Origin of the sequence: Pseudomonas lactucae (assembly GCF_036688725.1) — a bacterium.
In the GTDB taxonomy this organism is placed as follows: domain Bacteria; phylum Pseudomonadota; class Gammaproteobacteria; order Pseudomonadales; family Pseudomonadaceae; genus Aquipseudomonas; species Aquipseudomonas lactucae.
Map to the genome: position 1 here is coordinate 1 of NZ_JAQQPT010000004.1, position 55,910 is coordinate 55,910.

At 61.0% G+C, this 55,910-nt stretch carries 56 protein-coding genes and 2 pseudogenes (1 of these 58 running past the window's edge); 25 read left to right on the forward strand and 33 right to left on the reverse strand.

Annotation, left to right across the window (positions count from 1 at the left end; all coding sequences use genetic code 11):
* Window positions 1–785, reverse strand: a 785-nt coding sequence (locus tag V6M90_RS05070; RefSeq protein WP_332846173.1) for an AlgP family protein, incomplete at its 3' end; no start/stop codon positions are given.
* A gap of 192 nt (window positions 786–977) precedes the next feature.
* On the opposite strand from V6M90_RS05070, the gene V6M90_RS05075 reads away from it, so the two are divergent.
* A complete protein-coding gene (locus V6M90_RS05075; protein WP_003176854.1) occupies window positions 978–1,655 on the forward strand; it encodes an FKBP-type peptidyl-prolyl cis-trans isomerase in 678 nt (225 codons plus the stop codon).
* 53 nt (window positions 1,656–1,708) lie between these two features.
* Here V6M90_RS05075 and V6M90_RS05080 read toward each other — a convergent pair whose 3' ends face one another.
* From V6M90_RS05080 to V6M90_RS30095, 8 genes and pseudogenes are all read right to left on the reverse strand, one after another.
* Window positions 1,709–2,167, reverse strand: a complete 459-nt coding sequence (locus V6M90_RS05080; protein ID WP_003176855.1) for an Rsd/AlgQ family anti-sigma factor — start codon at window positions 2,165–2,167, stop codon at window positions 1,709–1,711.
* Window positions 2,168–2,376: 209 nt separating this feature from the next.
* Window positions 2,377–2,898, reverse strand: coding sequence for a disulfide bond formation protein B (locus V6M90_RS05085; RefSeq protein WP_003176856.1), 522 nt, complete (start codon window positions 2,896–2,898; stop codon window positions 2,377–2,379).
* Window positions 2,899–3,133: 235 nt separating this feature from the next.
* Window positions 3,134–4,375 (reverse strand): heme biosynthesis protein HemY, encoded by a 1,242-nt coding sequence (locus V6M90_RS05090; protein ID WP_003176857.1) that lies wholly within the window; start codon window positions 4,373–4,375, stop codon window positions 3,134–3,136.
* A 5-nt stretch (window positions 4,376–4,380) separates the two neighbouring features.
* The gene (locus V6M90_RS05095) at window positions 4,381–5,496 is read right to left on the reverse strand and encodes a uroporphyrinogen-III C-methyltransferase (protein WP_003176858.1); all 1,116 of its coding nucleotides are present in this window, start codon (window positions 5,494–5,496) and stop codon (window positions 4,381–4,383) included.
* Between the two features lie 18 nt (window positions 5,497–5,514).
* Complete coding sequence (locus tag V6M90_RS05100) at window positions 5,515–6,273, reverse strand: uroporphyrinogen-III synthase (protein ID WP_141062871.1); 759 nt, start codon at window positions 6,271–6,273, stop codon at window positions 5,515–5,517.
* Window positions 6,270–7,211 (reverse strand): hydroxymethylbilane synthase, encoded by a 942-nt coding sequence (gene hemC / locus V6M90_RS05105; protein WP_332846174.1) that lies wholly within the window; start codon window positions 7,209–7,211, stop codon window positions 6,270–6,272. Before hemC ends, V6M90_RS05100 begins: the two co-directional genes overlap by 4 nt.
* 138 nt (window positions 7,212–7,349) lie before the next feature.
* Window positions 7,350–8,096 carry a LytR/AlgR family response regulator transcription factor gene (locus V6M90_RS05110; RefSeq protein WP_003176861.1) on the reverse strand — a complete coding sequence of 249 codons (747 nt, stop codon included), beginning with the start codon at window positions 8,094–8,096 and terminating at the stop codon, window positions 7,350–7,352.
* Window positions 8,093–8,209: pseudogene (locus tag V6M90_RS30095) on the reverse strand (sensor histidine kinase); the annotation flags it as partial. The gene V6M90_RS05110 and the pseudogene V6M90_RS30095, both read right to left, overlap by 4 nt.
* A 390-nt stretch (window positions 8,210–8,599) precedes the next feature.
* On the opposite strand from V6M90_RS30095, the gene argH reads away from it, so the two are divergent.
* Window positions 8,600–9,994: an argininosuccinate lyase gene (argH, locus tag V6M90_RS05115; protein ID WP_003176862.1), complete on the forward strand. Its 1,395-nt coding sequence runs from the start codon at window positions 8,600–8,602 to the stop codon at window positions 9,992–9,994.
* Window positions 9,995–10,046: 52 nt separating this feature from the next.
* Here argH and V6M90_RS05120 read toward each other — a convergent pair whose 3' ends face one another.
* Window positions 10,047–10,706, reverse strand: coding sequence for a glutathione S-transferase family protein (locus V6M90_RS05120; protein WP_003176863.1), 660 nt, complete (start codon window positions 10,704–10,706; stop codon window positions 10,047–10,049).
* A 125-nt stretch (window positions 10,707–10,831) separates the two neighbouring features.
* Here V6M90_RS05120 and V6M90_RS05125 point away from each other — a divergent pair, with 125 nt between their 5' ends.
* From V6M90_RS05125 to V6M90_RS05135, 3 genes are all read left to right on the forward strand, one after another.
* A complete protein-coding gene (locus tag V6M90_RS05125; RefSeq protein ID WP_003176864.1) occupies window positions 10,832–11,116 on the forward strand; it encodes a hypothetical protein in 285 nt (94 codons plus the stop codon).
* Between the two features lie 95 nt (window positions 11,117–11,211).
* Window positions 11,212–11,463, forward strand: coding sequence for a TIGR02647 family protein (locus V6M90_RS05130; protein WP_003176865.1), 252 nt, complete (start codon window positions 11,212–11,214; stop codon window positions 11,461–11,463).
* A gap of 168 nt (window positions 11,464–11,631) precedes the next feature.
* Window positions 11,632–14,472, forward strand: a complete 2,841-nt coding sequence (locus V6M90_RS05135) for a class I adenylate cyclase (RefSeq protein ID WP_141062869.1) — start codon at window positions 11,632–11,634, stop codon at window positions 14,470–14,472.
* Here V6M90_RS05135 and rnk read toward each other — a convergent pair.
* The 3 genes from rnk to cyaY form a co-directional block, all read right to left on the reverse strand.
* Window positions 14,469–14,879 (reverse strand): nucleoside diphosphate kinase regulator, encoded by a 411-nt coding sequence (gene rnk, locus V6M90_RS05140; protein WP_003176867.1) that lies wholly within the window; start codon window positions 14,877–14,879, stop codon window positions 14,469–14,471. The two genes, V6M90_RS05135 and rnk, sit on opposite strands and share 4 nt — an antisense overlap.
* A 131-nt stretch (window positions 14,880–15,010) precedes the next feature.
* Complete coding sequence (locus V6M90_RS05145) at window positions 15,011–15,229, reverse strand: DUF1289 domain-containing protein (protein WP_003176868.1); 219 nt, start codon at window positions 15,227–15,229, stop codon at window positions 15,011–15,013.
* A 2-nt stretch (window positions 15,230–15,231) separates the two neighbouring features.
* A complete protein-coding gene (gene cyaY / locus V6M90_RS05150; protein ID WP_141062868.1) occupies window positions 15,232–15,564 on the reverse strand; it encodes an iron donor protein CyaY in 333 nt (110 codons plus the stop codon).
* 238 nt (window positions 15,565–15,802) lie between these two features.
* Between cyaY and lptM the strand changes: the two genes are divergently transcribed.
* From lptM to V6M90_RS05180, 6 genes are read left to right on the forward strand one after another with little or no spacing between them, the layout of a single operon-like run.
* Complete coding sequence (gene lptM, locus V6M90_RS05155; protein ID WP_003176870.1) at window positions 15,803–15,973, forward strand: LPS translocon maturation chaperone LptM; 171 nt, start codon at window positions 15,803–15,805, stop codon at window positions 15,971–15,973.
* Between the two features lie 9 nt (window positions 15,974–15,982).
* On the forward strand, window positions 15,983–17,230 hold the full coding sequence (lysA, locus tag V6M90_RS05160) for a diaminopimelate decarboxylase (protein ID WP_003176871.1): 1,248 nt from the start codon (window positions 15,983–15,985) through the stop codon (window positions 17,228–17,230).
* Window positions 17,231–17,233: 3 nt separating this feature from the next.
* Entirely contained in the window at window positions 17,234–18,064 is an 831-nt protein-coding gene (gene dapF, locus V6M90_RS05165; protein ID WP_003176872.1) for a diaminopimelate epimerase, read from the forward strand.
* Window positions 18,065–18,077: 13 nt separating this feature from the next.
* Entirely contained in the window at window positions 18,078–18,794 is a 717-nt protein-coding gene (locus V6M90_RS05170; RefSeq protein WP_003176874.1) for a DUF484 family protein, read from the forward strand.
* Between the two features lie 2 nt (window positions 18,795–18,796).
* The gene (gene xerC, locus V6M90_RS05175) at window positions 18,797–19,696 is read left to right on the forward strand and encodes a tyrosine recombinase XerC (protein ID WP_003176875.1); all 900 of its coding nucleotides are present in this window, start codon (window positions 18,797–18,799) and stop codon (window positions 19,694–19,696) included.
* Complete coding sequence (locus V6M90_RS05180; RefSeq protein WP_332846175.1) at window positions 19,693–20,388, forward strand: HAD family hydrolase; 696 nt, start codon at window positions 19,693–19,695, stop codon at window positions 20,386–20,388. The genes xerC and V6M90_RS05180 overlap by 4 nt, the downstream gene beginning before the upstream one ends.
* 90 nt (window positions 20,389–20,478) lie before the next feature.
* Here the strand turns inward: V6M90_RS05180 and sutA are convergent, their stop codons facing one another.
* The 4 genes from sutA to glnK form a co-directional block, all read right to left on the reverse strand.
* Window positions 20,479–20,811, reverse strand: a complete 333-nt coding sequence (sutA, locus tag V6M90_RS05185) for a transcriptional regulator SutA (protein ID WP_003176877.1) — start codon at window positions 20,809–20,811, stop codon at window positions 20,479–20,481.
* A 102-nt stretch (window positions 20,812–20,913) separates the two neighbouring features.
* Window positions 20,914–21,339, reverse strand: coding sequence for a secondary thiamine-phosphate synthase enzyme YjbQ (locus V6M90_RS05190; protein WP_003176879.1), 426 nt, complete (start codon window positions 21,337–21,339; stop codon window positions 20,914–20,916).
* Window positions 21,340–21,550: 211 nt separating this feature from the next.
* Window positions 21,551–22,888, reverse strand: coding sequence for an ammonium transporter (locus V6M90_RS05195; protein ID WP_003176880.1), 1,338 nt, complete (start codon window positions 22,886–22,888; stop codon window positions 21,551–21,553).
* Between the two features lie 34 nt (window positions 22,889–22,922).
* Complete coding sequence (glnK, locus tag V6M90_RS05200; protein ID WP_002555808.1) at window positions 22,923–23,261, reverse strand: P-II family nitrogen regulator; 339 nt, start codon at window positions 23,259–23,261, stop codon at window positions 22,923–22,925.
* Between the two features lie 421 nt (window positions 23,262–23,682).
* Here glnK and V6M90_RS05205 point away from each other — a divergent pair, with 421 nt between their 5' ends.
* Entirely contained in the window at window positions 23,683–23,943 is a 261-nt protein-coding gene (locus V6M90_RS05205) for an accessory factor UbiK family protein (RefSeq protein ID WP_141062866.1), read from the forward strand.
* A gap of 121 nt (window positions 23,944–24,064) precedes the next feature.
* On the forward strand, window positions 24,065–25,561 hold the full coding sequence (locus V6M90_RS05210) for a YifB family Mg chelatase-like AAA ATPase (RefSeq protein ID WP_003176884.1): 1,497 nt from the start codon (window positions 24,065–24,067) through the stop codon (window positions 25,559–25,561).
* 73 nt (window positions 25,562–25,634) lie between these two features.
* On the opposite strand, the gene V6M90_RS05215 is transcribed toward V6M90_RS05210, so the two are convergent.
* Window positions 25,635–27,611 (reverse strand): methyl-accepting chemotaxis protein, encoded by a 1,977-nt coding sequence (locus tag V6M90_RS05215; RefSeq protein WP_003176885.1) that lies wholly within the window; start codon window positions 27,609–27,611, stop codon window positions 25,635–25,637.
* 179 nt (window positions 27,612–27,790) lie between these two features.
* Window positions 27,791–28,711: a LysR substrate-binding domain-containing protein gene (locus V6M90_RS05220; RefSeq protein ID WP_003176886.1), complete on the reverse strand. Its 921-nt coding sequence runs from the start codon at window positions 28,709–28,711 to the stop codon at window positions 27,791–27,793.
* Window positions 28,712–28,863: 152 nt separating this feature from the next.
* Here V6M90_RS05220 and V6M90_RS05225 point away from each other — a divergent pair, with 152 nt between their 5' ends.
* The gene (locus tag V6M90_RS05225) at window positions 28,864–30,267 is read left to right on the forward strand and encodes a NorM family multidrug efflux MATE transporter (RefSeq protein ID WP_003176887.1); all 1,404 of its coding nucleotides are present in this window, start codon (window positions 28,864–28,866) and stop codon (window positions 30,265–30,267) included.
* Window positions 30,268–30,335: 68 nt separating this feature from the next.
* On the opposite strand, the gene V6M90_RS05230 is transcribed toward V6M90_RS05225, so the two are convergent.
* The gene (locus V6M90_RS05230) at window positions 30,336–32,000 is read right to left on the reverse strand and encodes a putative bifunctional diguanylate cyclase/phosphodiesterase (RefSeq protein WP_078826564.1); all 1,665 of its coding nucleotides are present in this window, start codon (window positions 31,998–32,000) and stop codon (window positions 30,336–30,338) included.
* Window positions 32,001–32,255: 255 nt separating this feature from the next.
* Here V6M90_RS05230 and rep point away from each other — a divergent pair, with 255 nt between their 5' ends.
* Window positions 32,256–34,265, forward strand: a complete 2,010-nt coding sequence (rep, locus tag V6M90_RS05235) for a DNA helicase Rep (protein ID WP_003176889.1) — start codon at window positions 32,256–32,258, stop codon at window positions 34,263–34,265.
* A gap of 58 nt (window positions 34,266–34,323) precedes the next feature.
* Window positions 34,324–34,893 (forward strand): xanthine phosphoribosyltransferase, encoded by a 570-nt coding sequence (locus V6M90_RS05240; RefSeq protein WP_003176890.1) that lies wholly within the window; start codon window positions 34,324–34,326, stop codon window positions 34,891–34,893.
* A 79-nt stretch (window positions 34,894–34,972) separates the two neighbouring features.
* Here the strand turns inward: V6M90_RS05240 and V6M90_RS05245 are convergent, their stop codons facing one another.
* The 6 genes from V6M90_RS05245 to dadA form a co-directional block, all read right to left on the reverse strand.
* Window positions 34,973–36,895 (reverse strand): acetyl-CoA hydrolase/transferase C-terminal domain-containing protein, encoded by a 1,923-nt coding sequence (locus V6M90_RS05245; RefSeq protein WP_305428093.1) that lies wholly within the window; start codon window positions 36,893–36,895, stop codon window positions 34,973–34,975.
* Between the two features lie 137 nt (window positions 36,896–37,032).
* Window positions 37,033–37,443 carry a c-type cytochrome gene (locus V6M90_RS05250; protein ID WP_042945469.1) on the reverse strand — a complete coding sequence of 137 codons (411 nt, stop codon included), beginning with the start codon at window positions 37,441–37,443 and terminating at the stop codon, window positions 37,033–37,035.
* Window positions 37,444–37,625: 182 nt separating this feature from the next.
* Window positions 37,626–38,174 (reverse strand): cupin domain-containing protein, encoded by a 549-nt coding sequence (locus tag V6M90_RS05255; RefSeq protein ID WP_003176893.1) that lies wholly within the window; start codon window positions 38,172–38,174, stop codon window positions 37,626–37,628.
* Window positions 38,175–38,290: 116 nt separating this feature from the next.
* Window positions 38,291–39,364, reverse strand: coding sequence for an alanine racemase (alr, locus tag V6M90_RS05260; protein ID WP_003176894.1), 1,074 nt, complete (start codon window positions 39,362–39,364; stop codon window positions 38,291–38,293).
* A gap of 75 nt (window positions 39,365–39,439) precedes the next feature.
* On the reverse strand, window positions 39,440–39,793 hold the full coding sequence (locus V6M90_RS05265; protein WP_042945471.1) for a RidA family protein: 354 nt from the start codon (window positions 39,791–39,793) through the stop codon (window positions 39,440–39,442).
* Window positions 39,765–41,066, reverse strand: coding sequence for a D-amino acid dehydrogenase (dadA, locus tag V6M90_RS05270; protein ID WP_141062864.1), 1,302 nt, complete (start codon window positions 41,064–41,066; stop codon window positions 39,765–39,767). Before dadA ends, V6M90_RS05265 begins: the two co-directional genes overlap by 29 nt.
* Before the next feature lie 155 nt (window positions 41,067–41,221).
* On the opposite strand from dadA, the gene V6M90_RS05275 reads away from it, so the two are divergent.
* Window positions 41,222–41,710 (forward strand): Lrp/AsnC ligand binding domain-containing protein, encoded by a 489-nt coding sequence (locus V6M90_RS05275; protein WP_003176896.1) that lies wholly within the window; start codon window positions 41,222–41,224, stop codon window positions 41,708–41,710.
* Window positions 41,711–41,751: 41 nt separating this feature from the next.
* Here the strand turns inward: V6M90_RS05275 and V6M90_RS05280 are convergent, their stop codons facing one another.
* Window positions 41,752–42,105 carry a YkgJ family cysteine cluster protein gene (locus V6M90_RS05280; RefSeq protein WP_003176897.1) on the reverse strand — a complete coding sequence of 118 codons (354 nt, stop codon included), beginning with the start codon at window positions 42,103–42,105 and terminating at the stop codon, window positions 41,752–41,754.
* A gap of 115 nt (window positions 42,106–42,220) precedes the next feature.
* Between V6M90_RS05280 and V6M90_RS05285 the strand changes: the two genes are divergently transcribed.
* Window positions 42,221–43,513: an NAD(P)/FAD-dependent oxidoreductase gene (locus V6M90_RS05285; RefSeq protein WP_141062863.1), complete on the forward strand. Its 1,293-nt coding sequence runs from the start codon at window positions 42,221–42,223 to the stop codon at window positions 43,511–43,513.
* Here the strand turns inward: V6M90_RS05285 and V6M90_RS05290 are convergent, their stop codons facing one another.
* The gene (locus V6M90_RS05290; protein WP_003176899.1) at window positions 43,514–43,738 is read right to left on the reverse strand and encodes a DUF1127 domain-containing protein; all 225 of its coding nucleotides are present in this window, start codon (window positions 43,736–43,738) and stop codon (window positions 43,514–43,516) included. It lies immediately after the preceding gene.
* Between the two features lie 167 nt (window positions 43,739–43,905).
* Between V6M90_RS05290 and V6M90_RS05295 the strand changes: the two genes are divergently transcribed.
* Window positions 43,906–45,330 carry an aminotransferase-like domain-containing protein gene (locus V6M90_RS05295; RefSeq protein ID WP_332846176.1) on the forward strand — a complete coding sequence of 475 codons (1,425 nt, stop codon included), beginning with the start codon at window positions 43,906–43,908 and terminating at the stop codon, window positions 45,328–45,330.
* 62 nt (window positions 45,331–45,392) lie between these two features.
* On the forward strand, window positions 45,393–46,961 hold the full coding sequence (locus V6M90_RS05300; protein WP_141062862.1) for a phospholipase D family protein: 1,569 nt from the start codon (window positions 45,393–45,395) through the stop codon (window positions 46,959–46,961).
* Here the strand turns inward: V6M90_RS05300 and V6M90_RS05305 are convergent.
* Together V6M90_RS05305 and V6M90_RS05310 are read right to left on the reverse strand one after the other, a co-directional pair.
* A complete protein-coding gene (locus V6M90_RS05305) occupies window positions 46,958–48,100 on the reverse strand; it encodes an MFS transporter (protein ID WP_141062861.1) in 1,143 nt (380 codons plus the stop codon). The two genes, V6M90_RS05300 and V6M90_RS05305, sit on opposite strands and share 4 nt — an antisense overlap.
* A gap of 85 nt (window positions 48,101–48,185) precedes the next feature.
* Window positions 48,186–49,679 carry an aldehyde dehydrogenase gene (locus tag V6M90_RS05310; RefSeq protein WP_003176903.1) on the reverse strand — a complete coding sequence of 498 codons (1,494 nt, stop codon included), beginning with the start codon at window positions 49,677–49,679 and terminating at the stop codon, window positions 48,186–48,188.
* A 229-nt stretch (window positions 49,680–49,908) separates the two neighbouring features.
* Here V6M90_RS05310 and V6M90_RS05315 point away from each other — a divergent pair, with 229 nt between their 5' ends.
* Window positions 49,909–50,271 carry a cupin domain-containing protein gene (locus V6M90_RS05315; protein WP_141062859.1) on the forward strand — a complete coding sequence of 121 codons (363 nt, stop codon included), beginning with the start codon at window positions 49,909–49,911 and terminating at the stop codon, window positions 50,269–50,271.
* Between the two features lie 69 nt (window positions 50,272–50,340).
* Here V6M90_RS05315 and rpmG read toward each other — a convergent pair whose 3' ends face one another.
* Window positions 50,341–50,496 carry a 50S ribosomal protein L33 gene (rpmG, locus tag V6M90_RS05320; RefSeq protein ID WP_003176906.1) on the reverse strand — a complete coding sequence of 52 codons (156 nt, stop codon included), beginning with the start codon at window positions 50,494–50,496 and terminating at the stop codon, window positions 50,341–50,343.
* Window positions 50,497–50,507: 11 nt separating this feature from the next.
* The gene (gene rpmB / locus V6M90_RS05325; protein ID WP_003176907.1) at window positions 50,508–50,741 is read right to left on the reverse strand and encodes a 50S ribosomal protein L28; all 234 of its coding nucleotides are present in this window, start codon (window positions 50,739–50,741) and stop codon (window positions 50,508–50,510) included.
* Window positions 50,742–51,199: 458 nt separating this feature from the next.
* On the opposite strand from rpmB, the gene V6M90_RS05330 reads away from it, so the two are divergent.
* Entirely contained in the window at window positions 51,200–52,792 is a 1,593-nt protein-coding gene (locus tag V6M90_RS05330) for an ABC transporter substrate-binding protein (protein WP_003176908.1), read from the forward strand.
* Between the two features lie 28 nt (window positions 52,793–52,820).
* Here V6M90_RS05330 and radC read toward each other — a convergent pair whose 3' ends face one another.
* Window positions 52,821–53,495 carry a RadC family protein gene (gene radC / locus V6M90_RS05335; protein WP_078826577.1) on the reverse strand — a complete coding sequence of 225 codons (675 nt, stop codon included), beginning with the start codon at window positions 53,493–53,495 and terminating at the stop codon, window positions 52,821–52,823.
* A 143-nt stretch (window positions 53,496–53,638) separates the two neighbouring features.
* Here radC and coaBC point away from each other — a divergent pair, with 143 nt between their 5' ends.
* From coaBC to V6M90_RS05350, 3 genes and pseudogenes are all read left to right on the forward strand, one after another.
* On the forward strand, window positions 53,639–54,847 hold the full coding sequence (coaBC, locus tag V6M90_RS05340; RefSeq protein WP_332846177.1) for a bifunctional phosphopantothenoylcysteine decarboxylase/phosphopantothenate--cysteine ligase CoaBC: 1,209 nt from the start codon (window positions 53,639–53,641) through the stop codon (window positions 54,845–54,847).
* Between the two features lie 5 nt (window positions 54,848–54,852).
* On the forward strand, window positions 54,853–55,308 hold the full coding sequence (gene dut, locus V6M90_RS05345; protein ID WP_003176911.1) for a dUTP diphosphatase: 456 nt from the start codon (window positions 54,853–54,855) through the stop codon (window positions 55,306–55,308).
* 257 nt (window positions 55,309–55,565) lie between these two features.
* Window positions 55,566–55,910 (forward strand): annotated as a pseudogene (locus V6M90_RS05350) (phosphomannomutase/phosphoglucomutase) (its annotated part continues 1,059 nt past the right edge of the window); the annotation flags it as partial.

Below are 55,910 nucleotides of genomic sequence, written 5' to 3' on the forward strand. Positions count from 1 at the left end.
GCAGCAGCGGTTTTAGCAGCTGGCTTGACGGCTGGTTTCGCAGCGGCGGTTTTGGCCGCTGGCTTGGCGGCTGGTTTGGCAACAGCGGTTTTGGCCGCTGGCTTGGCGGCTGGTTTCGCAGCAGCGGTTTTAGCAGCTGGCTTGACGGCTGGTTTCGCAGCGGCGGTTTTGGCCGCTGGCTTGGCGGCTGGTTTCGCAGCAGCGGTTTTGGCCGCTGGCTTGACGGCTGGTTTCGCAGCGGCGGTTTTGGCCGCTGGCTTGGCGGCTGGTTTCGCAGCAGCGGCTTTGACAGCTGGTTTGGCGGCAGCAGTTTTAGCAACTGGCTTCGCGGCCGGTTTGGCAGCTGGCTTTTTCGCAGCGCTCGCCGCAACAGCTTTTGCAGGCGTACGCGCGCCCAGCACTTTCGCTACAGCTTCTTTTACACGGCCAACGCCCTGGGCCAGTTTCAGGCTTTCCTGAGCATCTTTTTTGAGTTGGGAAATGTAGGCGCGAGTTTCAGCTTGGCGATCCTTGAGGGCGTCGAGCAAGTCCTCAAGTTCTTTGACAGCGTCTTTGGCTTTGGCTTGTGCCTTGGCCTTGCCGGCAGTGGCGGCGTCTTGCAGTTTAATGCGGGATTTGTGCAGCTTTTCTTGCGCTTTACCGCGCTGTTTTTCCAGCTTGGCGAGCAGTTTTTCTGCATCGGCCAACGCTTGGGAACAGGCGCTTTCCAGATGTTCGAGCAGGCTGCCCGACAGTTGTTGGAGTAAGTGCAACGGGGTATTAACAGGCTTCTGTTTGGCCGACATGGTTTACCTCCTGGCTGACGTGGGTGCGGCTCATACTAGCCCTCTGCTCTTACCGCCGCTAGGCCATGTTGACAGTATCGTTTGCGTTGCGTTGCACCCTGTGAAAATTCTTATTCATATAACAAAAATACGCGGCACTTTTTACCGCTTCACACTGGCATAATCCGTCGCACTTTCGGCGGGAGAATGCCCATGTTGCGTTACCTTTTTCTTGTGCTTGGCTTGGCGATATCAGTGGCCAATGCGAGCGAACAATCGCCGCCAAAAACCACCGCCCAAGACCAGCACGACCTCGCCTACAGCCTCGGCGCCAGCCTCGGTGAACGGCTGCGCCAGGAAGTCCCCGACCTGCAGATCCAGGCCCTGATCGACGGACTCAAGCAAGCCTATCAAGGCAAGCCACTGGCGCTGGACAACGCACGTATCGAGCAGATTCTTGCCGAGCACGAAGCGCAAAATGAAGCCGATGCGAAGGTGGCGCAAAGCGAAAAAGCACTGGCGGCTGAACAGCAATTTTTAACCCAGGAAAAATCGTCAAAGGGTGTGCGCGAATTGGCGGACGGCATCCTGCTCACCGAACTCACCCCAGGCACCGGTAACAAGCCGACAGCCAGCGATCAGGTCCAGGTGAAATACGTAGGTCGATTGCCCGATGGCACGGTGTTCGATCAAAGCACGCAGCCCCAGTGGTTTCGCCTGGACAGCGTGATCAGCGGCTGGAGCAGCGCGTTGCAGCAGATGCCGGTGGGAGCGAAATGGCGCCTGGTCATTCCATCGGCCCAGGCCTATGGCGCCGAGGGTGCGGGTGAGCTGATTCCGCCTTATACGCCATTGGTATTCGAGATCGAATTGCTCGGTACTCGCCCCTGACCCAATAAAAAAACGGTGCGACATGCGCACCGTTTTTTCCTCGCCACCAGGGTTCAAGCCTGAGCGGCAGACTCTTCCTTGTGAGCGTTGTGCAGCACTTCGATCAGGCAATCTTCCAGTTCGAAACGCTCGTGAAGCAGTGCGCCCAACTCTTTGAATTTTTCGGCAACACACTTGCCGGCATCACACAGATCGGTGAACGCCAGCAGTTTCTCGGTGATGGCATCGATGCGCGGGTAAAGGGTCTCGGCCAAGTCCAGACCACGTTGATCATCGAAAGCTTCCGCCTCCTTGGTCAGTTGTTCGTAGACGCCAAAATGGCCAGCCGACACGTAGTCCACCAAGACAGCGCAAAAATCCTGCAGCGTTTCGCGATCTTCAGCCAATGTCTCGGGCTTGGCGCCAAGCGCATCAAAGGCCCGAACCAGTTCATGACGTGCCTTCAACCAGCTGTCGATCAGCTTGTGCACCCCACCCCAACGTTCCTGAGCATTCTGACAACTTTCCAGCATGATGATCTCTCTTCCCTATTGGGGCGCTGCCGCCTGATGCCCGCGCAACACTTCAAGGATAAAGCAGCAGCGGGACAAGGCCGCATCTGACAACCGGTTCAAATAACGCATGCGGGCCAGATTATGCCCGCGTGACTATGGCTTCAAGGTACGCAGGAGAGAAAGTTCATACAAGTGTTTAATCCCGTCCTACAAACCACAAGCCGGTTTCACTGCCTTGCCGGGCGCAAATGCCGGCTAATCAACAGCCGTGAGAACTGCATAATCCCCAGGATCAACATCCCCACGAAAAACAGCAGGCTCCACTCGGGAAGGCTGAGGTCAAACAGCGTCCAGTTGATTTCCACACAGTCAACAGTGCCCTTGACCGTTGCCTGCAATGCCTGCCACAGCGACAGGCTTTCAATCATATAGTGCACGCTGGGCCAACAATCGGCAGGTTGATCGAGTGCGGCATTTTGCAGCAGCACTTGGCGTACGGCGGTAATCGCGCCGAGCAACGCGCAAGCCATGCTCGCCCCACCGTAAAGGTAGATGCCGAAACGCCTGGGGTTATGAATGGCCGCGACCAGATTGATCAGGGTAAAGACCGCCAGGAACACACGTTGCATTTGGCACAGGAAACAGGGACGCAGCAGCGCGCCGTATTCAAGATAAAAAGACGCGCCCAATGTCAGCGCACCAGCCAGGAACGCCAGGAGAAACAAGGAGCGTAAAGGGGCCAAAGACATTGTTTATCCGTACCGCAAAAGATAGGTCGTTACGGTAGAGGAAAGGCCTGACTGCTTTCAATACGCGCCAGAGCAGACAATTCCGCGAGAGCCTAGGGATATGCCGTCAGAACCTGGATGATTTTGTGCATTTAGTGGTAGGACTTTGCCTGCTGGAGGCTTGCCCGCCTTAAATGGGGCATCAAAGGGATGGCTCTGCGACACGCCCGAGCCATCCCACCACCTCTTTCCTACATCAGACTCGCGCGGGGACCGGCAATGGCGACGCCAGCAAGCGGTTGTCCAGCAGCCCCAGACCCTCCTGGAACAGCTGGTTGCTGCGCTCGGTATCACCCAACTGTGCCAACAGGCGTGCCAGCTCGGCACAGGCTTCTGGATTGCGCTGAACCTGCAGGCTGCTTTCCAGATAATCCCGCGCCTTCCCCCACAGACTGTTTTGCAGGCACAGGCGGCCCAATGTCAGCAACAGGCTCGCATCGCCCGGATGGTCCTTGAGCCAGCCTTCGGCAAACTTCAACTGGCGCGTCGGATCACTGCCTCGCAGCAAGCCGTAAAGGCGAATCAGGTGGCTGTCATAGCTGCGCTTGAGCGCACCGCGCAACGCCTCCTCGGCCTTGGCGTCTGCGCCCAACTGGCGCAGTTGTTCGGCATAGGCCAGAACCAATTGCGGTTCCTGGCGCTGAGCGGAGGTGAGTTGCTGCCAGGCCCGCTCAAGGGATTGCAAACCGGCTTCGCCCTGCTCTTCGCGCTGGGCCGCCAGGCTCAGGTTTTCACCCCAGGCGCGACGCTCCAGCTCCGCCAGCTCACCGGCAGGCAGCACCTTGTCCTTGCGCAGTTCCGGCAGCAGGCGGATCACCGATGACCAGTCGCCTCGCTGCTGATGCAGGCGCTGCAATTGGCGCAATACCTGGGCGTTGTGGGGATGGCGCTCGTGCATGGCCTGCAGGGTGACCAGCGCACCGTCAGTGTCGCCACGGTCCAACTGCAATTGCGCATGGCTCAGGGCAACCGCAAGCTCGGCCTGTGGCTGACGTTCCAGGGCACGTTCCAGCAAACCGTCCGACTCTTCGTAACGCCCCTGCTCATTCGCCGCCCGCGCGGCGCCGAGGTAGTACAACAACGGCTGGCGCTCGGCTTCGGCGGCGCGGTGCAGGTGGCGCTCGGCACTGGCCCAGCGGCCTTCGGCGAGGTCCATCTGGCCCTGCTCGATGGCGATCTGCACACGACGACTGCGGTTACGTCGCGACCAGGGGTTGACCACACCGCCCGAGGTAGTGACCAGGCTCAGCAGCAGGCGTATCACGTAGATCGCGAGGCCGATGGCAAACACCGCCACCAGGGTGGCCCACAGGCTCGACTCATAGTGCAGCACATGCGGGTAGGTAATCAGCACATAGCCGGTGTGTTTCGAAATGCCCACAGCAAGTGCCAGAGCGATTGCGATCACCAGCACCAGGATCATATAGAAACGCTTCATCGGCTCTACTCCTGGGTCGCCGGCTTGCCAGCCGAAGCCTTGGCTTCGACGGCAGACAGATGACGACGTTCAAGGTACGCCTGTACCGCGGCCAGGCTGGCGGCCAGGTCTGGCGTGACCACCGAGACGGCTTTGGGCTCAAGCTCGGCGATACGCGCCAGCATCGCCTTGCTCTGTGGGTTGTCCTGGTTGAAATTGTCCTGCAACACGCTGCGCGCCTCGCCCAACGAGCGGCTATACACCGCCGACTCGCCATTGAGCGCCGCCCATTGCGCTTGTTCCAGGGCCAGGCTGAGGGCCAGGCGTACTTGGTTCAGGCCTTGCCCGGCCAGCAACGGACGGATGTTATCGTCGGGGTTGAAGTCGATGCGGAAGTAACGCGAGATCTGTTCCCACCACTCACGCCAGCGGCTATCGGTATCGGTGGTCGGGCGTCCCTCGGACACAGGCTCGGTCAGTTGATATTCAGGCGCAATGGCCGCCAGTTGCACCACCTGATCGCGCAGGGCGGCCAATTGCAGATACAGCCCGGTGCGATCCGGCTGTTCGGTGCTGCGCAGTGAAGCCAGGCTCTTGGCCAACTGTTCACGGGCGGCATAGGAACCCGGATCGCTCTGCTCGCGAAGAATCTCATCGGCGCCTTGCACCAGCGCCTGTGCACTGTTGATATCCTGCAAGGCAGACAGGCGCAAGCTCGCCAGGCGAATCAAGTGCTCGGCTTCAGCCAGGCGCCAGTCCTGGCGGCTGGCCCCCAGCACGGTTTCCAGGCGCTGGCTCAACCGCTGCTGATCGCCCTGCAACTGGGCCACCAAGCGTCGGCGTTCTTCCAACTCGTCTGCGCCAGGCAACTGCGCCAGGCGCGCGGCGAGCTGTTGCTGGCTCTGCTTGAGGGTTTGGGACTGGTCATCCAGGGTCTGCACCTGGCCCAGCTGTTGCTGGCTGCTGGCTTGCAGGGCACGGACCTGCCAGATCCCCCAACCGCCGGCGGCGACACCGGCAGCCCCTAACAGCAGGGCGACAACTGCCAGGCCATTGCCACGGCGCGGCGCGGTGACCGGTGACTCAACCGGCGCATCAAGTGCGGGTTGGGTTTCATCTTTGGGCAAGGCTGTTTCGCTCACGTATCCGTCCTTTGCGTATCAGAGAGTGGGAACGGGATAGCTCCCTATCGCCACTAACAAAGCCGCGGCACTCGCGCCGCGACAATCCACAACTTTTTCTGCACCGGCAGCCCGCGCCATCTCGGCGACACGCGGGCTGGGCACGAATAACGGCAGCTTCGCCACCTGTGGCCAATCAACTCCGGCCAGGGCCTGCAGGTGCACAAAACCCTGCCCACTGCTGACCACCACGCCGTTCAAGCGTTCCAACTGGATGCGCCGGATCAGTACCCCAGCGTCGTAGGCCGGAAGAAAACGGCGGTACAACTCCAGGTAGTCGACACTAGCACCTCTCTCGCGCAAACGCTCAGCCAGCAGCTCGCGCCCGCCCTCGCCCCGCAGGATCAACACCCGGGCATCGTGACGGGCAACAGCCTCGCGCAACGCAGGTAATTGAAGCAACGCCTCGCTGTCATCGCCGGTTTCGGGGAAGTGAACGTTCAGGCCATGATCGACCAGCACCTGCGCCGTCGCCGCGCCCACGCTGAACCAGGGCAGTCGTGGCCAGTGCCGATCCAACTGCTGCAAGGCAAGGCGCGCAGCAGGTTTGCTGACCACGATGACCGCGCAATAACGCCCCAGATCATGAAACACCGCTTGTTGCTCGGGCGTTACCGGCAAGGGCTCAATGTCCAGCAAGGGCAAGCTGCTACTGAAAATTCCGGCTTCGGACAACGACGCCGCCAGGGCCCTGGACTCCTGCGCCGGCCGGGTCAGCAGCACTCGCCAGTCGGTCACTGCGGACCTGCCTCGCCGTAGACTTTTTGCAAAATGGCGCCCGCTCCTTTCTCCAGTAGCTCCTCCGCCACCTGGATGCCCAAGGCCGTCGCGTCAGCCTGCGGGCCGCGCGCTTGGGCGGTCAACAGGGTGCCACCGTCGGGGTCGCCCACCAAGCCACGCAACCAGATGTTGTCGCCTTCGAGCACGGCGTAACAGGCGATCGGCACTTGGCAGCCGCCATTGAGGTGTTTGTTCAACGCGCGCTCGGCGGTGACGCGCACCTCGGTATCGTGATGATCAAGCGGCTTGAGCAACGCGTGGATTTCACTGTCGGCGGTGCGGCATTCGATACCTACCGCGCCTTGGCCGCCAGCGGGCAAACTGTCTTCGACGCTGATGGCCGAGGTGATGCGGTCTTCGAACCCCAGTCGGATCAAACCGGCGGCAGCGAGAATGATCGCGTCATATTCGCCGGCATCCAGCTTGGCCAGGCGGGTGTTGACGTTACCGCGCAAAAAGCGGATCTGCAGGTCCGGGCGACGCGCCAACAACTGGGCCTGGCGACGCAGGCTCGACGTGCCGACGATGCTGCCCGGCGGCAATTCATCCAGAGACGTGTAGGTGTTGGAAACAAAGGCGTCGCGTGGGTCTTCGCGCTCGCAGATACAAAACAGCCCCAGACCCTGCGGGAAGTCCATGGGCACGTCTTTCATCGAATGCACGGCGATGTCGGCTTCGTTTTCCAGCAGTGCGGTTTCCAGTTCCTTGACGAAAAGGCCCTTGCCGCCGATCTTCGACAGCGGCGAATCAAGCAGCTTGTCGCCGCGACTGACCATGGGCACCAGGGACACCTTGAGGCCCGGATGGGCGAGTTCAAGGCGCGCTTTGACATATTCGGCCTGCCACAAGGCAAGTGCGCTTTTACGGGTGGCGATGCGGATTTCGCGAGAGGACATGGATCAATCCGTACTGAATAGATACGGCAGATAATAACAGCTCAGGCAAATACGCCTTGATTTGAATCAGCAAGTGCGGGGCCTCCCTGGCCACCTTGCACCGGGAAAAGGGCTGCAGGCTGTGTCACAGGCCTGAGGTTAAAGCTGCTGCATCATCTTGCGCACGCCGGCAACGTGTCGTCGACTCACAATCAGCGCATCGCCGTTAAGCCCTTTGAGAAACAGTTGAAAGTGCCCCAGAGGCGTACGCTGCAGACGCTCGATGCGCTCGCGGGCCACCAGGGCATTGCGGTGAATACGCACGAAGCGGTCGCCAAACTCATCCTCAAGGGCCTTGAGCGGCTCATCAAGCAGTACTTCACCGGCCTCGTGGCGCAAGGTCACGTATTTGTGATCCGCGATAAAGTAGACCACCTGGTTCAGCGGAATCAGCTCAATGCCTTTGCGGGTACGTGCGCTGATATGGCTACGTGGCCCGTTCCCGCTTTGGGCGGCCGGCTGGGTCAAGGCGGCAAGCTGGGCGCGGTTGGGGCGCTCGGCTTTTTTAAAGGCCTTGAGCAAGGCGTCGGCAGTCACCGGCTTGACCACAAAACTGACGCCGCTGGCTTCAAGCGTTTGCGCGTCGAATTCGTCCTCGGCGGCGCACAACACCACTGCGGGTGGCGATTCGCGCTCACTCAAGCGGGCGGCAACCTGCAGCCCATCGAAGCCCGGCATGCGGATATCGAGCAGCACCACATCCGGCTTAAGGCTGTCGATCAGCGTCAATGCCTCCTCGCCGTTGGTAGCGCTCGGTTCAAGGACTGTATAACCCTCGAGTTCACTGACCAAACGGCTCAGTCGCTCGCGGGCTTGGGGTTCGTCATCAACGATCAGGACATTCATATTGCGCTGGATTCCTGCGTGAGTCTCGCACAAGGATAGCGTAGACAGGTGCGGTGACTTGCGTCACAGCGATCCACGCTAAGACTAGCGCGAGCGGCAAAAAGTGCCCTGACAGCGGCACCCAAATTTACCCGGACCTGTTCACTAGCGCCCAAGACCTGCTGCCGTCGGGCATCGTCGTAAGGTTTGCTGATGCACAATCCGAATACCCCCCTTATCAATGGATAGTCAGGTTCTGACCGCACGACCTGACTTTGGTGCATTCACACACTATCAGTCCAACTGTAGACGCTCACTGCGACGATATTGCTCAATCGTCAAATATCGTTTCAATTAGTCCCTGCCTCCAGTCTCGTCCCGGACGCGTTCGACGGCAAGGCACTTAGCCATCCTTTGCACAAATAAAAATGCCGCCAACCCGCAGCACCGCGTCCACGGGCAACCCTGTTATTATCGCCGACACACTTCCATGCCTCTTTATTAAGCAGACCACGAGCGAACCCATGAGCACCGACAAGACCAACCAGTCCTGGGGCGGCCGCTTCAGTGAACCCGTCGACGCCTTCGTCGCCCGCTTCACCGCCTCCGTCACCTTCGACCAGCGCCTGTACCGCCATGACATCATGGGCTCTATCGCCCACGCCACGATGCTGGCCAAAGTCGGCGTGCTGACCGATGCCGAGCGCGACGCCATCATCGACGGCCTGACCACCATCCGCGGTGAGATCGAAGCCGGTACGTTCGACTGGCGCGTCGACCTGGAAGACGTGCACATGAATATCGAGGCCCGCCTCACCGACCGCATCGGTGTGACCGGCAAGAAGCTGCACACCGGTCGCAGTCGTAACGATCAGGTGGCCACCGATATCCGCCTGTGGCTGCGCGATGAAATCGACCTGATCCTGGCCGAAATCACCCGCCTGCAGCAAGGCCTGCTGGAGCAGGCCGAGCGTGAAGCAGACACCATCATGCCCGGCTTCACGCACCTGCAGACCGCACAACCTGTGACGTTCGGCCACCACCTGCTGGCCTGGTTCGAAATGCTCAGCCGCGATTACGAGCGCCTGGTGGACTGCCGCAAGCGCGCCAACCGCATGCCCCTGGGCAGCGCTGCACTGGCCGGCACGACCTACCCGATCGATCGTGAGTACACCGCACAACTGCTGGGTTTCGATGCCGTCGGTGGCAACTCCCTGGATGGCGTGTCGGACCGTGACTTCGCCATCGAATTCTGCGCCGCCGCCAGCATCGCGATGATGCACCTGTCGCGCTTCTCCGAAGAGCTGGTGTTGTGGACCAGCGCGCAATTCCAGTTCATCGACCTGCCGGACCGCTTCTGCACCGGCAGCTCGATCATGCCGCAAAAGAAAAACCCCGACGTGCCGGAACTGGTACGTGGCAAGAGCGGCCGTGTCTTCGGCGCACTGATGGGCCTGCTGACCCTGATGAAAGGCCAGCCTCTGGCCTACAACAAGGACAACCAGGAAGACAAGGAACCGCTGTTCGACGCCGCCGATACCCTGCGCGACTCGCTGCGTGCCTTTGCCGACATGATCCCGGCGATCAAGCCCAAGCACGCCATCATGCGTGAAGCGGCGTTGCGCGGTTTCTCCACGGCGACTGACCTGGCGGACTACCTGGTGCGTCGTGGCCTACCGTTCCGTGACTGCCACGAAATCGTCGGCCATGCCGTGAAATACGGCGTGGATACCGGCAAGGACCTGGCGGAAATGAGCCTGGAAGAGCTGCGCCAGTTCAGCGACCAGATCGAGCAGGATGTGTTTGCCGTGCTGACCCTGGAAGGCTCCGTGAATGCCCGTAACCATGTGGGCGGCACGGCACCGGGCCAGGTGAAGGCCGCGGTCGTGCGCGGCCAGGCGCTGCTCGCCAGCCGCTGAAAAATGTGGGAGGGCGGTGCGACGATTCGACTTGCCCCCCTCCCACACTTGATTACTTTTTGGCCGCAACCATCGCCATGAACCCCGGCATCGCCGCCTGCCTGTCGGCCTCCACCTTCTGAGCGTTGGGCATTTCATTCAGGCGTCCAAGCAACGCCTTCGCCTTCGGCAACTCAGCCAACAGGTCCAGCCCGAACAGCTTCTCGCCCACACCGCAGGCCAGGTTCAAGCTGTACATGAAATACAGATCCGCAATCGTAAAGCTATCGCCCGCCACAAACGGTGCGAACTTGCCGTGCCGACCTAACGCACCAACACCCAGCAGCAATTCCGTCCGGGATTTTTCCTTGATCGCCTCCGGCACCTGCATGCCAAAAAATGCCTCGCCGAAACACGCACGGGCGGGCAACTCGATGTACAGCTCGATTTCCCTGCACAGCGCCAGCACCTGGGCGCGCTGGAACGGGTCGGCCGGCAGCAGCGCAGGCCCTTGCTGGGTCTGCTCGATGTATTCGAGGATCACGCTGGTTTCGTTGATAAACCCCTGCTTCACGCCCAGCACCGGCACCTTGCCGCGCGGGCTTACTGCCAGGGCTTCAGGGGTTTGTCCGGCAAAAAAAGGCACTTCTTCGAACGGCAGTCCTTTCTCCAGCAGCGCCAGTTTCACCATGTTGTAGTAGTTACTGACTGAAAATCCGTAAAGCTTGAGCATCGCAAAGCCTCCAGGCCGTGTGCGGGGTTGGCTGCAAGCGTTATAGACCCCCGGGACCGCCCTTGCCAGCAGCATCACCTGGCTGAATGGCGGTAGACTGGTTCCCTTTCCTTAAGGAGCCTGCCATGAGCGAGCCGACCGATATCGATAACGACGAAGAAGAATTCACCGAAACCACGCTGATCGAAGCGATCGAAAACCAGATTGAAAGCGACAACCCGCCCGCCGCCAAGGCCACGTTCAACAAACTGACCCTGGTGGGCTACGAGCGTGAAGATATCTTGCAACTGATGGCCCATGTGCTCGCGGTAGAGATCGATGCGCTGCTGGAAGAGGACCGCGCCTTCAATACCGAATGGTATGAAACAGCACTGCGTGCCCTGCCGGAGTTGCCGCCCGAAAAGCAATAAATCCAACACGCTGCAACACACTGGACAGTTCGGCAAAGTGCGTTCACCTTATGGCCTGCTAGCCTCTAATAAATTTTAGAAAGTCTGGAGTCCTTATGTCGTATACCCCTGAGTTGGTTGCCGAACTGGAAATCCTCGCACTCTTCAATCTGGACAGCTCCCAGGAAGGTCTGAAAGTCCACCAGACCGCCGCTGCCACTGCCATCGCCGCTGCCAAGCGTCTTTTTGACAAAGAACTGATTACCCAACCCGATGGTGGATACCTGACCAGTCTTGGTCGGGATGCAGCTCAACACACCCAAAGCCTGCTGACGATTCTGAACACAACGAAAAAAGAAGCCGCCTGATACCGAATACCGCCCATGGAGTCCGCCCGGTGCGGATTCCGAGGGCGTTGCTGTGTTCGTGAGAAAATTCTGACGTCAAACGCTGTTTCTCTCTAAAACTCCTACGCCACTGACTGTAAACTCCTACACGGCCGCCCACGTCGGGCCCTGCGAGCCGCCGAGTTCGACATGACCCGCACCCATGAAATCCGCCCCGACCTGGACGAAGGCATCGACCGCAAGGTGCTGGCCCAATTGCGTGCGCGTTTCATGGCCCTCAATGAAGGCCGCATGGCGAGGGCCATCGAGGGGCTGACGCCGCGTCAACAAAGTGTGCTGACGCTGCTGCCGCTGTTCTTCCACGTCAATCACCCGCTGTTGCCGGGTTATGTGTCAGGCAGCACGCCGGCCGGCCTGTCCAACTTCGAACCCGACACCCAGGCCCTCACCGAAGCCCAGCGCCTGACCCGTTCGTTCTCTTACAAGCCGCGCCCGAGCAACCAGCCCAGGCCGATCCATGGCCTGTTCCTGATGGGCAGCCTCGGTACGCTGGCCCAGGCCGACCAGAGCGATATGGACGTGTGGGTGTGTCACGCTCCCGACCTGGGCGAAAACGAACTGGCGGAACTGCGCAAAAAATGCCAATTGCTCGAAGCCTGGGCCCTGAGCATGGGCGCCGAGGCACACTTCTTTCTGATCGAGCCGACGCGCTTTGTACTGGGCGAGCGCGACACCCAACTGAGCTCCGACGACTGCGGCACCACCCAGCATTACCTGTTGCTGGATGAGTTCTACCGCACCGCCATCTGGCTGGCCGGACGCACGCCGATCTGGTGGTTGGTGCCCGTGTACGAAGAACGCCGGTACGCCGAATTCATCCATACGCTGCTTTCCAAGCGGTTTATCCGCGCCGATGAAACCCTCGATCTCGGCCACTTGGCGCATATCCCGGCAGGCGAATTCATTGGCGCCGGGCTGTGGCAATTGTTCAAGGGCATCGAATCGCCCTACAAGTCGGTGCTCAAACTGCTGTTGACCGAGGTCTACGCCAGCGAACACCCGAACGTGCACTGCCTGAGTCTGCGCTTCAAACGGGCGGTGTTCGCCAACCAGATGGACCTGGATGAGCTGGACCCGTACATCGTGGTGTACCGCCGCATCGAGGAATACCTCAAGGCGCGCAACGAGCCGGAACGCCTGGAACTGGTGCGCAGGGCGCTGTACCTGAAGGTCAACCGCAAACTCAGCGCCGGCCAGCGCACCAGCAGCTGGCAGCGTTTGCTATTGGAACGACTGGCCCAGGAATGGGGCTGGGACCCGCGTCAACTGGCCCTGCTGGACAGCCGCAGTCAATGGAAAGTGCGCCAGGTCGCCTCCGAACGCCGCGCCCTGGTCACCGAGCTGAACTACAGCTATCGCTTCCTGACCCAGTTCGCCCGCGCCGAACAGAGTGTGAGCCTGATCAACAAGCGCGACCTCAACGTACTGGGCCGACGCCTGTACGCAGCATTTGAACGCAAGGCCGGCAAAGTCGAGTTCCTCAACCCGGGCATCGCTCCGGACCTGGCCGAAGACACCCTGACCCTGGTGCAGTCGCCCAACCGCAAGGAGCCCGGCCAGCACCACTGGGGCCTGTACAACGGCAACCTCACCGCCTTGGAGTGGGAGCACTTCGCGCCGATCAAGCGCAGCCGCGACCTGCTGGAAATGCTGACCTGGTGCCATCGCAACGGCGTGATCGACAGCAGCACACGCCTGGCGCTGCATCCCGGCACCAGCGACATGACCGAATTCGAGCTGTTTAACCTGCTGGGAAGCCTGCAACAGACCATCGCCCTGCCCCTGGCCAGCGTCGATGAAGTCAGCCTGCTGCGCTCGGCGGTGCCCGAGGAAGTGCTGTTGCTGATCAACGTCGGCGTCGACCCGCTCAAGCACCACCGTGACCTGAACATCCTGATGACCACCGAGCGCACCGACTCCCTGAGTTACGCCGGCGTGCGCGAAAACCTGGTACTGACCCTGGACCAGGTCACACTCAATAGCTGGAACGAAGTGATGGTCAGCCGTTACGACGGCCCGCACGCCTTGCTCGACTGCCTGCGCGATTACCTCAATCAATTGCCGCCTGACCACCTGCCGCGGTTGCGGGTGCGCTGCTTCTGTCACAACCGTGCGCAGTTTATTGCCCAACGCGTGGAAGAAATCTTCGACACCGCGCAGCACCTGCTGCTGGGTCAGTCCAACCACCGCTATCTGCTGCAAGTGCAGCAGCATTATCACGTGATGGAATTGATACCGGGCCAGGCCACCCATGTGTCACTGGCGACCCAGGACGCATTGATCGCCTACCTCAGCGAAGAGTTGGCCAGCTACAGCCCGCTGCACTTGGACACCATGGCCCTGGAAGACCACGACCTGGCACTGTTGCTGCCCATGGGCATGCCTGATTGTGTGCAGGTGTTCTACCGGGTCAACGAAGGTTTCGCCGAGCTGTATGTGCTCGATGAGTTCAACGCGCTCTGGCAGCAGCGCCTGCCGTTTCATGATGAGCAGAGCCTGTTGGCGCCGTTGCAGCGCTTCCTGCAATCGATCATTTATCGCCGTGACGCACTGTCGCCGCTGGACCCGCAAGAGCCCCTGGGTGCGGTACAGATCCAGTATTACCAACTGTTGCCGTCCGGCAGCAATCGCGCACGCAGCATCGAAACTCGACCGGCACCGCAAAATCCCACGAACAGACCGTTTTACGACGTGCAGGCGATTATCAGCAAGGCGGCGCCCGGCCAGGTGGGCATTACGCTGTACTGCAATCAACGGGAATTTTCCGAACTGGAATTTGGCGACCAGCTCTTTGCCGTGGTCGCCCGGGAGATCATCGGGCAGCGCCGGGAAACCGAGCGCTACCGCGGCTACATCACCGACCTCGACCTGTCGGGCCTGCTCGGTGATGTGCAAAGCCCAAGCAATCTGTACCTGCGTTACAAGGCCGAACTGGAGCTGTCGCTCAATGAGGCGTTGAGCCAGATTTAGAGCACGAAGGCGCCGCCGTCTTTAGGCTGGCCTTCAACGCTGAGCAGCTCAAGCTTGAGGGTCTTGCCACCGGGTGCCGGCCAGTCGATGTGCTGGCCCACTTGCAGGCCGAGCAACGCGCTGCCCACTGGCGCCAGGATCGAGATCTTGCCTTCGTCGGCGTTGGCGTCTTTCGGGTAGACCAGGGTGAGGTGGTAATCCTTGCCACTGCCTTGCTCACGGCAATGCACACTGGAATTCATGGTCACGACCGTTGCAGGCACTTCATCGTGGCCAACCACGGCTTCTGCGCGATCGAGTTCAGCTTGCAGCGCAGTAACGCCCGGCTGCGTCTCGCCCATACGGTCGATCAGTTGCTCAAGACGCTGCACATCAAGACGGGTGAGGATGATGGAAGGTGCGGTCATGATTCAGGCAGACTCCTTTTTTCTGCACAAAAAAGCAAAACCCCGCCAGGAAAAGGCGGGGTTCTCACGGGCCTCGATGAGTTGAGGCGTACCCGGACACTACCACAGCGTCACAAATAAACAAGACGGCCTCAGGCGTGTGCCCTGCGCTGCTCGGCCTGGGCGCAGATCACTCGGCGCCGGGCATCGTCGGCGGAGCGCCATTCACGGATGTCTTCGACATGCCGGAAGCAGCCGAGGCAGACTTTTTGCTCATCCAGCCGACACAAACTGATACAAGGTGACGGCACCGCCGGGCTGACGTTGCTGAACAGCGGCTTGGGCGGGCGTACGGGTGCAGGCTGGGTCACGTTCAGATCTCGTCGAAGTCCAGCTCAACGCCGGCTTGTTGCAGGACCAGGCGTGTGAGCATCTCACCCAACAGCTCTTCGCTTTTATCGCACTGCCATTTACCGCTTTCTTCGTCGTAGTCGAAGTGAATACCGCCGGAACGCGCTGCCAGCCACAGCTGACGCAGTGGTTCCTGACGACTGAAGATCAGTTGGGTACCATTTTCGAACTTGACGGTCAGCACACCGGCGGAGCTTTCCAGATCGATATCCAAGTCGCTCTCGTCGAAAATATCTTCCAGCGACTGCTGTGTCGCATCCACCAGGTCGTGAAAACGCGCTTCGGTCAAACTCATTGTGGCAACCTCAAAAGTGTCTGGTTTTGCTCAAGCGCCGCACGATACGGGCGAGACTCGCCGATTGCAAAGGATACCGATTCCATCGCGATTGGCGGTACGAAATACCCCCAACCACCGTAGTCCGATTCCCGACCATCTCGGCAAACCCCCGCCGGACGGGTATTTCAGCGCATAGGCAAGCTGGCGGGTGGTCGGTATACTCGGGCGCAATTAATGCATATTCAAGGATTTCGCCATGAAGCGCCTGATCTCTTCCCTTGCTGCGCTCGTCGCGGTCGCTTGCCTCGTTAGTGCCTGTGGTCAAAAAGGTCCGCTGTATCTACCCGACGACAGCAAAGACCCGAATGACCAGGCGCAATCGTCGCAAAAGCCAACCAAAGCGCATAAGCACGACACCTTCGAATAAGGGAACTCCATGGACGCTTTTAACTACCGGGACGGCGAGCTGTTCGCGGAAGGCGTGGCGCTGTCCGCGATTGCCCAGCGCTTTGGCACCCCGACCTACGTGTACTCCCGTGCGCACATCGAAGCGCAGTATCGCTCGTTCACCGACGCGCTGAATGGCATACCGCACCTGGTGTGCTACGCGGTCAAGGCCAACTCCAACCTGGGCGTCCTCAATGTCCTGGCGCGCCTCGGCGCCGGTTTCGACATCGTGTCCCGTGGCGAGCTGGAACGTGTGCTGGCCGCCGGCGGCCAGGCTGACAAGATCGTATTCTCCGGCGTCGGCAAGACCCGCGACGACATGCGTCGCGCCCTCGAAGTCGGCGTGCACTGCTTCAACATCGAGTCCACCGACGAACTGGAACGGCTGCAAGTGGTGGCCGCCGAGATGGGCGTTCGCGCGCCGATCTCCCTGCGCGTCAACCCGGACGTCGATGCGGGCACCCACCCGTACATTTCCACCGGTCTCAAAGAGAACAAGTTCGGCATCGCCATTGCCGACGCCGAGGACGTGTACATCCGCGCCGCGCAGCTGCCAAACCTGGAAGTCCTGGGTGTCGACTGCCATATCGGCTCGCAACTGACCACCCTGCCGCCCTTCATTGATGCTCTCGACCGCCTGCTGGCGTTGACCGACCGCCTCGGCGACTGTGGCATTTACCTGCAACACATCGACCTCGGTGGTGGCGTGGGCGTGCAGTATCGCGACGAAGAACCGCCGCTGATTGCCGACTATATCCAGGCCGTGCGCGAGCGCATCGAAGGCCGTGACCTGACGCTAATGTTCGAGCCGGGCCGCTATATCGTCGCCAACGCCGGTGTGCTGCTGACTCAGGTCGAGTACCTCAAGCACACCGAGTACAAGGATTTCGCCATCGTCGACGCGGCGATGAACGACCTGATCCGCCCGGCGCTGTACCAGGCCTGGATGAATGTCACCGCCGTGACGCCTCGCGCAAGCGTTGCCCGCGCCTACGACATCGTCGGCCCGATCTGCGAAACCGGCGACTTCCTGGCCAAGGACCGTCAGTTGGCCCTGGAAGAAGGCGACCTGCTGGCCGTGCATTCGGCCGGCGCCTACGGGTTTGTCATGAGCTCCAACTACAACACCCGCGGACGTGCCGCCGAGGTGCTGGTGGACGGTGATCAAGCATTTGAAGTGCGTCGCCGCGAGACGGTAGCCGAGTTGTATGCTGGCGAAAGCCTGCTGCCGGAGTAAGCCATGCTGCTGCGTTTTACCAAGATGCACGGGCTGGGCAATGATTTCATGGTTCTCGACCTGGTCAGCCAGCACGCGCACATCACGCCCAAACACGCCAAACAGTGGGGCGACCGCCACACTGGCGTTGGTTTTGACCAATTGCTGCTGGTCGAAGCGCCGACCAACCCGGAGGTGGATTTCCGTTACCGGATCTTCAACTCCGACGGTTCCGAAGTGGAGCAGTGCGGCAACGGTGCGCGCTGCTTTGCGCGCTTTGTGCTGGACAAGCGCCTGACCGCCAAGCGGCAGATTCGCGTCGAAACCAAGAGCGGCGTGATCGAACTGGACATCCGCAACGACGGCCAGATCAGCGTCAACATGGGCGCGCCGCGCCTGGTGCCGGCGGATATTCCGTTCCAGGCCAGCGAACAGGCCGCCAGTTACGCGCTGGACGTGGAAGGTCAGTCGGTCGACATCGCCGCCGTGTCCATGGGCAACCCCCACGCGGTACTGCGGGTCAACGACATCAACAACGCGCCCGTGCATGAATTGGGGCCGAAGATAGAACACCACCCGCGCTTTCCGGCGCGGGTCAATGTGGGTTTCATGCAGGTAATCGACCGTTCCCGCGCGCAATTGCGTGTATGGGAACGCGGCGCCGGCGAAACCCAGGCCTGCGGCACCGGTGCTTGCGCCGCTGCCGTGGCCGCGATCAGCCAGGGGTGGATGGATTCGCCACTGCTGATCGACCTGCCCGGCGGACGGTTGTCCATCGAATGGGCAGGCCCTGGCCACCCGGTGCTGATGACCGGGCCGGCCTCGCGTGTATACGAAGGACAGGTCCGTCTATGAGTGAGCCAAGCCAATGACCGATAAGCCTCAAGTACCCGCCCAAGCATCCCCAAGTGAAAGTCTGGAGGCCGCTGCAGTCGCGGCGTACCTTGAGGCCAATCCGGACTTCTTTGTGGAGCACGAAGAACTGCTGCCGGCGCTGCGTATCCCCCATCAGCGCGGCGACACCGTGTCGCTGGTGGAGCGGCAGATGAAGATCCTGCGCGAGCGCAATATTGAAATGCGCCACAAGCTCTCGCACCTGATGGACGTTGCCCGTGACAACGACCGTCTGTTTGAAAAAACCCGTCGCCTGATTCTGACCCTGATGGACGCCACCAGCCTGGAAGAAACGGTCATCGCCGTGGAAGACAGTCTGCGCCAGGACTTCCAGGTGCCGTTTGTCAGCCTGATCCTGTTCAGCGACAACCCGATGCCGGTGGGTCGCTGGGTCAGCGGCGGCGACGCGCAGACCGCCATTGGCGGCCTGTTGTCCGAGGGCAAGACCATCAGCGGCACCTTGCGTGAGCATGAACTGGACTTCCTGTTTGGCGCCGAACAGCGCAAACAGATCGGCTCCACCGCCGTGGTCGCTCTCAGCCATCAGGGCCTGCACGGCGTACTGGCCATTGCCAGCCGTGACCCGCAACACTACAAGAGCTCGGTGGGCACCCTGTTCCTGACCTATATCGCCGAAGTGCTGGGCCGCGTGTTGCCGCGCTTCACCACCGCCCTACGCGCGGTGCGCTAGCCATGGAACGGCAACTGGACGCTTACTGCGCTCACCTGCGCAACGAGCGCCAGGTGTCGCCCCATACGCTGGAGGCTTACCGGCGGGACTTGAACAAAGTGCTGGCCTATTGCGAAAAACAGCAGGTCAGCAGCTGGAAATCCCTGGATATCCAGGCCCTGCGCAGCCTGATCGCACGCCTGCACCAGCAGGGTCAATCCTCGCGCAGCCTGTCGCGGCTGCTGTCGGCGGTGCGCGGGCTCTATCACTATCTCAATCGCGAAGGTCTGTGCGACCACGACCCGGCCAATGGCCTGTCGCCGCCCAAGGGCGAGCGACGCCTGCCCAAGACCCTGGACACCGACCGCGCCCTGCAATTGCTCGATGGCGCAGTGGAAGACGACTTCCTCGCCCATCGCGACCAGGCGATCCTGGAACTGTTCTATTCCTCGGGTCTGCGCCTGTCGGAACTGACCGGCCTGAACCTGGATCAACTGGACCTGGCGGACGGCCTGGTGCAAGTGCTCGGCAAAGGCAGCAAGACCCGCGTGCTGCCCGTCGGCAGAAAGGCCCGCGAAGCACTGCAATTATGGTTGCCGCTGCGCGCACTGGCCAACCCGCAGGACGATGCGGTATTTATCAGCCAGCAAGGCCGGCGCCTGGGACCTCGGGCGATTCAGGTACGGGTCAAGGCCGCCGGCGAGCGCGAACTGGGGCAGAACCTGCACCCGCATATGCTGCGCCACTCCTTCGCCAGCCATCTGCTGGAATCCTCCCAGGACCTGCGCGCCGTGCAGGAGCTGCTCGGCCACTCCGATATCAAGACCACGCAGATCTACACCCATCTGGACTTCCAACACCTGGCAACGGTTTACGACAGTGCCCATCCACGGGCCAAACGCATCAAGGACAGCGACTCATGAGTATCAAGCTGATCACCTTCGACCTGGACGACACACTCTGGGACAACGTGCCGGTCATCATCAGCGCTGAAGCGTCGATGCGCGAATGGCTGGCGACCCATGCCGCCAAAGTGGGCGACTTGCCCCTGGAGCATTTCGCCAGCCTGCGCCAGCAGGTGTTGCAACGTCACCCCGAGCTGAAACACCGCATCAGCCTGCTGCGTCACCGAGTACTGATACACGCCTTTGAAGAGGCGGGTTATCCGCAGCGTGAAGCCACCGAGATGGCGGATGTGTGTTTTGAGGCGTTCATTCATGCACGTCACCAGCTCCCCGTATTCCCCGAAGCCGAGCCGATGTTGCGAGCGCTGCGCCAGCACTTCCTGCTGGGGGTGATCACCAACGGCAATGCGGACGTGCAGCGTGTCGGCCTGGCGGACTACTTTCACTTTGCCTTGCGTGCAGAAGACATCGGCATCGCCAAGCCGGATGCACGCTTGTTTCAAGAAGCGTTGCAGCGGGGTGGCGTGGACGCAAGCGCTGCGGTGCACGTGGGCGACCACCCTGGGGATGACATTGCCGGCGCACAGCAGGCCGGGCTTCGCGCGGTGTGGTTCAACCCGACCGGTAAGGCCTGGGATGCGGATAAGCGCCCGGATGCGCAGATTCGTAGCCTGACGGAGTTACCCCCGTTACTTCGTGGTTGGAACTGACATGGCAATCTCGCGGCGAAAATAGCTTATTGCGCCCATGAAAAAGCCCGCAGCGACGGCGGGCTTTTTCTTATAAGCAGGTGACTGACCTCAGATAGGTCGGCTACCGTATTTGTTATCCGGTTTCTTGGGCGGGTCCGCCACCACATTGGGCTCGACCTCGACCACTTTGCCGCCTTTGGCAAGAAACTCTTCCATCGCGCGGGCAAGGGCATCGCGCTCTTTGTTCTTGGCTTCAACGCTCGGCAATTCGTCTACCGAAACAGCGGCCTTGGCCTTGCCTTTGGCCTTGGGCGCGGCGTCATCGCCGACACTCTCATCAACGTCTTCCGCAACGTCTTCCGCCGCCACTTCAAGACCTTCTTCGGTGTCGTCGTCGTCACCTACTTCGAGGTCGTCGTTTTCCAGATCATCGTCGCTCATGTTCTACCTCATGACTTGCGAAAAGCAGATTAGTTATAGCCCAGCTTTATCCTCTGTCGAGTTCGCCGGAAAAAAATCAATGTCCACCGGATATCCAGCGGCCTATGCCTCATCACCGTGCAAGGTGGCGAGGACTTTACGCGCACCGCCATGATCACGGTGTTCGCCCAGATAAACACCTTGCCAGGTCCCCATCGCCAAGCGGCCGGCCTGCACCGGCAAACTCAGCTGGCACCCCAGGAGACTGGCCTTGAAATGCGCCGGCAGATCATCCGGACCTTCGTCGTTGTGTTCGAACCCTGCCCGGCCTTGCGGCACCAGCGAGTTGAAAAACCGCTCGAAGTCACGGCGAACCGCCGGGTCGGCATTCTCGTTGACGCTCAACGAGGCCGAAGTGTGCTGCAACCACAGGTGCAACAGGCCCACACGACACGCCTTCAATTCAGGCAAGCCGGCAAGTAACTCATCGGTTACCAGGTGAAAGCCCCGAGGCTTGGCCCGCAGGGTGATCAGGGTCTGTTGCCACATACAGTTCTCCGCCCATCGGCGCGCATTCTAGCGCGCTCTGGGAAAAAACAAAGTGTCGAATACGCCTACATGCCTGTAAGACATTCGCACGCTTGAAAGTGCCGCGTGCGCCTCATCACAAACTTTGCGCAAAAACCGACACAGCTTGTTATGACTGACAAACGCCAGGCAAAAAAATGCCCGGCAAGCCGGGCATCTTTTTTGCGCTTATTTACAAGTTGTAGCCACGCTCGTTGTGTTGTGCCAGGTCGAGGCCGACCGCCTCTTCCTCTTCGGTGACACGCAGGCCCATGACCGCGTCCAGCACCTTGAGGATGATGAAGGTCACGATCGCCGTGTAGATCACAGTGAAGCCGACGCCTTTGCACTGGATCCAGACTTGAGCTGCCACGTCCGTCACGGTGCCGAAGCCACCCAGGGCCGGAGCCGCGAACACGCCGGTGAGGATGGCGCCCAGGATACCGCCGATACCGTGAACACCGAAGGCGTCCAAGGAATCGTCATAGCCCAGTTTGCGTTTGAGGGTCGTTGCGCAGAAGAAGCACACCACACCCGCCGCCAGGCCAATGATCAGCGCGCCCATCGGGCCCACAGTACCGGCTGCCGGCGTAATCGCCACAAGGCCCGCCACTACACCCGAGGCGATGCCCAGTGCGCTTGGCTTACCGTGGGTGACCCACTCGGCGAACATCCAACCCAGCGCAGCGGCTGCGGTGGCGATCTGGGTTACCAGCATCGCCATACCGGCCGTACCGTTGGCCGCAGCAGCGGAACCGGCGTTGAAGCCGAACCAGCCGACCCACAGCATCGCCGCGCCTACCAGGGTGTAACCCAGGTTGTGAGGCGCCATGGGTGTGGTCGGAAAGCCTTTACGCTTGCCGAGCACCAGGCATGCCACCAGGCCAGCCACACCGGCGTTGATGTGCACGACGGTGCCGCCAGCGAAGTCCAACACGCCCCAGTCACCCAGCAACGAACCCGGACCGCCCCAGACCATGTGGGCAATCGGTGCGTAGACCAGGGTGAACCAGACCCCCATGAAGATCAGCATTGCAGAGAACTTCATGCGTTCGGCGAAGGCACCGACGATCAGCGCCGGGGTAATGATCGCAAACGTCATCTGAAAGGTGACGAAGACCGCCTCGGGGAACAGCGCCGCAGGGCCAGTGATACTGGCCGGGGTCACGCCCGACAGGAACAATTTGGACAGGCCGCCCACGAACGAGTTGAAGTTGACGACGCCTGCTTCCATCCCGGTGGTGTCGAACGCCATGCTGTAGCCGTAGACGAACCACAGGATGGTGATCAACCCGGTGATGGCGAAGCATTGCATCATCACCGAAAGAATGTTTTTGGAACGCACCATGCCGCCGTAGAACAGCGCCAGGCCGGGAATGGTCATGAACAGCACCAGCGCAGTGGACGTGAGCATCCACGCAGTGTCGCCAGAGTTGAGGACTGGAGCAGCCACTTCGTCTGCCGCCATGGCCAGGCTTGGCATTACGATGGACAACAGGGCTCCGAGCCCTGCGAATTTACGCAGAGTCATATTGTTTTCTCCTGGGGCGTTGGGGTTTGGCGGCTTAGATTGCGTCGGTATCGGTTTCGCCGGTACGGATGCGAATCGCCTGTTCCAGATTGACCACGAAGATCTTGCCGTCACCGATCTTGCCGGTGTTGGCGGCCTTGGTTATCGCCTCGATAACCCGGTCAAGATCCTTGTCGTCAATCGCGACATCAATCTTCACCTTCGGCAGGAAATCGACGACGTATTCCGCGCCGCGATACAGCTCGGTGTGACCCTTCTGCCGACCGAAGCCCTTGACCTCAGTAACGGTAATGCCCTGCACGCCGATCTCGGACAACGACTCGCGTACATCGTCCAACTTGAACGGCTTGATGATGGCAGTGACTAGCTTCATGAAAACTCTCTCCCGAATTGGTGGACTTGCCCCAGGAAAACAAACCCGTCTCAAGTCTAAGCGCAGTGCCTGGCTTTGTAACGCATCGTCGCAAGAGCAATCGCCGTTGCGACGCCAGCGAACCACTGGTGACGAAACCTGTACCCCTGATCCGTCGGCGCACTGCATTCGTCACAGCGACTGCATCAGTGCATGGGTCATGATCGTCTAAGCAGAAACCTTGCCAGCTCCGTAAAACTCACTGAAATCAGTCCATTGCCTGCTTAACCCCACCTGCGGGGCTGTTTGGCGGCTGCAATGCGCACGAAAACAGTGCGCCAGCGCCCGGCCTTATGCGCGAAAAGCGTGCGTCGCAGGCCGTAAAAAGACTATAGACGCTGCGTGATACACTGCCGACCAACAGTTTTCCGGAATATTTCCCATGCTCGCGCCCAAAGACCTCCTCGACGCCCTGAGCGGCCACGCCTCTCGCCTGTTCAGTGGCGACACCTCGCTGCCCCGCAACGAAATCGAAAGCCAATTCAAGGCATTGCTGCAAAGTGGTTTCAGCAAGCTCGACCTGGTTAGCCGGGAAGAATTCGACAGCCAGATGGTGGTGCTGGCCCGCACCCGTGCGCGGCTGGAGAGCCTGGAAGCGAAAGTCGCGGAGTTGGAAGCGCGGTTGACGCCACCCGCTGAATAAACGCAATCAGTGTGGGAGGGGCGGTGGATACGTTCTGTAAAACCTCTTCGCCTCGCTCTCCCCCACCTCGTCTACCCTTGAAAAACCCGCAGGAAGCGGCCGCCCATTTCAAGGAACGAGCATGTCCCTCGCCATTGTTCACAGCCGCGCCCAGGTCGGCGTCGAAGCCCCCGCCGTCACCGTTGAAGTACACATGGCCAATGGGTTGCCGTCCCTGACATTGGTGGGCCTGCCCGAAACCGCCGTCAAGGAGAGCAAAGACCGCGTGCGCAGCGCCATCCTCAACTCCGCGCTGCAATATCCCGCGCGCCGCATCACCCTCAACCTCGCGCCCGCCGACCTGCCCAAGGACGGTGGGCGTTTTGATTTGGCGATAGCCCTGGGGATCCTGGCGGCCAGTGTGCAGGTCCCGGCGTTGATGCTCGACGAGGTGGAATGCCTAGGGGAATTGGCGTTGTCCGGTGAGGTACGCGCGGTGAAAGGCGTGTTGCCGGCCGCGTTGGCGGCGCGCAAGGCCGGACGCACCGTGATAGTGCCACGGGCAAATGCCGAGGAGGCCTGCCTGGCTTGCGGATTGAAGGTCATTGCAGTGGATCACCTGTTGCAGGTGGTGGCGCACCTGAATGGGCACGTGCCGATAGAGCCCTACAAATCCGATGGCTTGCTGTATCTGAACAAGCCCTACCCGGACCTGAGCGAAGTGCAGGGCCAGCTCGCCGCCAAGCGTGCATTGCTGATCGCAGCGGCGGGTGCGCACAACCTGCTGTTCAGCGGGCCGCCGGGTACCGGCAAGACCTTGCTCGCCAGCCGCCTGCCGGGTTTGCTACCGCCGCTGAGCGAACAGGAGGCCCTGGAGGTGGCGGCGATCCAGTCTGTGGTCAGCCTGGCGCCACTTTGCCATTGGCCGCACCGGCCGTTTCGTCAACCCCACCATTCAGCATCAGGCCCCGCATTGGTGGGCGGCGGCTCGAAACCGCAGCCAGGGGAAATTACCCTGGCTCACCACGGGGTGTTGTTCCTGGATGAGCTACCGGAGTTCGATCGCAAAGTGCTGGAGGTATTGCGCGAGCCATTGGAGTCAGGACACATCGTGATTTCCCGTGCTAGGGACCGAGTGAGTTTCCCGGCGCGTTTCCAACTGGTGGCAGCCATGAATCCCTGCCCTTGCGGTTATATGGGCGAGCCCAGTGGGCGCTGTCGCTGCACGCCGGAGCAGATCCAGCGGTATCGGAACAAGCTCTCCGGGCCGTTGCTGGACCGGATCGACCTGCACCTCACCGTTGCGCGAGAAACGACCGCGCTGAACCCAACCCAGAAAACCGGTGACACAACGGCAACGGCCTCCGCCCAGGTGGCCAGGGCTCGCGACCGCCAGCAACAGCGCCAGGGCTGCGCCAATGCGTTCCTTGATCTGCCGGGGCTGCGTGAGCACTGCCAACTGCTGAAAGTCGACGAAGGCTGGCTGGAGAGCGCCTGCGAGCGACTGACGTTGTCACTGCGCGCGGCGCACCGATTGCTGAAGGTGGCACGCACCCTGGCAGATCTGGATCAGGCGGACGCGATCACCCGTGACCACTTGAAAGAGGCCCTGCAATATCGGCCAGCCGCAGTCACTTGAGTCTGACGCAGATCCAGATGCGGAAGGGGCGGTGCGACGATTCAATTTGCTCCCGATAGCCTTGCACCTGAACTCAGCGGAACCGATCTACTTCATGGCGCAAGCCCGACGCCAGCGTCTCCAGCTCCTTGGCGGTAATCGCCAAATTCGACACCACTTCACGCTGCTCGCTGTTGGCCAGCGCGATGCTCTGCAAGTTGCTGCTGAGCAAGGTCGCGGTGCTGCTCTGCTCCTGCGTCGCCGTGGTAATCGCCGCGAACTGCTGACCGGCCGAGCGGCTTTGCTCGTCGATGCGGGCCAGGGCCGAGGCCACGTCGGCATTGCGCGACAGGCCTTCCTGCATCAGCGCGTTGCCGTGCTCCATGGTGCTGATGGCGTTACCGGTTTCCTTCTGGATGCTCTGGATCATGCCGGAGATTTCATCAGTGGCTTCGCGGGTACGCGATGCCAGGTTACGCACTTCGTCGGCCACCACGGCAAACCCACGGCCCTGCTCACCGGCGCGGGCGGCTTCGATGGCGGCGTTGAGCGCCAGCAGGTTGGTTTGTTCGGCAATGGAGGTGATCACCCCGACGATACCGCCGATTTCCTGGGAGCGTTGACCCAAGGTGTTGATCACGGTGGCGGTACTGTTCAGGGCGGTGGCGATGTGTTCCAGGGACGACGACGCCTCTTGCATCGAGTTGCGCCCGATTCGGGTTTGTTGAGCGTTTTCCTGGGCCAGGCGCTCGGTGGCGCCCATGTTGTCGGCAATATTCAGCGAAGTGGCGCTGAACTCTTCCACTGCGCCAGCCATGCTGGTGATCTCGCCGGACTGCTGCTCCATGCCTTCATAGGCCCCACCGGACAAACCTGACAAAGCCTGGGCACGACTATTGACCTCTTCAGCAGCCTTGCGAATATGCGACACCATGGTCGACAGCGCCTCACCCATCTGGTTGAAGCTGCGCGCCAGCTGGCCAATTTCGTCATGGCTGGACACATTGAGACGTGCGCTCAGGTCGCCAGCGCCCAAGGCTTCAGCCTGGCGTACCAGGTCACTCAGCGGCTGCAACTTGCTGCGCAGCAGCCAGACCGTAGCGCCTACCGCCAGCAGCATCGCCAGCACGCTGCCGATCACCAGGCGAATGCCGACCGCCCAGGTAACCGCGCGGATTTCGGCTTTCGGCATGCTCGCAACCACGGCCCAGGGGCCACCGTCGAAGGGTACCGAAACGCTGTAGAAGTCTTCGTTCCTGTCGCTCCAGAAGCGGCCTTTACCTGGGGTCTTGGCCAGGTCCAGCATCACCGGCACCGCCTGATCCAGTGCCTGCACACCCGCCGGTGGCACCAGCCAGCGCTTTTGCTCGTCGAGCAGCGCCAGGGAACCGGTCTGGCCGATGCGGAAGCGCTTGAGGTTTTCGAACTGAGCGGCCTGGGCATCGGTGTAGTCAAAACCGATAAACAGCACGGCAATCACTTTACCGCCGGCATCGCGAACGGGGCTGTATTGGGTCATATACGAGCGGTCGAACAACACCGCGCGTCCGATATACGCCTGGCCGCCGAGCACACGCTGGTAAGCCGGCCCCTGGCGGTCCAGCACGGTGCCGATGGCGCGGCTACCGTCCTGCTTGGTCAGGGACGTGCTCACACGGATAAAGTCATCGCCGCTGCGCACAAAGACCGTCGCCACGCCGCCCGACATCTGCTTGAACTCGTCGACCTCCGTGAAGTTGTTGTTGAGCACTTCGCTACCCAACAACAGGCTCGGGGTCTGAACACCCGCCACCGTGATCGACTTATCGGTCTGCACGCTCAACCCGGCGCTGAAACGCTTTTCAAACAGCCCCGTCAGGCGTTGGGTGCTCTCGCGCAACGTGCTATGAAAGGTGTTGAGCTGATCGGCGAGCAGGCGTGCCTCGCTGGCCAGATGTTCCTCACGGGTATCGAGGTTGGCGGCGTCGAGGGAACGCAGGGCGAAAACCGTACTGCCGCCAATGGCGACAGCCAGAATCACGGCTAATGCGAGACCTAACTGGGAGGCGATCCGGGCGCGAGGTTGAGACATGACAGCTCCTGGCCGAGGCCAGGATCGTCCTGATCTCATAGCGCTGCTCGGCAAATTATCTGGTGGGGAAAACGTGGATGCACGATGGTTCCGATACACCTACTTCGGCAGCGATTTGCAATACTTGAGTGAATCGCAGGGGCATCACGCAAACGGTTGCGCGATCATGCAAAACCGGCTCAATCGAGACGCTCCACTGCCGGTAAAACCATGGCCTGCACCTCACTTTGCAGAAATTCCGCCAAGCGTCGCAGACGTTCCCCACCGGGACGGGTTTTCGGCCATACCAGATAGTAACTCTCTCCACTGGCCACGGCGGTTGGCCATGGCAGGCTCAGCCGGTCCTGGGCAACGTCTTCGGCGACCATCAGCAGATCGCCCATGGACACGCCATAACCGCGCGCCGCAGCGATCATGCCCAACTCCAGCGTATCGAAGACCTGGCCGCCCTTGAGCGACACCTGAGACGACAGCCCCATCCGCTCCAGCCAGTAGCGCCAGTCACGCCGGTCAGGCGTGGGATGCAACAACTCGGCCGTTGCCAGCCGTGCGACATCCCAAGGTCCGTCGCTCAATAGATTGGGGGCACCTACCGGGATCAACATTTCCGGGTACAGGTAACAGGCCTCCCAATCTGCCGGGAAATGACCATTACTCAACAACACCGCGCAATCGAAAGGTTCCTGATTGAAGTCCACTTCATCGATGCTCATCCACGCGCTCGTCAATTGCACTTCGTTGCCTGGTTGCAAATGCCGGAAGCGGCTGAGTCGGGCCAACAGCCAGCGCATGGTCAGGGTGGACGGCGCCTTCATGCGCAGGATGTCATCTTCAGCGTTCAGGGTATGGCAGGCCCGTTCCAGCGCGGCAAAGCCCTCGCGCACACCGGGCAACAGCAAGCGCGCCGCTTCTGTGAGCTGCAACGTACGACCGCTGCGCTGGAACAGGCGGCAAGCGAAAAACTCTTCGAGCGTACGGATATGCCGGCTCACCGCACTTTGCGTAATCGACAACTCTTCGGCGGCACGGGTGAAGGAGTTGTGCCGGGAGGCCGCTTCAAATGCACGCAAAGCATAAAGAGGAGGAAGACGACGAGACATAAGGAAAGCTCCAACAGCAGGATGTTGAAACCCTACCAGAATCAATCAGGCATGAGTTTTAATCATGTGAACGATCGCTTTTATCCCTTTGTGCAATGGGCTGGGAGCACCGAGAATCAACCTTCCCCCAACCCTCTGACTTTTTGAGTGTGATGATCATGCGGCATCCGGCACGTACCGAACTCTGGGCCATTCTGCGGTTGTCAGGGCCGCTGATCGCCTCGCAGTTGGCGCACATGCTGATGGTGCTGACCGACACGCTGATGATGGCGCGCCTGAGTCCCGAAGCCTTGGCCGGTGGTGGCCTGGGAGCGGCGAGCTATTCGTTCGTATCGATCTTCTGCATCGGCGTGATTGCCGCCGTCGGCACCCTGGTGGCGATCCGTCACGGCGCGGGCGATATCCAAGGCGCCACCCGCCTGACCCAGGCCGGGCTATGGCTGGCGTGGCTGATGGCCCTGGCGGCAGCGTTGTTGCTGTGGAACCTCAAGCCCGTGCTGCTGATGTTCGGCCAGACCGAAACCAACGTGCAGTCGGCAGGGTTGTTCCTGACGATCCTGCCGTTCGCCCTGCCCGGCTACCTGAGTTTCATGGCCTTGCGCGGCTTCACCAGCGCCATTGGCAAGGCCACCCCGGTGATGGTGATCAGCCTCGGCGGCACTGTGCTCAATTACCTGCTCAACCACGCGCTGATCGAAGGTATGTTCGGCCTGCCAAAACTGGGCTTGATGGGTATTGGCCTGGTCACGGCCATCGTCGCCAATGGCATGGCATTGACGTTGATGTGGTACATCCGCAGCAACCGCGCTTATGCCGCTTACCCGCTGGGCATCGGCCTGTTGCGCCTCAACACCCAGTATCTGCGCGAACTGTGGCGCCTGGGCCTGCCGATTGGCGGCACCTATGCGGTGGAAGTCGGGCTGTTTGCCTTTGCCGCGCTGTGCATGGGCACCATGGGCAGTACGCAACTGGCGGCGCATCAGGTGGCCCTGCAAATCGTCTCGGTGGCGTTCATGGTGCCGGCGGGCATGTCCTACGCGGTGACCATGCGCATCGGTCAGCACTATGGCGCCGGGCAATTGCTGCAGGCGCGCCTGGCCGGTCGCGTCGGCATTGGTTTTGGTGCCACGGTGATGTTGGGATTCGCCGCGGTGCTGTGGCTGTTTTCCGATCCCCTGATCGGACTGCTCATCGATCACCACAACCCGGCGTTCCATGACGTGATCGTCCTGGCCGTCAGCCTGCTCGCCGTTGCCGCCTGGTTCGAGCTGTTCGACGGCGTGCAAACCATCGCCATGGGCTGCATTCGCGGACTCAAGGACGCCAAGACCACCTTTCTGATCGGTGCGGGCTGCTACTGGTTGATTGGCGCGCCTTCGGCCTGGCTGATGGCGTTCACCCTGGGCTGGGGTCCAACCGGTGTGTGGTGGGGTTTGGCGCTGGGTCTGGCCTGTGCGGCAGTGAGCCTGACCTGGGCCTTCGAGGCGAAGATGAAGCGCATGATTCGGCTGGAGCCTGAGGCGCAAGGTTCGTTTCAGGTCGCACAGACGGAGTAAGGGTTTTACTCGGCCAAAAAAACTGTGGGCGGGCTCGCTCCCTTCCACAGTTTGACTGGGCTCTCAATTCAACCGAGTAAAACCTGCTGGTTCTTGCCAAACGTCAGGTATTCCACCAACTCAGGCAACGGCAACGGCTTGCTGATCAGGTAACCCTGGGCCTGGTCGCAGCCGAACAGCCTTAGCAATGCGAGCTGTTCAGGGGTTTCGACCCCCTCGGCCACCACTTCCAGGTTGAGGTTGTGGGCCAAATTGATCATGGCGTGTACCAGCTTGCGGTTCTCTTCGCGTTCTTCCATGCCACCGACGAAGCTCTTGTCGATCTTCAACAAGGCAATCGGCAGGCTGTTGAGGTGTACGAACGACGAGAAACCGGTACCGAAGTCATCCAGGGAAAACCGCACGCCCAGGCGACCGAGGGCGTCCATGGTCTGCTTGACCAGGTCACTGCGGCGCATCACGGCGGTTTCGGTCAACTCGAACTCCAGCCATTGCGCCTCCACACCACGCTCGGCAATCAGCCGGCTGAGGGTGGAGAGCAACTGGCTGTCCTGAAACTGGCGGAACGACAGGTTGACCGCCATATGCAACGGCGGCAGGCCGCGTTCACGCAGGTCTTGCATGTCACGCAGGGCTCGGGAGATCACCCAGTAGCCCAACGGCACGATCAGGCCACTCTGCTCGGCCAGCGGCACGAATTCGCTGGGGGGCAACAGGCCGCGCTCGCCATGGCGCCAGCGCACCAGGGCTTCCAGGCCGACGATATGCCCGTCGTCCAAATCCAGGCGCGGCTGGTAATGCAGCTCCAGTTCATCGCGGCGCAGTGCCCGGCGCAGTTCGCTTTCCAGGTCGGCCAGGCTGCGTGCATTACGGTTGATACGTTCGTTGAAGATATGAAAGGTGCAGCCCTGGGTGCTCTTGGCTTGCTGCATGGCGATATGCGCGTGCCACATCAGCGGGTCGGCACCGGCGCGGGCGCGGGCATGGGCCACGCCGAGGCTGCAGCCGATCAGCAGGCTTTCGCCATCCACCCAGTAAGGTTCGGCCATGACTTCGGTGATGCGCTCAGCCATCCATTCAGCGCGCTGGGGCGCACGGCGCGTGTCGATCAGCAAGGCGAATTCGTCGCTGCCCAGGCGGGCCAGTTGATCGCCGGCTTCGAGCTGGCTCTTGAGCCGCGACACCACTTGCAGGATCAACCGGTCGCCGGCCTGATGGCCGAGGGCGTCGTTGGCATGACGAAAGTTGTCGAGGTCCAGATGACCCAGGGCCAGCCCGCGACCTTCGTTTTCGGCCAGCCGCGCCGCCAGCAGAGTCTGGAAGCCCTGACGGTTGGCGATGCCGGTGAGCGGGTCCTGTTCGGCCAGGCGCTGCAGGGTGGTTTCCAGCACACCGCGCTCACGCACATGGCGCAGGCAGCGGCGCAGGGTTTCGGCGTCCAGCACATTACGGATCAGCCAATCGCTCACACCGAGCGGCGATACCAACGGTTCCTGCTCCAACAGCAATACGCACGGCAGGCTGCAACGGCCAGGGCCGGGTTGCAGGCTGGGCGTGGTCAACAGCACGGCGCTGTGGTCGTCGTCGAACAGACGACTCACCGAGTCCCAGTTTGGCGCGCTGATCAGCACAGCCCCATCGCCCATCGGCGCCAGGCACTCGCGCAACAACGCTGCCCACTCAGGCGCATCGGCCAATAGCAGCAAACGCAAGGGTTCGACAGGCGTAGACAAGCTAGCTCCCTAGACTCTGCAAAATTTCGTTGGCGGCGGGCATTATGACGTGCGGCCTGATAATCACCAATGATAGGTACCATCAAATACGCAGGCTGTAAGCAATTGTCCTAAAAACCAATACATCCTGCGGCAAAGTAGCAAAACCGGCAAATTTAGATCGAGTGGTACGTCACACCGTCGATCCAGAGCAGCAGAATCTTGCCAGCCTGTTAAAATGCCCGCCCTTTTGAACAACGACTCCTCAAATTCCGTATGTCCCGACTCAACCCCCGGCAGCAAGAAGCCGTGAACTACGTCGGCGGCCCTCTATTGGTGCTCGCCGGTGCAGGCTCCGGCAAGACCAGCGTGATCACCCGCAAGATTGCGCACCTGATCCAGAACTGCGGCATCCGTGCCCAGTACATTGTCGCCATGACCTTTACCAACAAGGCCGCGCGCGAGATGAAAGAGCGTGTCGGCACCCTGCTCAAGGGGGGTGAAGGTCGTGGCCTCACCGTGTGCACCTTCCACAACCTGGGCCTGAACATCATCCGCAAGGAGCATGCGCGGCTGGGCTACAAGCCGGGCTTCTCGATCTTCGACGAGACCGACGTCAAGGCCCTGATGACCGACATCATGCAGAAGGAATACGCAGGCGACGACGGCGTTGATGAGATCAAGAACATGATCGGCGCCTGGAAAAACGACCTGATCCTGCCCGCCCAGGCCCTGGAAAACGCACGCAACCCCAAGGAACAGACCGCCGCCATCGTCTACACCCACTATCAACGCACGCTCAAGGCGTTCAACGCGGTGGACTTCGACGACTTGATCCTGCAACCGGTCAAGTTGTTCCAGGAACACGCCGACATCCTTGAAAAGTGGCAGAACAAGGTGCGCTACCTGCTGGTGGACGAATACCAGGACACCAACGCCAGCCAATACCTGCTGGTGAAGCTGCTGATCGGTACACGCAATCAATTCACCGTGGTGGGCGACGACGACCAGTCGATCTACGCCTGGCGCGGCGCCCGCCCGGAAAACCTGATGCTGCTCAAGGTCGACTACCCGTCCTTGAAAGTGGTGATGCTGGAGCAGAACTACCGCTCCACCAGCCGCATCCTGCGCTGCGCCAACGTGCTGATCTCCAACAACCCCCACGAGTTTGAAAAACAGCTGTGGAGCGAGATGGGGCACGGCGATGAGATTCGCGTGATCCGCTGCCGCAACGAAGACGCCGAAGCCGAGCGCGTGGCCGTGGAAATCCTCAGCCTGCACCTGCGCACCGACCGGCCCTACAGTGATTTTGCGATCCTGTACCGAGGCAACTACCAGGCCAAGCTGATCGAGCTGAAACTGCAACACCACCAGGTGCCGTATCGCCTGTCGGGCGGCAACAGCTTTTTCGGACGCCAGGAAGTAAAAGACCTGATGGCCTACTTCCGATTGATCGTGAACCCGGATGACGACAACGCCTTCCTGCGGGTAATCAACGTCCCGCGTCGGGAAATCGGCTCGACGACCCTGGAAAAGCTAGGCAACTACGCCACCGAACGCAAGATCTCCATGTACGCCGCCACCGACGAAATCGGCCTGGGCGAACACCTGGACACACGCTTCACCGATCGCCTGTCACGCTTCAAGCGCTTTATGGACAAAGTGCGCGAGCAATGCGCCGGCGAAGACCCGATCAGCGCACTGCGCAGCATGGTCATGGACATCGACTACGAAAACTGGCTGCGCACCAACAGTTCCAGCGACAAGGCCGCGGATTACCGCATGAGCAACGTCTGGTTCCTGATCGAAGCGCTGAAGAACACCCTGGAAAAAGACGAAGACGGCGAGATGACCGTCGAGGACGCCATCGGCAAGCTGGTGCTGCGCGATATGCTCGAGCGCCAGCAGGAAGAAGAAGACGGCGCCGAAGGTGTACAGATGATGACCCTGCATGCCTCCAAGGGCCTGGAATTTCCCTACGTGTTCATCATGGGCATGGAAGAAGAAATCCTCCCGCACCGCTCCAGCATTGAAGCCGACACCATCGAAGAGGAACGGCGCCTGGCCTACGTGGGCATTACCCGCGCACGTCAGACCCTGGCTTTCACCTTTGCCGCCAAGCGCAAGCAATACGGCGAAATCATTGATTGTGCGCCCAGCCGGTTCCTCGATGAACTGCCGCCGGACGACCTGGCCTGGGAAGGCAACGACGACACCCCGACCGAGGTCAAGGCCGTTCGCGGCAACAGCGCCCTGGCTGACATACGCGCGATGTTAAAGCGCTAGAATCGACTACTTTTCAATCTACTTTCGGCGCACAACGCGCCATTAGAGGAAGCTTTCCGTGGAAGCACTGCACAAGAAAATTCGCGAAGAAGGCATCGTGCTTTCCGATCAGGTACTCAAGGTCGACGCCTTTTTGAACCACCAGATCGACCCGGCGCTGATGAAACTGATCGGCGACGAATTCGCCGCGCTGTTCAAGGACTCGGGCATCACCAAGATCGTCACCATCGAAGCCTCAGGCATCGCGCCAGCAATCATGACCGGCCTGAACCTGGGTGTACCGGTTATCTTCGCGCGCAAGCAACAGTCCCTGACGCTGACCGAAAACCTGCTGTCGGCGACGGTGTATTCCTTCACCAAGAAGACCGAGAGCACCGTGGCGATCTCGCCGCGTCATTTGACCAGCAGCGACCGCGTGTTGGTGATCGATGACTTTCTGGCCAACGGCAAGGCGTCCCAGGCGCTGATATCGATCATCAAGCAAGCCGGCGCGACCGTTGCGGGCTTGGGGATCGTGATCGAGAAATCGTTCCAGGGTGGCCGTGCGGAGCTGGATGCGCAGGGTTATCGAGTAGAGTCGCTGGCGCGGGTGAAGTCGTTGGCGGGTGGGGTTGTCACCTTTATCTGAGTCAACCCTGCTTGAAATGTGGGAGGGGGCAAGTCGAACCGTCGCACCGCCCCTCCCACATTGAGTTATTTGTTGGTTTTCAGTGCGCGGTTGCTTGTAAGCCCGCGAGCAACAGGCGCTGATAGAGATCCTCTTTCAGCCCCTCCGGCTTATCCAGCCGCATCCGCTCCAAATGCCTGGGAAACGCCTCCGGCTCCGGTGCATCCAGCGCCGCCTTGCCCAACTCCAGCATCTCCGTCAGCTTGAACTTGCTCTTGAGCCAGTTCAGCGCCCGCAACAAGTCCCGCTCTTCGTCAGTAAAATCACTCCCCAACGGGTATTCCGGAAACAACCGTTTATGCCGCGCCTGAATGCCTTTGAGGCGCTCCGGCGTGTTGTCGGCAAAGCGCGGATCCAGCTGGAAGTCCTTGGGTAATTTGCCGGCCTTTTGTGCCTGTTCGATCAAGTCGTCCTGGAAACGCGAGTCGGCGATATTGAGCAGTGCCTCGATGACCTGGGCATCTGTCTGCCCGCGCAAGTCGGCAATTCCGTATTCGGTGATGACGATATCCCGCAGGTGCCGGGGAATGGTGCAGTGCCCGTAGTCCCAGACAATATTGGAACTGACCTCCCCCGCCGACTCACGCCAGCTGCGCAGAATCAGGATGGCGCGCGCACCTTCCAGCGCATGGCCCTGGGCGACAAAGTTGTATTGCCCGCCCACGCCGCTGAGTACGCGGCCATCTTCCAACTGGTCGGCAACGCCCGCGCCGAGCAGCGTCACCATGATCGCGCTGTTGATAAACCGCGCATCCTGGCGCTGCAAACGCTTGAGTTCTTCCTGACCGTACAGCTCGTTGATATAGCTGATGCGGGTCATGTTGAATTCAAGGCGCTTGGTGTGGGTCATGTCCTGCAAGCGCTGGTAAAAACTGCGTGGTCCCAGAAAGAACCCGCCATGAATCGACACGCCATCGGTTTGCGCCGCATCGTCCAGCAAGCCGGCATTGGCCTGTTCCTGGGTCGCCACATCCGGGTACACCTTGCGCCGTACGATTCCCGCATCCGCCAGTACCAGCAAGCCGTTGACGAACATCTCGCTGCAACCGTAGAGGCCACGGGCAAAAGGGTCGACGCCGCCTTCACGGCTGATCAACGGCGCCCACTGGTACACATCCAGGTCTGTCAGCAGCAGGCGGTAGGCTTCGTTGTCTGCCTGGCGCGCGAGCAAGGCGGCGGTCAGGGCATCGCCCATGGAGCCAATGCCGATCTGCAAGGTGCCGCCGTCGCGCACCAAGGTACTGGCATGCAGGCCGATAAAGTGGTCCTGGTAGCCCACCGGCATGTTCGGCGTGGAGAACAGCGTGGAGCTGTCTTTGGCGTCAATCAGGTAGTCGAACGCGTCCATGCCCAATTCGGAATCGCCAGGCATGTAGGGCAAGTCGGTATGGACCTGGCCGACGATCAAAATGGTTTCACCCGCGGCACGGCGTTTGGCGATCATCGGCAGCAAGTCGAGGGTAATATCGGGGTTGCAGCTCAGGCTCAGGCGGTCCGGGTGTTCGGCGCTGCTGGCCACCAGTTGCGCCACCAGGTTCAGGCCGGCCCCGTTGATATCACGGGCGGCATGGCTGTAGTTGCTGCTGACGTAATCCTGCTGGGCCGACGCGCTGTGGAGCAGGCTGCCGGGCTGCATGAAGAATTGCCGTACATGGATATTCTTCGGCAGGCTGTCCGAATGCAGGGCGGCAAGAAAATCCAGCTCGGGATAATCGCCAAACACGCGCTCGATAAAGGGTTCCAAAAAGCGTTTCTGTAAACCATCGCCCAGGGTTGGGCGCCCCAGGCTCAGGGCGGTGTAGATCGTCAGCGCCCGCTCGGGCAAATGGGCGATGCGCCGGTACAGCGCATTGACGAACAGGTTGGGCTTACCCAGGCCCAGCGGCATGCCCATGTGGATATGCGCCGGCAAGCGCTCCAGTACGTCGTCAACTGCTTGCTCGATTGAACACAACTGCACCATCCGACTGCTCCCGAACATTCCATGAATAGGGGTTCGACCGAGCTTGCCGCGTCTTTGCTGCAAAGAACAGCGCAAAACCTGAATTGCGCCCACAAAAAAGCCGCTCGTAAGCGGCATTTTTGACGAAGATTGGCTAATTACAGCCCGGACATCTTCTTGATAGCGCCTTTGAGGTCGTCATCCGAGCAATCCGCACAGGTGCCCTTTGGCGGCATGGCGTTGATACCGGTGATCGCCTTGGCGAGGATGCCATCGAGACCGCCCTGGTGGTCGGCGCGCTCTTTCCAGGCGGCGGTGTCGCCGATCTTCGGTGCGCCGAGCAGGCCGGTGCCGTGGCATGCATTGCAATGCTTGGCGATGATATCGTCCGGCGTTTTCGCGCCGCCGCCGCCCGCTGCAACGGCGACTTCCATCCCCTTGCATTCCTGGCCCTGGACGCAAACCTGGCCCACAGGCTCCAGGCGCTTGGCAATGTCATCATTGGTCGCAGCTTGAGCGCTGACAGCCCATAGGGCCAGTACGGTTGCTGGTGCAGCCAGCATTTTCATAATTAGGTTCACGCGTTCACCCTCAATGGTGGCTATTCACGCCTGCGGCCACGGTTTCGCAGGCGGCGAAAGTATAACGGTTAGCCCGCCCGGCCGAAACAACCCTATTAAATAAAGGGAGATTCGACCGCACGGAATACGGCTGCGGGAACCTCTGCAACGCTGGCAGGGCGCCTCTGTTCTTAAAAGTTCGCGGGCGTGGCTGCGCTGATTAGTCGCGCCGGCACATCGAACGGATTGCGAAAACGATGGGGCTTGGTACTTTCAAAGTAGTAGCTATCGCCAGCTTCGAGCACAAAAGTTTCAAGACCGACCACCAACTCCAGGCGGCCCTCCACCAGAATCCCGGTTTCTTCGCCTTCGTGGGTGAGCATTTCTTCGCCGGTGTCGGCGCCGGGCGGGTAGATCTCGTTGAGAAACGCGATGGCCCGGCTGGGGTGCGCCCGACCCACCAGTTTCATGGTCACCGCGCCGTCGGAGATGTCGATCAGCTCATTGGCTTTATAGACGATCTGCGTCGGTATTTCCTGGAGGATCTCCTCGGAAAAGAACTCGACCATGGACATGGGGATGCCGCCCAGCACCTTGCGCAAGGAGCTGATCGAGGGGCTGACACTGTTTTTTTCGATCATCGAAATGGTGCTGTTGGTGACACCCGCGCGCTTGGCGAGCTCACGCTGGGAAAGACCCTTCAACTTACGGATGGATTGCAGTCGTTCGCCGACGTCCAATGCGGGAGCCTCCTAGAATTCAGGCTTTGTTGTAATTGAGCGTTATCATGGCGACAGCGTTCAGTATTTACAACACTTGGGCCTAAATCCCGGACGGCTGCGTTCGTAGGCGACGATCAAGCGCCGATATAGAGCCTTGGCACGCGGCGCAGGTTGCAGAATATCTGATAGGGAATGGTGTCGGCGGCCACCGCAACGTCACTGGCTAGGATGTTTTTGCCCCACAGCTCGACCGTAGAACCCAGGCCTGCCTGTGGCACGTCAGTCAGGTCGACGCAGAGCATGTCCATGGACACACGCCCCAGCAGTTGGCTGCGCTGCCCGGCGACGAGCACCGGCGTACCGGTCGGCGCGTGACGCGGGTAGCCGTCGGCGTAGCCCATGGCAACCACCCCGATGCGCATCGGTTTTGGTGTAACGAACCTGGCGCCGTAACCCACCGGCTCGCCGGCCGGCAATTCACGTACGCAGATGACTTTCGACTCCAGGGTCATCACCGGCTGCAAACGCGCGGCCAGAGCCTGGTCCTCGCCGAATGGGGTCGCGCCGTAGAGCATGATGCCCGGGCGTACCCAGTCACTGGACACACTCGGCCAGCCCAATACCGCAGGCGAATTGCGCAGGCTGACTTCGGCCGCAAGCCCCTGGCGTGCCGCATCAAATACCGCCACTTGTTCGTTGCTGCTGGTGCAATCGAGCTCATCGGCGCGGGCGAAATGGCTCATCAACACGATCTTCGCGACTTTACCGCTGGCCAGCAGGCGCTGGTAAGCCTCTTGATAATCCTTGGGATGCAGGCCGACACGGTGCATGCCCGAGTCCAGCTTGAGCCAGATCGTCAGCGGCTTGCTCAAGGCGGCCTGTTCGATTGCCTCCAGCTGCCACAGCGAGTGCACCACGCACCAGAAGTCGTGCTCGATGATCAGCGCCAGCTCGTCGGCTTCGAAAAAACCTTCCAGCAGCAGCACCGGCGCACGAATCCCGGCGGCGCGCAGCTCCAACGCCTCTTCGATGCAGGCCACGGCGAACCCATCGGCCTCGGCTTCCAGCGCCTGGGCCACGCGCACCGCACCATGGCCATAGGCGTCGGCCTTGATCACGGCAAGAGCCTTGGCCCCCGTGACGTCACGGGCCAATCGGTAATTGTGGCGCAGGGCCTGGAGATCGATCAGGGCACGGGCTGGACGCATGGCGGCGGGCTTCTAGGCAACAGAGTGAAAAAAACCGGCGCCGATGGTTTACGTCGGCGCCGGGAGGAAACGGTGTTAAGGCAGCGCAGCCACGACGGACAGCTCCACCAGGATTTGCGGTTCGCACAGCTTGGCTTCAACCGTGGCGCGGGCCGGGGCGACGCCCTTGGGCAGCCATGCGTCCCAGACCGCGTTCATGCCGGCAAAATCGGCATCGATGTCTTTCAGGTAAATCGTCACCGACAACAATTTGGTCTTGTCGCTACCGGCCAGGTCGAGCAACCGCTCGATGTTGGCCAGGGTTTCACGGGTCTGCTGTTCAATCCCGGCGCTCATGTCGTCGCCGACCTGTCCCGCCAGATACACGGTGCCGCTGTGGATAACGATCTGGCTCATGCGCTCATTGGTGAGCTGGCGCTGGATTGACATGTTGTGCGGACTCCTGGTGGTTGCCATAACGGGAAATATCGAGGCCTGCAGCGCTGATCTGTGGGGTTCTCTTCGCCATCAGATCGGCCAGCAAGCGACCGGATCCACAGGCCATGGTCCAACCGAGGGTGCCGTGGCCGGTGTTCAGGAACAGGTTCTTGAACGGCGTTGCACCCACAATCGGTGTACCGTCGGGCGTGGTCGGACGCAGGCCGGTCCAGAAGGTGGCCTCGGCCAAATCGCCGCCCTGAGGATAAAGGTCGTTGACGATCATCTCCAGGGTTTCGCGTCGGCGCGGGTTAAGCGACAGGTCAAAACCGGCGATTTCAGCCATGCCACCCACGCGAATGCGGTTGTCGAAACGGGTGATCGCGACCTTGTAGGTCTCGTCCAAAATAGTCGACGTAGGCGCCATCGCCGGGTCGGTGATCGGCACGGTCAGCGAGTAGCCCTTGAGCGGATACACCGGCGCCTTGATCCCCAGCGGCTTGAGCAGTTTCGGCGAGTAACTGCCGAGGGCCAGCACGTAACGGTCGGCGGTTTCCAGCTTACCGTCGATCCACACGCCGTTGATACGATCACCGGCATGGTCGAGGCGCTGGATATCCTGTTCGAAGCGGAACTCCACGCCCAACTGCTTGCACATGTCGACCAGGCGAGTGGTGAACATCTGGCAATCGCCGGTCTGGTCGTTAGGCAGACGCAGGGCACCGGCGAGGATATCGGTGACGCTGGCCAGGGCCGGCTCGACACGAGCAATGCCGGCGCGGTCGAGCAGTTCGAACGGCACGCCGGACTCTTTCAGCACGGCGATATCCTTGGCGGCGCCGTCGAGCTGTGCCTGGGTACGGAACAGCTGGGTAGTCCCAAGGCTGCGGCCTTCGTAGGAGATGCCGGTCTCGGCGCGCAGCTCGTCGAGGCAGTCGCGGCTGTACTCGGACAGGCGCACCATGCGCTCCTTGTTTACCGCATAGCGGCTGGCCGTGCAGTTGCGCAGCATCTGCGCCATCCACAGGTATTGATCGATATCTGCCGTGGCCTTGATCGCCAGCGGCGCATGGCGTTGCAGCAACCACTTGATGGCCTTGAGCGGCACGCCCGGCGCAGCCCAGGGCGAGGCATAGCCTGGAGACACTTGGCCAGCATTGGCGAAACTGGTTTCCATGGCGGCGGCTGGCTGGCGGTCGACTACCACGACCTCAAAGCCGGCACGAGCCAAATAGTAGGCACTGGTCACACCAATGACACCGCTACCCAAGACCAGAACGCGCATTTTCATATCCTCATCGCGGCGTGACCGCTGACGTGTGTTGTTCGAGCAATGATGAGCGCAGTATAAAAAGCAATCACCAGTGCATTTCACTATATAAATGCCTATATTTGGCGACAATTCTCGGCAAAAACCCTTTTTACAGAGGCGTATCCCCTATGCGTACCAACACCCAGACCAAGCGGGAGCTGGACAAGATCGACCGTAACATCCTGCGCATCCTGCAGACCGACGGGCGAATTTCGTTCACGGAACTGGGGGAAAAAGTCGGGTTATCGACCACGCCGTGTACCGAGCGGGTCCGCCGGTTGGAGCGTGAAGGGATCATCATGGGCTACAACGCGCGGCTCAATCCGCAGCATTTGAAAGGGAGTTTGCTGGTATTTGTCGAGATCAGCCTCGATTACAAATCCGGCGATACGTTTGAAGAGTTTCGCCGCGCCGTGCTGAAACTGCCCCATGTGCTGGAGTGCCACTTGGTGTCCGGGGACTTCGACTATCTGGTGAAAGCACGGATTTCCGAGATGGCCTCATACCGCAAGTTGCTCGGCGATATCCTGCTCAAGCTGCCCCATGTGCGCGAATCCAAGAGCTATATCGTGATGGAAGAAGTGAAAGAGAGCCTGAACCTGCCGATCCCGGACTGACTGACAAGTGGGTCAAATGTGGGAAGGGCCGCGCACATCCGTCAGACCAGCACCTGCCGGGTACTCGCCATGTACTCATGGATCTGCTTTTCGACCCGTGGATGGATCAACTCAACCGGCCCTCGCCCGTTAGGACACGGCAAGGTCTTGGTGGTGCCGAACAAGCGACAGATCAGCGGGCGCTCGTCATACACCGTGCAGCCGTTGGGCCCCAGGTGTACGCAATTGAGTTCATCCATCGCCGCGTCCTGCTCGGCAGCTGTCTTGCGCGGTAGACGCGACATTTCCTCGGGCGAGGTGGTCACCGGCCCACAGCAGTCATGGCAACCGGGTACGCACTCGAACGAAGGAATCTGACGGCGCAATGCGCTGATTTTCTGACTGTTGCAACTCATCGAAACACGTACCGAACGGCGAATAGACATGGATTCTGCCGTAAAACGCTCCGCGCAGACAGCGCCGTCCGACCGCTGTATCCTGCGTCAAATTTTCCAAACAGGGAGCTTCTCCATGACCGCCAGCGCCCGACATACCTCGTCCTACTATGCCGCCAGCAGCGTGCCGCAACCCGATTTTCCGGCATTGGCCGGTGAAGTGGCGGCTGACGTCTGCGTGGTCGGCGGTGGCTTCTCGGGGCTCAATACCGCCCTGGAGCTGGCCGAGCGTGGCTTCAGCGTGGTCCTGCTGGAGGCGCGAAAAATCGCTTGGGGCGCCAGCGGACGTAACGGCGGCCAGCTGATTCGCGGGGTCGGCCACGGCCTGGACCAATTCGCCAACATCATCGGCACCGACGGCGTACGCGAGATGAAGCTGATGGGCCTGGAAGCCGTGGAGATCGTGCGCCAGCGCGTGGAGCGCTTTCAGATCCCCTGCGACCTGACCTGGGGCTATTGCGACCTCGCCAACAAACCCCGCGACCTGCAAGGTCTGGCCGAAGATGCCGAAGAATTGCGCAGCCTGGGCTATCGCCATGAAGTGCGCCTGCTGCAAGCCAGCGAGATGAGCAGCGTAATCGGCTCCGGGCGCTACGTAGGCGGCATGATCGACATGGGCTCCGGCCACCTGCACCCGCTGAACCTGGCCCTTGGTGAAGCGGCCGCCGCGCAGCAATTGGGTGTACAGCTGTTTGAGCAGTCCGAAGTGCTGCGTATCGACTACGGCCCCGAGGTCAAGGTGCATACCGCGCAGGGCCATGTGCGCGCCAAGACCCTGGTGCTGGCCTGCAATGCCTACCTCAACGGCCTCAATCCCCACCTGAGCGGCAAGGTGCTGCCCGCCGGGAGCTACATCATCGCCACCGAGCCGTTGAGCCAAGCGCAAGCCGCCAACCTGTTGCCGCAGAACATGGCGGTGTGTGATCAGCGCGTCACGGTGGACTACTTCCGCCTGTCCGCCGACCGTCGTCTATTGTTTGGCGGCGCCTGCCACTATTCCGGCCGCGACCCCCAGGACATCGGCGCCTATATGCGTCCGAAAATGCTGCGTGTGTTCCCGCAGTTGGCCGATGTAAAGATCGATTATCAATGGGGCGGCATGATCGGTATCGGCGCCAACCGTTTGCCGCAGATCGGCCGCCTGGCCGACCAACCCAACGTGTATTACGCCCAGGCCTACGCCGGCCATGGCCTCAACGCCACCCACCTGGCGGGCAAGTTGCTGGCCGAAGCCATCAGCGGCCAGCAACAGGGGCGTTTCGATCTGTTCGCCCGCGTGCCGCACATCACCTTTCCTGGCGGCAAGCACCTGCGCTCGCCGCTGCTGGCGCTGGGGATGCTCTGGCACCGCCTCAGAGAGCTGATCTGATCAACTGCGCCAGAAGGGCTTCAACCCTTCCTGGCGTGCCTGCTCGGCGGTCAAGCCGATGTCGCGCAATTGCTCAGGGCTCAGCGTCAGCAGGGCCTTGCGCGTGTGCCGGTGGCGCCAGAACAGGCACCAGCGGCTATGGGTCGGCGCGGTCATCGCGCGTTCCTGCCCTGTCACCCGTTCCTGACGGTGTAACGCCAGCCGCACATCGCTCATGCCGTTCATTTTTACTGCCCCTCATTGGCGTGTTGCCTTGAGTGCACAGAATGAGCGCGTCGCGAAAACCATTACAGATTCAAACCATTTTTATTAAATCAATACAGATACTGCCCATGCGCGCCTGAATCCTGTATTTTTCCCCGATCTGTACTGGTCCCTCGGGAGCGACCGCCATGACCCTCTACGTTAATCTCGCCGAACTGCTGGGCACTCGCATCGAACAGGGCTTCTATCGCCCTGGCGACCGACTACCGTCCGTACGGGCGTTGAGCGTAGAGCACGGGGTCAGCTTGAGCACCGTTCAGCAGGCGTATCGGTTGCTGGAAGATAACGGCCTGGCCATGCCCAAGCCAAAATCCGGCTACTTCGTGCCCGTTGGTCGTGAGCTGCCAGCCCTACCGGAGGTAGGCCGGCCAGCACAGCGCCCGGTGGAAATTTCCCAGTGGGATCAGGTGCTGGAGTTGATTCGCGCAGTGCCGCGCAAAGGCGTCATACAGCTGGGTCGCGGCATGCCGGATGTATTGTCGCCCACCCTGAAACCGCTGTTGCGCAGCCTGGCCCGGGTCAGTCGACGCCAGGATCTGCCGGGGCTGTATTACGACAATATCCTTGGCTGTATGGAACTGCGCGAGCAAATTGCCCGACTGTCATTGGATTCCGGCTGCCAGCTGAGCGCCGAAGACATCGTGATCACCACCGGCTGCCATGAGGCGCTCTCCGCGAGCATCCACGCCATCTGTGAACCCGGCGATATCGTCGCAGTCGATTCGCCCAGCTTTCACGGCGCCATGCAGACCCTCAAGGGCCTGGGCATGAAAGCGCTGGAAATCCCCACCGACCCGATCACGGGCATCAGCCTCGAAGCCCTGGAGCTGGCCCTGGAACAGTGGCCGATCAAAGTCATCCAGCTGACGCCCAATTGCAACAACCCCTTGGGCTACATCATGCCTGAGGCGCGCAAACGCGCATTGCTCACCCTGGCCCAACGCTTTGACGTGGCAATCATCGAAGACGATGTGTATGGCGAACTGGCCTACAGCTACCCGCGCCCGCGCACCATCAAATCATTCGATGAAGACGGCCGTGTGCTGCTGTGCAGCTCGTTTTCCAAGACCCTTGCGCCGGGCCTGCGCATTGGCTGGGTTGCGCCCGGGCGCTACCTGGATCGGGTGCTGCATATGAAATACATCAGCACCGGCTCGACGGCCACACAGCCACAGATCGCCATCGCCGAATTCCTCAAGAACGGCCACTTCGAACCACACTTGCGGCGGATGCGCACCCAATACCAGCGTAATCGCGACTTGATGCTCGACTGGGTAAGCCGCTATTTCCCGGCGGGCACGCGTGCCAGTCGCCCGCAAGGCAGCTTTATGCTGTGGATCGAACTGCCGGACGGCTTCGACACCCTGAAGCTCAACCGCGCCTTGATCGAACAAGGCGTACAAGTGGCGGTGGGGAGCATTTTTTCGGCGTCCGGCAAGTACCGCAATTGCCTGCGCATGAACTACGGCGCCAAACCCACCCCTCAGATCGAAGAAGCCGTGCGTAAAGTCGGCGCCGCCGCGAGCAAAATACTGGCGGAATCGGTGGACTGACCTTTCTCGAGAAATAGCCGTCCTATGTCGACAACCGACCAGCTCTGGAAGCGACTCCCTTGATGATTCGACGGCTTTTACCGTTTTGCCTGTTGGGAGCCCTGGCTCTGGGAGGTTGTGCCACGGTGAATACGCCGCGCATACCCAGCGATGCCCTGCCAGCCGCACAGTCCTCGTTCGGCCGCTCAATCCAGGCTCAGGCCGCACCCTACCAAGGACGCTCGGGCTTTCGCCTGCTGCCCAACAGCAGCGAAGCCTTCATGGCCCGCGCCGAGTTGATCCGCAACGCCCAGACCAGCCTCGACCTGCAGTACTACATCGTGCACGACGGTATCAGCACGCGCATGCTGGTGGATGAACTGCTCAAGGCCGCCGACCGCGGCGTACGGGTGCGTATCCTGCTGGACGACACCACCAGTGACGGCCTTGACCAGATCATCGCCACCCTCGCCGCCCATCCCAGAATCGAGATTCGCCTGTTCAACCCGCTGCACCTGGGACGCAGCACGGGTGTGACGCGGGCCATGGGCCGCCTGTTCAACCTGTCGCTGCAACACCGACGCATGCACAACAAACTGTGGCTGGCGGACAACAGCGCGGCCATCGTTGGCGGACGCAACCTGGGGGATGAGTATTTCGATGCCGAGCCCAACCTGAACTTTACCGATATCGACATGCTCAGCGTCGGGCCCGTCGCCGAGCAACTCGGGCACAGTTTCGATCAGTACTGGAACAGCGCGCTGAGCAAACCCATCGATGACTTTGTTTCGAGCCGCCCCTCAAAAGGCGACCTGGCCGCCGCGCGCGTGCGCCTGGAGGCCTCGCTGGCCGAATCGCGACAGCAGAATCATGCGCTGTACAACCGCTTGCGCGCCTACCAGACCCAACCGCGCATGGACACTTGGCGCCGCGAGCTGATCTGGGCCTGGAACCAGGCGCTATGGGACGCGCCGAGCAAGGTACTGGCCAAGGCCGACCCGGATCCGCACCTGTTGCTGACCACTCAATTGGAGCCGGAACTCGAGGGCGTCAGCCATGAGCTGATGATGATCTCGGCGTACTTCGTACCGGGGCAGCCGGGGCTGGTGTACCTGACGGGACGCGCCGACGCGGGCGTGTCGGTGAGCCTGCTGACCAATTCCCTGGAAGCCACCGACGTGCCGGCCGTGCACGGAGGCTACGCGCCGTATCGCAAGGCGCTGCTGGAACACGGGGTAAAACTCTATGAACTGCGCCGCCAACCGGGCGACCCCAGCGCCGGCAGTGGGCCGCACTTGTTTCGTCGAGGCTCATTCCGCGGCTCGGATTCGAGCCTGCACAGCAAGGCGATGATCTTTGATCGACAGAAGTCGTTTATCGGCTCGTTCAACTTCGACCCACGCTCCGTGCTGTGGAACACCGAAGTCGGCGTGCTGGTGGACAGCCCCGAGCTGGCGGAGCACGTGCGCAAGCTGGCGCTGCAGGGCATGGCGCCGGCGTTGAGCTATGAGGCGAAGCTGCAGGACGGCAATGTGGTGTGGGTGACCGAGGATAACGGCCAACTGCACACCTTGACCCGCGAGCCTGGCAGTTGGTGGCGGCGGTTCAATGCGTGGTTCGCCACCAGCGTGGGCCTGGAGCGCATGCTCTAGGCGGTTGTCGCTGCGCCAAACGCTCCTTGGCGCAGCAACAACAGCACCAACCCCAATGCGCCGGCAGCCATCAGTAACGGCAGCGCATGCCCGCTGATCCACTGGCTGCCTGCACCCGCCACCAATGGGCCGATGAGGCACCCAATGCCCCACAGCTGCGCGATGTGAGCATTGGCACGCACCAGCGCATCGTCGCGGTAACGTTCGCCGATCAGAATCAGGGACAACGTGAATAACCCGCCTGCACTGGCGCCGAACAGCACCCATATCGGCCAGATCAGCAACGTGTGCATCAGCACTGGAACCGCCAGGCTCGACACCAGCAGCAACAGCGCACAGCTGAGGAACAACGTGCGGCGCGGCAGATAGTCCGCCAGCGCACCGATGGGCAATTGCAGCAGCGCATCGCCGACCACCACCGTGCTGACCATCGCCAAGGCGATCTCGGCGGTAAAGCCCTGCTGCAGGCAATACACCGGCAACAGCGTCAGGATCATCGCTTCGAACGCGGCGAACAATGCCACCGCCCAGGCAATCGCCGGCAAGCTAACGCAAAAACGCCACAGATCGACGAAGGTCACGCCGAACGACTCGGCGGTGGGAGCGCCGGAGCGACCCAGCAATGCTAGCGGGGCCACCAGCAACAGGCTCACGCCGACCCAGAATCCATAGTCATGATCGGTACCGATCACGCCCAACAGCAACGGCCCCGAGAGTTGGCTCAAGGCGTAACTGCAGCCATACAGCGCCACCAGCCGGCCACGCCACTGCTCCACCACCAACTGGTTGATCCAACTTTCGCCGAGGATAAACACGATGGTCAGGATCACCCCGATCATCAGGCGCAACACCAGCCATATCGGGTAACTGGGCAGAATCGCCAGCAACCCGATGGAGACCGCGCCGCCCCACAGGCACAGGCGCATCAGGTTCGCGGTGCCGAGCCAGGAGGCCAGGCGACTGGAGACTTTGGCGCCGAGCAATACGCCGAAGGCCGGCATCGCGGCCATCACACCGATGGCGAAACTGCCATAGCCCCAGCCTTCCAGGCGCAGGGACACCAGCGGCATGCTCACGCCCAATGCCAGGCCGACGCTGAGTACGGAGGCCAGGACGGCGAAGTAAGTCGCCCACCGCATTGCCACGCTCCTGTGGATAATTTCTGATTTACACAAAGCAGTGTGGGAGGGGCTTGCCCCTCCCACATTTAGCCTGCGGTGTTGCTTAAAGCTTGATCCAGGTCGATTTCAGCTCGGTGTATTTGTCGAACGCATGCAGTGACTTGTCGCGCCCGTTGCCCGACTGCTTGAAGCCACCAAACGGCGCGGTCATGTCGCCGCCATCGTACTGGTTGACCCACACGCTGCCGGCGCGCAGGGCCTTGGCGGTCAGGTGCGCCTTGGAGATATCGGCGGTCCACACGGCGGCGGCCAAGCCATACACTGTGTCGTTGGCGATCTTCACCGCTTCTTCGGCGCTGTCGAAGGTAATCACCGACAGAACCGGACCGAAAATCTCTTCCTGAGCGATCTTCATCGCATTGGTCACACCGTCGAAGATCGTCGGCTCGACATAAGTGCCGCCGGTTTCTTCCAGGGTGCGCTTGCCGCCAGCCACCAGTTTGGCGCCATCGGCGTGGCCGGCCTCGATGTACGACAACACTGTGTTCATCTGCTGGGTATCCACCAGTGCGCCGACATTGGTTGCCGGATCCAGCGGATTTCCCGGCTTCCAGCCCTTGAGGGCCTCGATCACCAGCGGCAGGAATTTATCCTTGATGGAACGCTCCACCAACAGGCGCGAACCGGCAGTGCAGACTTCGCCCTGGTTGAAGGCGATGGCACCAGCGGCGGATTCGGCGGCGGCTTGCAGGTCCGGGGCGTCGGCGAACACGATATTCGGGCTCTTGCCGCCGGCTTCCAGCCATACGCGCTTCATGTTCGACTCGCCGGAGCGAATCAACAGTTGTTTGGCGATCTTGGTGGAGCCGGTGAATACCAGGGTGTCGACATCCATGTGCAGCGCCAGGGCGTTGCCGACAGTGTGGCCGTAACCCGGCAGTACGTTGAACACGCCTTTGGGGATACCGGCTTCAACGGCGAGGGCCGCGATGCGGATGGCGGTCAGCGGGGACTTTTCGGACGGCTTGAGGATCACCGAGTTACCGGTGGACAGCGCTGGGCCGAGCTTCCAGCACGCCATCATCAATGGGAAGTTCCACGGCACGATGGCGCCGACAACGCCCACCGGTTCGCGGGTCACCAGGCCCAATTGATCGTGCGGGGTAGCGGCGACTTCGTCGTAGAGCTTGTCGATCGCCTCGCCGCTCCAGCTCAGGGCATTCGCCGCGCCGGGTACGTCGATGTTCAGGGAGTCGCTGATCGGCTTGCCCATGTCCAGGGTTTCGAGCAGCGCCAGCTCTTCGGCATTGGCCTTGAGCAGCGCGGCGAAACGGATCATGGTGGCTTTGCGCTTGGCCGGCGCCAGGCGCGACCAGACACCCGAGTTGAAGGTGGCGCGGGCGTTTTCCACGGCGCGTTGGGCGTCGTCGGCGTCACAACTGGCAACAGTGGCCAGCAGGCGGCCATCGACCGGGCTGATGCATTCGAAGGTATCGCCGGAAACAGCAGCGGTGTATTCGCCATTGATGTAGGCGCGGCCTTCGATCTTCAGATCCTTGGCGCGTTGTTCCCAGTCGGCACGGGTCAGGGTGGTCATGCGAGTGTCCTCCTCTTATTGAATACAAGGGCCAGGCGATGTCCCCCGGCAGCCTCAAAGAATGCTTGCCCGCCCGCCATCTGTCAGGCGCAAGGCAGCTGCCACCCTAAACCAGCGGCCGGGGATGTTTCAATATATTTGACATAACGGCGGTAAACGCCCTTGCGATGTTCATTTTAATAAACATAGACTTTGGGCTCTCCAACCGCAGGCCAGACGGGACACGCACATGAGCATCCAGGACATCGTCGACTTCAGCCAAGCCAACACCGCCCCCGAACGCTATCGCCCTGCCGCCGAGAAAATCCTCAAGGGCGATCCCGAACAGACCGTCTATAACCACTACAACAGCCCGTGCGGCCAGATGAACGCTGGCGTCTGGGAAGGTGAAGTCGGGCAATGGAAAGTCAACTACACCGAGCATGAGTATTGCGAGATTGTGCAGGGCGTGTCGGTGCTGCGTGACGCCGAGGGTAACGCCAAGACCCTGCGCGCCGGCGACCGCTTCGTGATTCCGGCGGGCTTCAGCGGTACGTGGGAAGTACTGGAGCCGTGCCGCAAGATTTATGTGGTCTTCGAACAGAAAGCCTGATCAAACGCGCACGCAAAAAAAAGCCCGCATCGTGAGATACGGGCTTTTTTTCACAAGGAAGAAAATCAATTACTTGATTTTGCCTTCTTTGTAGATCACGTGCTTGCGAACGCGCGGGTCGAACATTTTCTTTTCGAGCTTGTCCGGGGTAGTACGCTTGTTCTTGTCGGTAGTGTAGAAGTGACCAGTACCGGCGCTAGAGATCATTCGAATCAATTCACGCATAATAGAGCTCCTTAGATCTTGCCAGCGGCGCGGATTTCGGCCAGCACGACAGTGATGCCACGCTTGTCGATGATACGCATGCCTTTGGCAGATACACGCAGGCGAACAAAACGTTTCTCTTCTTCAACCCAGAAGCGGTGATGCTGCAGGTTCGGCAGGAAACGACGACGGGTTTTGTTATTTGCGTGGGAAATGTTATTCCCAGTCACCGGACCCTTACCGGTAACTTGACAGACTCTCGACATGCCTCAGCCCTCTAAAACCACATGCCCAACCCGGCATGGGTTGGCCGCTTAATCTCTCAGTCATTTGGCGCCAGGCGCCGCGTTTCTTTAGGGTCTTACCGGCTACACCTACAAGCGAAGGAACCGGGCCCCTAGAAAAGAGCGCTGCTTTATACCAGAAAGACCCTGGTGCAACAACAGCGAGTGTGTTTTTACCGGAGTAAATCTCGCCTGTTGACGCCTGAACCGTTGCCAGGAGGGGCCGCTGTCACAGCCGACCGCTCGTCGCACAGAATGATTTTCAGCGCACACGCGCACCGCAAAGTGCGCGACGAAACAATCTGAGGCGCCATCAAAACAGCATTTTGACTAAAAGCACAGGCAAAAATGGGCTAGTCATTTATCCATCAGACCACTACGGTAGGACTTTTCCAGACTGCACTCGCAGATGGGCCTTCGATCTGCAAAGGAAACCGACCATGCGCCTCGCTGCCCTACCGCTGTTGCTCGCCCCTCTCTTTATCGCACCGCTGGCCTGCGCCGCCACTACTTTGAGCGTATGCACCGAGGCCAGCCCCGAAGGGTTCGACGTGGTGCAGTACAACTCACTGACCACCACCAATGCTTCGGCCGATGTGCTGATGAACCGCCTGGTGGACTACGACGCAGCCGGCGGCAAGCTGGTGCCAAGTCTGGCGGACAGCTGGGACGTGTCGCCGGACGGCCTGACCTACACTTTCAAGCTGCACCCGAATGTGAAATTCCATCGCACCGAGTATTTCACCCCAAGCCGCACCCTGACCGCCGAAGACGTGCGCTTCAGCTTCGAACGCATGCTCGACCCGGCCAACCCGTGGCACAAGATCGCCCAAAGCGGTTTCCCCCACGCCCAGTCGCTGCAATTGCCGACATTGGTCAAAAAAATCGACGCACTGGACCCGCTGACCGTGCGCTTTACCCTGGACCACGCTGACTCTACCTTCCTCGCCGCCCTGAGCATGGGCTTTGCCTCGATCTATCCGGCCGAGTACGCCGATAAACTGCTCAAGGCTGGCACACCGGAGAAACTCAACAGCCAACCGATCGGCACCGGGCCGTTTATCTTCAGCCGCTTCCAGAAAGACGCCGTGATTCGCTACAAGGCCAACCCGGACTACTTCGCCGGCAAACCGGTTGTGGATAACTTGATCTTTGCCATTACCCCGGACGCGAACGTGCGCCTGCAGAAACTGCACCGCGACGAATGCCAGGTTGCCCTGTCGCCCAAGCCTCTGGACGTGGTCGAGGCCAGGAAAGATCCTGCGCTGAAGGTAGAAAAAACCGCTGCGTTCATGACCGCGTTCGTGGCCATCAACAGTCAACACCCTCCCCTGGACAAGCCGGAAGTACGTCAGGCAATCAACCTGGCCTTCGACAAGGCCAGCTATCTCAAGGCGGTGTTTGAAGGCACCGCCGAAGCCGCCAGCGGCCCTTATCCACCCAACACCTGGAGCTACGCCAAGGAATTGCCGGGTTATCCACAGGACCTCGCCAAGGCCAAGGCATTGCTGGACCGCGCCGGGCTCAAGGATGGCTTCAAGACGACGATCTGGACACGCCCCACCGGCAGCCTGCTGAACCCCAACCCGAACCTGGGCGCACAACTGCTGCAGGCAGACCTGGCCAAGGTCGGCATCCAGGCCGAGATCCGCGTGATCGAATGGGGCGAGCTGATTCGCCGCGCCAAGGCCGGAGAGCATGACCTGCTGTTCATGGGCTGGGCCGGCGACAACGGCGACCCGGATAACTTCCTGACGCCGCAGTTTTCCTGTGCGGCCGTGAAGTCCGGTACCAACTTCGCACGCTACTGCGACCCGGCGCTGGACAAGCTGATCAGCGCCGGCAAGACCACCAGCGAACAAGGCGTGCGCAGCAAGCTGTATCAGCAGGCCCAGGCCCAGATCCAGCAACAGGCGCTGTGGTTGCCCCTGGCACACCCGACCGCGTTTGCCCTGGTACGCAAGAATGTCGAGGGTTACCAGGTGAGCCCATTCGGGCGCCAGGACTTCTCGAAGGTCAGCGTCAAACCTTGAGCCTCGCCCCCGCCCTGACCGGGCGGGGTCACATCCACCCATACTCCGCCATCGACAACGGGTCACCATCCCCGACGATGATGTGATCCAAGACCCGCACATCCACTACTTCCAATGCCTTTTGCAGCGTCTTGGTCATTTTTCGATCAGCGGCGCTCGGCTGCGCAACACCCGAAGGGTGGTTGTGACACAGGATCAACGCCGCTGCGTTGTACGCCAGGGCACGCTTGACCACCTGCCGAGGGTAAACCAGGGCGGTATCGATGGTGCCTTGGGACAACGCTTCGAACCCCAGCACCCGATGCCTTGAATCGAGGAACAAACAGCCGAATATCTCGTTAGGCTCATGGCGCAACAGGGCCTTGAGGTACTCGCGCACGGCCAGCGGGCTCTCCAGCACCGAATCACTGCGCAGGCGCTCGGCCATGTGCCGCCGGGACATTTCCAGCACCGCCTGCAATTGCGCGAACTTTGCCGGCCCCAGCCCCAGTTGCTGGTTGAACACAGCCTGACTGGCCTCCAGTAGCGGACGCAGGCCACCAAACTGCGCCAACAGATGGCGCGCCAGGTCCACGGCACTCTTGCCGCACACCCCCGTGCGCAGGAAGATTGCCAGCAACTCGGCATCCGACAGGCTCGCCGCGCCCCACTCCAGAAGCCTTTCTCGCGGCCGCTCCGCCGCCGGCCAATCACGAATACTCATCCCATCTCCCTATGCATGTGCGCCGCTGCTGCCCAGCAAACGCTGTGTTATCGTAGGGCCTCTTTTTTGCCTGCGATTTCACCTGGGGAGGGGGCATCGCAGGCGTCACTGAACTGGCTTCACTGAACTGGAAAGGCAAACCAATGCAGCGTCTGTATCGGAAACGCATCGTTCTCGGCGTCGGCGGCGGCATTGCCGCCTACAAGAGCGCAGAGCTGGTTCGCAGGCTCCTCGACCAAGGCGCCGAAGTGCGCGTGGTCATGACCCGCGGCGGCAGTGAGTTCATCACGCCCCTGACCATGCAGGCCTTGTCCGGCCACCCGGTTCATCTGGACTTGCTGGACCCGGCGGCCGAAGCGGCCATGGGCCACATCGAACTGGCCAAATGGGCCGACCTGGTGCTGATCGCCCCGGCCACCGCCGACCTGATCGCCCGTCTGGCCCAGGGCATCGCCGATGATCTGCTGACCACGCTGGTATTGGCCACCGACGCCACCGTCGCCATCGCCCCAGCCATGAACCAGGCCATGTGGCGCGACCCGGCCACCCAGGCCAATACTCAATTACTGCAAAGCCGTGGCCTCAAAGTATTTGGCCCGGCCTCCGGCAGCCAGGCCTGCGGCGACGTCGGCCTGGGCCGCATGCTCGAAGCCACCGACCTGGCGCTGTGCGCCGCCGAGTGCTTCCAGCACCTGGCCCTGACCGGCAAGCACGTGCTGATCACGGCAGGCCCGACCCAGGAAAACATCGACCCGGTGCGTTACATCACCAACCATAGCTCAGGAAAAATGGGCTTTGCCTTGGCGGAAGCCGCGGTCGAGGCAGGCGCACGCGTCACCCTGATCACCGGCCCGGTGCATTTGCCGACACCCGATCGCGTCACGCGAATCGACGTAGTCAGCGCCCGGGACATGCTGGCGGCCTGCGAAGCGGCGATTCCGTGCAATCTATTCATCGCCTCGGCAGCGGTAGCGGACTACCGCCCGGAAGTCGTTGCGCCGCAAAAGCTCAAGAAAGACCCTACAAGCGGCGACGGCCTGCTCCTGCAAATGGTGCGCAACCCGGACATCCTGGCCACCATCGCCACGCGTCCGGACCGCCCGTTCAGTGTCGGCTTCGCCGCCGAGACCGAGCACTTGCTGGATTACGCCGCACGCAAATTGAAAGACAAAAACCTCGACCTGATCGTTGCCAATGATGTCGCCAACCCGAGCATCGGCTTCAACAGCGAGGAAAACGCCTGCAGCGTGATCGATCGCGAGCTGCACGCGACGCTTTTCGCCCAGACCAGCAAGGGCAAGATTGCCCGCCAACTGATCTCTTTTATCGCCCAACGGCTGAACCAGGTTTAATTTCCATGCACGCTTTGCAAGCCAAGATCCTCGACCCCCGCATCGGCACCGAATTCCCGCTGCCCGCCTACGCCACCCCGGGCTCCGCCGGCCTGGACCTGCGCGCCATGCTCAAGGAAGACACCGTCCTTGAACCGGGCCAGACCCTGCTGATCCCCACCGGCCTGTCGATCTACGTCGGCGACCCCGGCCTCGCGGCGCTGATCCTGCCGCGTTCCGGCCTGGGCCATAAACATGGCATCGTGCTGGGCAACCTGGTGGGGCTGATCGACTCGGACTACCAGGGCGAGTTGATGGTGTCGTGCTGGAACCGTGGCCAGACCGCGTTCAACATCGCGGTCGGCGAGCGTATCGCCCAACTGGTACTGGTGCCCGTCGTACAAGCCCACTTCGAGCTGGTGCAGGAATTCGACGAGACCCAACGCGGTGCTGGCGGCTTCGGGCATTCGGGCAGTCACTGACCAAGCTGACCCTGGCCGGCACCTTTGGTCCGGCCAGCCACCACCGCACGGCTTTCAGGAAGAAGAATGCGCGGAATTTATCGGCATGATTTCCCAATACGAATCAATGGGTTACGCAGAAAAAAATACGAACCCCAAACTCCGATGGCATTTTTGCACCACGAACTCTCTGCCGAAAACACCGTCATACCCTTCAGTTTGAGCCTGCCGGCCAGCCCCATCAAGGCCAGCCTTGCCCCCTTTCAGATGGAGTTCCCCCCGCAATGAGTACCGCAGCCCGAGTAGCCCCGACGTTCCCCGACAGCATCTTTCGCGCCTACGACATTCGTGGCGTGGTGCCCAAAACCCTGACTGCCGAAACCGCCTACTGGATTGGCCGCGCCATCGGCGCCCAGAGCCTGGCCCAGGACGAGCCCAACGTTTCAGTGGGTCGTGACGGTCGCCTTTCCGGTCCCGAGTTGGTGGAACAACTGATCCAGGGTCTGGCCGACAGCGGCTGCCACGTCAGCGACGTTGGCCTGGTGCCAACCCCTGCGCTGTACTACGCCGCCAACGTCCTGGCCGGCAAATCCGGGGTGATGCTCACCGGTAGCCATAACCCG

Excerpts from the sequence above, each read along its gene's own strand:
- V6M90_RS05075 (WP_003176854.1), top strand. The coding sequence starts at position 978 with ATGTTGCGTTACCTTTTTCTTGTGCTTGGCTTGGCGATATCAGTGGCC.
- V6M90_RS05080 (WP_003176855.1), bottom strand. The coding sequence starts at position 2,167 with ATGCTGGAAAGTTGTCAGAATGCTCAGGAACGTTGGGGTGGGGTGCAC.
- V6M90_RS05085 (WP_003176856.1), bottom strand. The coding sequence starts at position 2,898 with ATGTCTTTGGCCCCTTTACGCTCCTTGTTTCTCCTGGCGTTCCTGGCT.
- V6M90_RS05090 (WP_003176857.1), bottom strand. The coding sequence starts at position 4,375 with ATGAAGCGTTTCTATATGATCCTGGTGCTGGTGATCGCAATCGCTCTG.
- hemC (WP_332846174.1), bottom strand. The coding sequence starts at position 7,211 with ATGTCCTCTCGCGAAATCCGCATCGCCACCCGTAAAAGCGCACTTGCC.
- V6M90_RS05110 (WP_003176861.1), bottom strand. The coding sequence starts at position 8,096 with ATGAATGTCCTGATCGTTGATGACGAACCCCAAGCCCGCGAGCGACTG.
- argH (WP_003176862.1), top strand. The coding sequence starts at position 8,600 with ATGAGCACCGACAAGACCAACCAGTCCTGGGGCGGCCGCTTCAGTGAA.
- V6M90_RS05120 (WP_003176863.1), bottom strand. The coding sequence starts at position 10,706 with ATGCTCAAGCTTTACGGATTTTCAGTCAGTAACTACTACAACATGGTG.
- V6M90_RS05125 (WP_003176864.1), top strand. The coding sequence starts at position 10,832 with ATGAGCGAGCCGACCGATATCGATAACGACGAAGAAGAATTCACCGAA.
- V6M90_RS05130 (WP_003176865.1), top strand. The coding sequence starts at position 11,212 with ATGTCGTATACCCCTGAGTTGGTTGCCGAACTGGAAATCCTCGCACTC.
- V6M90_RS05135 (WP_141062869.1), top strand. The coding sequence starts at position 11,632 with ATGACCCGCACCCATGAAATCCGCCCCGACCTGGACGAAGGCATCGAC.
- rnk (WP_003176867.1), bottom strand. The coding sequence starts at position 14,879 with ATGACCGCACCTTCCATCATCCTCACCCGTCTTGATGTGCAGCGTCTT.
- cyaY (WP_141062868.1), bottom strand. The coding sequence starts at position 15,564 with ATGAGTTTGACCGAAGCGCGTTTTCACGACCTGGTGGATGCGACACAG.
- lptM (WP_003176870.1), top strand. The coding sequence starts at position 15,803 with ATGAAGCGCCTGATCTCTTCCCTTGCTGCGCTCGTCGCGGTCGCTTGC.
- lysA (WP_003176871.1), top strand. The coding sequence starts at position 15,983 with ATGGACGCTTTTAACTACCGGGACGGCGAGCTGTTCGCGGAAGGCGTG.
- dapF (WP_003176872.1), top strand. The coding sequence starts at position 17,234 with ATGCTGCTGCGTTTTACCAAGATGCACGGGCTGGGCAATGATTTCATG.
- V6M90_RS05170 (WP_003176874.1), top strand. The coding sequence starts at position 18,078 with ATGACCGATAAGCCTCAAGTACCCGCCCAAGCATCCCCAAGTGAAAGT.
- xerC (WP_003176875.1), top strand. The coding sequence starts at position 18,797 with ATGGAACGGCAACTGGACGCTTACTGCGCTCACCTGCGCAACGAGCGC.
- V6M90_RS05180 (WP_332846175.1), top strand. The coding sequence starts at position 19,693 with ATGAGTATCAAGCTGATCACCTTCGACCTGGACGACACACTCTGGGAC.
- sutA (WP_003176877.1), bottom strand. The coding sequence starts at position 20,811 with ATGAGCGACGATGATCTGGAAAACGACGACCTCGAAGTAGGTGACGAC.
- V6M90_RS05190 (WP_003176879.1), bottom strand. The coding sequence starts at position 21,339 with ATGTGGCAACAGACCCTGATCACCCTGCGGGCCAAGCCTCGGGGCTTT.
- V6M90_RS05195 (WP_003176880.1), bottom strand. The coding sequence starts at position 22,888 with ATGACTCTGCGTAAATTCGCAGGGCTCGGAGCCCTGTTGTCCATCGTA.
- glnK (WP_002555808.1), bottom strand. The coding sequence starts at position 23,261 with ATGAAGCTAGTCACTGCCATCATCAAGCCGTTCAAGTTGGACGATGTA.
- V6M90_RS05205 (WP_141062866.1), top strand. The coding sequence starts at position 23,683 with ATGCTCGCGCCCAAAGACCTCCTCGACGCCCTGAGCGGCCACGCCTCT.
- V6M90_RS05210 (WP_003176884.1), top strand. The coding sequence starts at position 24,065 with ATGTCCCTCGCCATTGTTCACAGCCGCGCCCAGGTCGGCGTCGAAGCC.
- V6M90_RS05215 (WP_003176885.1), bottom strand. The coding sequence starts at position 27,611 with ATGTCTCAACCTCGCGCCCGGATCGCCTCCCAGTTAGGTCTCGCATTA.
- V6M90_RS05220 (WP_003176886.1), bottom strand. The coding sequence starts at position 28,711 with ATGTCTCGTCGTCTTCCTCCTCTTTATGCTTTGCGTGCATTTGAAGCG.
- V6M90_RS05225 (WP_003176887.1), top strand. The coding sequence starts at position 28,864 with ATGATCATGCGGCATCCGGCACGTACCGAACTCTGGGCCATTCTGCGG.
- rep (WP_003176889.1), top strand. The coding sequence starts at position 32,256 with ATGTCCCGACTCAACCCCCGGCAGCAAGAAGCCGTGAACTACGTCGGC.
- V6M90_RS05245 (WP_305428093.1), bottom strand. The coding sequence starts at position 36,895 with ATGGTGCAGTTGTGTTCAATCGAGCAAGCAGTTGACGACGTACTGGAG.
- V6M90_RS05250 (WP_042945469.1), bottom strand. The coding sequence starts at position 37,443 with ATGAAAATGCTGGCTGCACCAGCAACCGTACTGGCCCTATGGGCTGTC.
- alr (WP_003176894.1), bottom strand. The coding sequence starts at position 39,364 with ATGCGTCCAGCCCGTGCCCTGATCGATCTCCAGGCCCTGCGCCACAAT.
- V6M90_RS05265 (WP_042945471.1), bottom strand. The coding sequence starts at position 39,793 with ATGTCAATCCAGCGCCAGCTCACCAATGAGCGCATGAGCCAGATCGTT.
- dadA (WP_141062864.1), bottom strand. The coding sequence starts at position 41,066 with ATGCGCGTTCTGGTCTTGGGTAGCGGTGTCATTGGTGTGACCAGTGCC.
- V6M90_RS05275 (WP_003176896.1), top strand. The coding sequence starts at position 41,222 with ATGCGTACCAACACCCAGACCAAGCGGGAGCTGGACAAGATCGACCGT.
- V6M90_RS05280 (WP_003176897.1), bottom strand. The coding sequence starts at position 42,105 with ATGAGTTGCAACAGTCAGAAAATCAGCGCATTGCGCCGTCAGATTCCT.
- V6M90_RS05285 (WP_141062863.1), top strand. The coding sequence starts at position 42,221 with ATGACCGCCAGCGCCCGACATACCTCGTCCTACTATGCCGCCAGCAGC.
- V6M90_RS05290 (WP_003176899.1), bottom strand. The coding sequence starts at position 43,738 with ATGAACGGCATGAGCGATGTGCGGCTGGCGTTACACCGTCAGGAACGG.
- V6M90_RS05295 (WP_332846176.1), top strand. The coding sequence starts at position 43,906 with ATGACCCTCTACGTTAATCTCGCCGAACTGCTGGGCACTCGCATCGAA.
- V6M90_RS05300 (WP_141062862.1), top strand. The coding sequence starts at position 45,393 with ATGATTCGACGGCTTTTACCGTTTTGCCTGTTGGGAGCCCTGGCTCTG.
- V6M90_RS05305 (WP_141062861.1), bottom strand. The coding sequence starts at position 48,100 with ATGCGGTGGGCGACTTACTTCGCCGTCCTGGCCTCCGTACTCAGCGTC.
- V6M90_RS05310 (WP_003176903.1), bottom strand. The coding sequence starts at position 49,679 with ATGACCACCCTGACCCGTGCCGACTGGGAACAACGCGCCAAGGATCTG.
- V6M90_RS05315 (WP_141062859.1), top strand. The coding sequence starts at position 49,909 with ATGAGCATCCAGGACATCGTCGACTTCAGCCAAGCCAACACCGCCCCC.
- rpmG (WP_003176906.1), bottom strand. The coding sequence starts at position 50,496 with ATGCGTGAATTGATTCGAATGATCTCTAGCGCCGGTACTGGTCACTTC.
- rpmB (WP_003176907.1), bottom strand. The coding sequence starts at position 50,741 with ATGTCGAGAGTCTGTCAAGTTACCGGTAAGGGTCCGGTGACTGGGAAT.
- V6M90_RS05330 (WP_003176908.1), top strand. The coding sequence starts at position 51,200 with ATGCGCCTCGCTGCCCTACCGCTGTTGCTCGCCCCTCTCTTTATCGCA.
- radC (WP_078826577.1), bottom strand. The coding sequence starts at position 53,495 with ATGAGTATTCGTGATTGGCCGGCGGCGGAGCGGCCGCGAGAAAGGCTT.
- coaBC (WP_332846177.1), top strand. The coding sequence starts at position 53,639 with ATGCAGCGTCTGTATCGGAAACGCATCGTTCTCGGCGTCGGCGGCGGC.
- dut (WP_003176911.1), top strand. The coding sequence starts at position 54,853 with ATGCACGCTTTGCAAGCCAAGATCCTCGACCCCCGCATCGGCACCGAA.